34 protein-coding genes, 7 pseudogenes and 1 riboswitch are annotated in these 43,758 nt (G+C 36.1%); of the genes and pseudogenes, 33 read left to right on the forward strand and 8 right to left on the reverse strand.

Annotation, left to right across the window (positions count from 1 at the left end):
- Positions 1-386: 386 nt before the first annotated feature.
- On the forward strand, positions 387-1,046 hold the full coding sequence (locus tag AC1DMU_RS28490) for a protein kinase family protein (RefSeq protein WP_088063964.1): 660 nt from the start codon (positions 387-389) through the stop codon (positions 1,044-1,046).
- A gap of 284 nt (positions 1,047-1,330) precedes the next feature.
- On the opposite strand, the gene AC1DMU_RS28495 is transcribed toward AC1DMU_RS28490, so the two are convergent.
- On the reverse strand, positions 1,331-1,702 hold the full coding sequence (locus AC1DMU_RS28495; protein WP_088063963.1) for a hypothetical protein: 372 nt from the start codon (positions 1,700-1,702) through the stop codon (positions 1,331-1,333).
- Positions 1,703-2,073: 371 nt separating this feature from the next.
- Here AC1DMU_RS28495 and AC1DMU_RS28500 point away from each other — a divergent pair, with 371 nt between their 5' ends.
- The 3 genes from AC1DMU_RS28500 (at position 2,074) to AC1DMU_RS28510 (ending at position 3,781) form a co-directional block, all read left to right on the forward strand.
- Positions 2,074-2,235: a hypothetical protein gene (locus AC1DMU_RS28500; RefSeq protein ID WP_029442740.1), complete on the forward strand. Its 162-nt coding sequence runs from the start codon at positions 2,074-2,076 to the stop codon at positions 2,233-2,235.
- 297 nt (positions 2,236-2,532) lie between these two features.
- A complete protein-coding gene (locus AC1DMU_RS28505; RefSeq protein ID WP_476941671.1) occupies positions 2,533-2,919 on the forward strand; it encodes a DUF1259 domain-containing protein in 387 nt (128 codons plus the stop codon).
- A 289-nt stretch (positions 2,920-3,208) separates the two neighbouring features.
- Entirely contained in the window at positions 3,209-3,781 is a 573-nt protein-coding gene (locus tag AC1DMU_RS28510; protein WP_088063961.1) for a YwbE family protein, read from the forward strand.
- A gap of 274 nt (positions 3,782-4,055) precedes the next feature.
- Here the strand turns inward: AC1DMU_RS28510 and AC1DMU_RS28515 are convergent, their stop codons facing one another.
- On the reverse strand, positions 4,056-4,649 hold the full coding sequence (locus tag AC1DMU_RS28515) for a hypothetical protein (protein ID WP_088063960.1): 594 nt from the start codon (positions 4,647-4,649) through the stop codon (positions 4,056-4,058).
- A 387-nt stretch (positions 4,650-5,036) separates the two neighbouring features.
- Here AC1DMU_RS28515 and AC1DMU_RS28520 point away from each other — a divergent pair, with 387 nt between their 5' ends.
- The 7 genes and pseudogenes from AC1DMU_RS28520 to AC1DMU_RS28550 all read left to right on the forward strand — a co-directional run bounded on the left by AC1DMU_RS28520 (position 5,037) and on the right by AC1DMU_RS28550 (position 13,539).
- Entirely contained in the window at positions 5,037-6,515 is a 1,479-nt protein-coding gene (locus tag AC1DMU_RS28520) for a DHA2 family efflux MFS transporter permease subunit (protein ID WP_088063959.1), read from the forward strand.
- A gap of 506 nt (positions 6,516-7,021) precedes the next feature.
- Positions 7,022-10,219: a bifunctional P-450/NADPH--P450 reductase gene (cypD, locus tag AC1DMU_RS28525; RefSeq protein ID WP_088063958.1), complete on the forward strand. Its 3,198-nt coding sequence runs from the start codon at positions 7,022-7,024 to the stop codon at positions 10,217-10,219.
- 806 nt (positions 10,220-11,025) lie between these two features.
- The gene (locus tag AC1DMU_RS28530; protein WP_088063957.1) at positions 11,026-11,532 is read left to right on the forward strand and encodes a GNAT family N-acetyltransferase; all 507 of its coding nucleotides are present in this window, start codon (positions 11,026-11,028) and stop codon (positions 11,530-11,532) included.
- Between the two features lie 4 nt (positions 11,533-11,536).
- Positions 11,537-11,902, forward strand: a pseudogene (locus AC1DMU_RS28535) (zinc ribbon domain-containing protein); the annotation flags it as partial.
- 279 nt (positions 11,903-12,181) lie between these two features.
- Positions 12,182-12,400, forward strand: a pseudogene (locus AC1DMU_RS28540) (hypothetical protein); the annotation flags it as partial.
- 60 nt (positions 12,401-12,460) lie between these two features.
- Complete coding sequence (locus AC1DMU_RS28545; protein WP_073515595.1) at positions 12,461-12,766, forward strand: monooxygenase; 306 nt, start codon at positions 12,461-12,463, stop codon at positions 12,764-12,766.
- Between the two features lie 401 nt (positions 12,767-13,167).
- A complete protein-coding gene (locus AC1DMU_RS28550) occupies positions 13,168-13,539 on the forward strand; it encodes a DUF1304 domain-containing protein (protein WP_073515594.1) in 372 nt (123 codons plus the stop codon).
- 115 nt (positions 13,540-13,654) lie between these two features.
- Here AC1DMU_RS28550 and AC1DMU_RS28555 read toward each other — a convergent pair.
- Positions 13,655-13,976 (reverse strand): annotated as a pseudogene (locus tag AC1DMU_RS28555) (hypothetical protein).
- Positions 13,977-14,103: 127 nt separating this feature from the next.
- Complete coding sequence (locus AC1DMU_RS28560) at positions 14,104-14,496, reverse strand: VOC family protein (protein WP_088063956.1); 393 nt, start codon at positions 14,494-14,496, stop codon at positions 14,104-14,106.
- A 111-nt stretch (positions 14,497-14,607) separates the two neighbouring features.
- Between AC1DMU_RS28560 and AC1DMU_RS28565 the strand changes: the two genes are divergently transcribed.
- Both AC1DMU_RS28565 and AC1DMU_RS28570 read left to right on the forward strand, forming a co-directional pair.
- Complete coding sequence (locus AC1DMU_RS28565; RefSeq protein ID WP_215558931.1) at positions 14,608-16,917, forward strand: AAA domain-containing protein; 2,310 nt, start codon at positions 14,608-14,610, stop codon at positions 16,915-16,917.
- 75 nt (positions 16,918-16,992) lie between these two features.
- Positions 16,993-17,095, forward strand: a riboswitch (SAM riboswitch).
- An 88-nt stretch (positions 17,096-17,183) separates the two neighbouring features.
- The gene (locus tag AC1DMU_RS28570; protein WP_088063955.1) at positions 17,184-18,389 is read left to right on the forward strand and encodes a M20 family metallopeptidase; all 1,206 of its coding nucleotides are present in this window, start codon (positions 17,184-17,186) and stop codon (positions 18,387-18,389) included.
- A 135-nt stretch (positions 18,390-18,524) separates the two neighbouring features.
- On the opposite strand, the pseudogene AC1DMU_RS28575 reads toward AC1DMU_RS28570, so the two are convergent.
- Positions 18,525-18,917 (reverse strand): annotated as a pseudogene (locus AC1DMU_RS28575) (Lrp/AsnC family transcriptional regulator).
- Between the two features lie 91 nt (positions 18,918-19,008).
- Here AC1DMU_RS28575 and AC1DMU_RS28580 point away from each other — a divergent pair.
- Positions 19,009-19,146: pseudogene (locus tag AC1DMU_RS28580) on the forward strand (IS6 family transposase); the annotation flags it as partial.
- Positions 19,147-19,471: 325 nt separating this feature from the next.
- Here the strand turns inward: AC1DMU_RS28580 and AC1DMU_RS28585 are convergent.
- Positions 19,472-21,298 carry an alpha/beta fold hydrolase gene (locus AC1DMU_RS28585; protein ID WP_088063954.1) on the reverse strand — a complete coding sequence of 609 codons (1,827 nt, stop codon included), beginning with the start codon at positions 21,296-21,298 and terminating at the stop codon, positions 19,472-19,474.
- Positions 21,299-21,357: 59 nt separating this feature from the next.
- Complete coding sequence (locus tag AC1DMU_RS28590; protein WP_223270628.1) at positions 21,358-21,942, reverse strand: TetR/AcrR family transcriptional regulator; 585 nt, start codon at positions 21,940-21,942, stop codon at positions 21,358-21,360.
- Positions 21,943-22,611: 669 nt separating this feature from the next.
- On the opposite strand from AC1DMU_RS28590, the gene AC1DMU_RS28595 reads away from it, so the two are divergent.
- The 17 genes and pseudogenes from AC1DMU_RS28595 to menA all read left to right on the forward strand — a co-directional run bounded on the left by AC1DMU_RS28595 (position 22,612) and on the right by menA (position 40,697).
- Positions 22,612-23,781: a serine hydrolase domain-containing protein gene (locus AC1DMU_RS28595; RefSeq protein ID WP_088063952.1), complete on the forward strand. Its 1,170-nt coding sequence runs from the start codon at positions 22,612-22,614 to the stop codon at positions 23,779-23,781.
- A 908-nt stretch (positions 23,782-24,689) separates the two neighbouring features.
- Positions 24,690-25,856, forward strand: a complete 1,167-nt coding sequence (locus tag AC1DMU_RS28600; protein ID WP_088063951.1) for a serine hydrolase domain-containing protein — start codon at positions 24,690-24,692, stop codon at positions 25,854-25,856.
- 93 nt (positions 25,857-25,949) lie between these two features.
- Positions 25,950-28,034 carry a serine hydrolase domain-containing protein gene (locus AC1DMU_RS28605; RefSeq protein WP_088063950.1) on the forward strand — a complete coding sequence of 695 codons (2,085 nt, stop codon included), beginning with the start codon at positions 25,950-25,952 and terminating at the stop codon, positions 28,032-28,034.
- Positions 28,035-28,262: 228 nt separating this feature from the next.
- Positions 28,263-28,433, forward strand: a pseudogene (locus tag AC1DMU_RS28610) (hypothetical protein); the annotation flags it as partial.
- A 967-nt stretch (positions 28,434-29,400) separates the two neighbouring features.
- Positions 29,401-30,021 carry a DsbA family protein gene (locus tag AC1DMU_RS28615; protein WP_088063949.1) on the forward strand — a complete coding sequence of 207 codons (621 nt, stop codon included), beginning with the start codon at positions 29,401-29,403 and terminating at the stop codon, positions 30,019-30,021.
- Positions 30,022-30,315: 294 nt separating this feature from the next.
- The gene (locus AC1DMU_RS28620; RefSeq protein ID WP_088063948.1) at positions 30,316-31,137 is read left to right on the forward strand and encodes an MBL fold metallo-hydrolase; all 822 of its coding nucleotides are present in this window, start codon (positions 30,316-30,318) and stop codon (positions 31,135-31,137) included.
- A 4-nt stretch (positions 31,138-31,141) separates the two neighbouring features.
- Positions 31,142-31,534, forward strand: a complete 393-nt coding sequence (locus tag AC1DMU_RS28625) for a nuclear transport factor 2 family protein (protein ID WP_088063947.1) — start codon at positions 31,142-31,144, stop codon at positions 31,532-31,534.
- Between the two features lie 141 nt (positions 31,535-31,675).
- Positions 31,676-32,200: a nuclear transport factor 2 family protein gene (locus tag AC1DMU_RS28630; protein WP_087984491.1), complete on the forward strand. Its 525-nt coding sequence runs from the start codon at positions 31,676-31,678 to the stop codon at positions 32,198-32,200.
- Positions 32,201-32,572: 372 nt separating this feature from the next.
- Complete coding sequence (arsR, locus tag AC1DMU_RS28635) at positions 32,573-32,878, forward strand: arsenical resistance operon transcriptional regulator ArsR (protein WP_000046014.1); 306 nt, start codon at positions 32,573-32,575, stop codon at positions 32,876-32,878.
- Positions 32,879-32,938: 60 nt separating this feature from the next.
- Positions 32,939-33,376: an ArsI/CadI family heavy metal resistance metalloenzyme gene (locus AC1DMU_RS28640; RefSeq protein ID WP_087984492.1), complete on the forward strand. Its 438-nt coding sequence runs from the start codon at positions 32,939-32,941 to the stop codon at positions 33,374-33,376.
- Between the two features lie 18 nt (positions 33,377-33,394).
- A complete protein-coding gene (gene arsB, locus AC1DMU_RS28645) occupies positions 33,395-34,435 on the forward strand; it encodes an ACR3 family arsenite efflux transporter (protein WP_088063946.1) in 1,041 nt (346 codons plus the stop codon).
- Between the two features lie 25 nt (positions 34,436-34,460).
- Complete coding sequence (gene arsC / locus AC1DMU_RS28650) at positions 34,461-34,865, forward strand: arsenate reductase (thioredoxin) (protein WP_088063945.1); 405 nt, start codon at positions 34,461-34,463, stop codon at positions 34,863-34,865.
- A 274-nt stretch (positions 34,866-35,139) separates the two neighbouring features.
- Positions 35,140-36,123: a phosphotransferase enzyme family protein gene (locus AC1DMU_RS28655; protein WP_098134462.1), complete on the forward strand. Its 984-nt coding sequence runs from the start codon at positions 35,140-35,142 to the stop codon at positions 36,121-36,123.
- 55 nt (positions 36,124-36,178) lie between these two features.
- Positions 36,179-36,778: a DJ-1/PfpI family protein gene (locus AC1DMU_RS28660; protein ID WP_088063944.1), complete on the forward strand. Its 600-nt coding sequence runs from the start codon at positions 36,179-36,181 to the stop codon at positions 36,776-36,778.
- A 287-nt stretch (positions 36,779-37,065) separates the two neighbouring features.
- Positions 37,066-38,061, forward strand: a complete 996-nt coding sequence (locus tag AC1DMU_RS28665; protein WP_088063943.1) for a CgeB family protein — start codon at positions 37,066-37,068, stop codon at positions 38,059-38,061.
- A gap of 167 nt (positions 38,062-38,228) precedes the next feature.
- Positions 38,229-39,113 carry an alpha/beta fold hydrolase gene (locus AC1DMU_RS28670; protein WP_088063942.1) on the forward strand — a complete coding sequence of 295 codons (885 nt, stop codon included), beginning with the start codon at positions 38,229-38,231 and terminating at the stop codon, positions 39,111-39,113.
- A 672-nt stretch (positions 39,114-39,785) separates the two neighbouring features.
- A complete protein-coding gene (gene menA, locus AC1DMU_RS28675) occupies positions 39,786-40,697 on the forward strand; it encodes a 1,4-dihydroxy-2-naphthoate polyprenyltransferase (RefSeq protein ID WP_000536362.1) in 912 nt (303 codons plus the stop codon).
- 249 nt (positions 40,698-40,946) lie between these two features.
- Here menA and AC1DMU_RS28680 read toward each other — a convergent pair.
- A pseudogene (locus AC1DMU_RS28680) lies at positions 40,947-41,867 on the reverse strand (IS4 family transposase); the annotation flags it as partial.
- 321 nt (positions 41,868-42,188) lie between these two features.
- Between AC1DMU_RS28680 and AC1DMU_RS28685 the strand changes: the two are divergent.
- Positions 42,189-42,995, forward strand: a complete 807-nt coding sequence (locus AC1DMU_RS28685) for an exosporium leader peptide-containing protein (RefSeq protein WP_476941670.1) — start codon at positions 42,189-42,191, stop codon at positions 42,993-42,995.
- A gap of 575 nt (positions 42,996-43,570) precedes the next feature.
- A partial coding sequence (locus AC1DMU_RS28690; protein ID WP_061666939.1) for a hypothetical protein occupies positions 43,571-43,758 on the forward strand: 188 nt, incomplete at its 3' end.

Raw genomic sequence — 43,758 nt, forward strand, 5'->3', positions numbered from 1 at the left:
GCTTATACAGCTTATACAACAGCGGTATGAAAAGTATAGACAAATAGAGAATTATAAATGAAAATATTTAAAGTCCGTATTAAATTTTGGAGGATTATCGCAAAAAATTCTAAATATTTTGCAAGTAACCTCTTAAACTGGGATATGCTGATACTATTACACTACAAAAGGTGTATGATCGGTATGGAAAAGGAAAATTTGTTCAAATGGAAGCATTATCACATACCCATCAACTTAAGAAATGGATTGTTCCCCAAAACGAAAAAATGAGCTGAATTCTCATAAATAACTGTAAAAAGGTGGAAATTTCGGTATGGGGGTATCTCAAAGGCTTAGGTTGATGGCAATGGGGTGGGCCCCCTTTTAGCAAAACCGGAGTGGAAATGATGAGTATAAACAGTTTTGTGGGATTGATAAAGGACGAATTATTAAAAGAGGTAAGCATTAGAAGTGAGGATGAATTCGAGCCTGTAGTAGTTAAAGATATTCCTAGACTTTGGAAGTGTTTAGGGATGGGTAATTATGCCGCAGTATTTATGCATCAAGAATACAAAGATTGGGTAGTGAAAGTTTACGCGCGAGAAGGAGAAGGAATTGAAAAAGAGTCAGAAGTATACCGAAGAATTGGAAACCATCCTTCTTATTCGAAGCTTATATATAAAGGAGAAAATTTCATAGTATTGAAACGTTTAAAAGAAATTACCTTATACGATGCTATTCATAAGGGCATTAAAATTCCTAAGCAGGTGATCTTTGATATCAATGAAGCTTTAGAGTATGCAAGAGAACAAGGATTAACTCCTTGTGACGTTCACGGGAAAAATGTGATGATGGAAAACGGAAGGGGATATGTAGTCGATGTATCTGACTTCTTAAAAACAAAAGAAGATAGTAAGTGGAGAGACCTAGAAAAGGCATATTTTATATTTTATTTGCCTTTCATTTATAAATTTCCTTTCCCTGTTAAAGTACCGTATTTTATGTTAAACATTGTTAGACGTTCGTATAGAAAATATAAGAAGCTTAAAAAGAAATTCAAATTGTAAAAGGACCACATACTTATCTTTAGGTTAGATAGGTGAACCACTAGTAAACAAAAGGACCGTACATTTTAGATATGTCTAATATGTACGGTCCTTTTTTTATGAATTTATGAAGTAATCAGTAAGCTGTACCTTTCCTTTTTCACGCAATTACTTATTTTCTTCCTCAAAGCCTTTATTCTTTTTCTTGTTTATTTCGCAAGAATTGATGCGTTCTTTGAGTTCTGTTTGGTTATACAGTGTGGTTTTACTAATCAGGATTCTTTTTGTCATACTCGTGAAGTTAATTATATTTTTCTACGTACTAAATAAAAAGATAAGGCCCCCATAATAACAGGTGCAACGAAATCAAAGAAATGGGAAAAATTAAAAAGAAAAAGAAATGGTATAAGTGTATAGATAACTGCTAGTCCTATAAATACAGGAATTCCAAATTGAAATTCTCTACATCGTTTGATTTTCCTGTATAACACTTCCCCAATTAGACAGGCTACAAGAGCCGGTATACTACCATAAGTGACGATCGTTTTAATGAATCCTAATACAACGTTCGGGTGAATAAAGCTAGGATGAGAAATATATGAAATCAAGAACCATCCAAAAATAAAAGCAAACAGATTTGCAGCATAACTAATTACAAATTTTATCAACGTAATCATCCTCACAGTTTTCTAATATTAACTCCATTGTATGACATAACGTCTCATTAACAGTAGTCAATGATGCATATAATTTTCATTTTTGTGGGATTCGCTTTTCTTAACTTGATAACGAGGGTTGAGTCATAAATTGTGGGAAATCTCTATACTGCTATTAACTCATTAGTTGAAGAAGAATTTGTTCTACAACTAATGAGTTATTATAATATGAAAAATGAAATTCTCCTTCTATAATTTATTCAAATGACTCAATCTCCGCATCTTTTGAATGCCCTGAAAGTGCTAAACATAAGCAAAATAATTAACTATCTCATGCAAGAAAGTTAGGCTAGTTAATTGCATATGTTTTATTGAAAGGGTGTGATGGAACTATGGAACGGCCGAATTGGGGAATTGGAGGATTAGTATTCGTTGGCTGCATGTTTCTTGGCGGAGGAGTGGGATCTATGTTAGGTAATGCCCAAACTGGATGGTTAATAGGAATGGGAGCTGGATTTCTTGGGATGGCTTTAACAAGACTGATTAGAAAGTGAGATAACGGGATTCTGCTTCCAGTAAATAAGGAAATATGTATGTAATACATGGCATAATAGCTTTATAAATTATAGTTAGAACCTTCTATTTTCTAAATTTTTCCATACATAGATATGATTCTCGAGTTGGAGTATGGCACCTTAGGGTGTTTTTTTTATGCTTTTTAAAAATGCCTTACCATATAATAGACTTCGTTAGATTCCGATAATCTTTTTTGTAATAGTATAGATTCATTACCGTTTCAGACTTAAGTATTCATTCATAACCTAACAGTAAAAGGGGGGATGATTCAAGATATGGCGTTTAATGATGAATTAATTTGTCAACAGTTTGCAAGAATTATCGGTGGTCAAGAAGGATTCGCCGGTGGGAAATGTGTGGCAACAATAAATCGGGATGAAATACATGCAACTATTTTAGGAAAACGTTTTAGAGTAACAACTTCTTTCTCGTTTGAATCACGAGATAATAAAACTGGACGAGCATTATGTCTAGGACGTGTAGCGCTCTTGCAGAAGGAAGTCAATGGATTTGTTGCTACAATTATTAAACAAGGAATAATCGTTTCGTCTATACACAATGAGTGGTTATGTGATGATCCAAATTTGATTTACGTTAATATTGAAGATGTTGATGATCCGCTAAGTTTCGCAAGGAAAGTTAGACGAGCGTTATGCAKTTAACCGATTTTTTTAGTTAAATGTGCAATAGAAAAGGATCTTCAATCGAAAGATCCTTTTATGCATAAGATGAAGGTTTTTCCCTTTGTTTCATTAATTAAGTCTAATTGACTAGCAAACGAACGTAATTTCTGTGTACGAATCGATATAATAATAATCTTCGCTTTTATTATAGAGTCAGTCTTTTAGTAGAAAATGAAAATATACGACAAATTTTGACAAATAAAGGCTTATATTTTTGTTATGCTATGAAAGTTATTGATTTGTAATGTATATATAGGAGGATTTTTTAATGTTAAAGAAATTGTTATTTTTTGTAATTTTGAGTTTGTGTGTAATGTCTTTAAGTGCTTGTAAAGGTGATGAAGAAAAATTAAAAGTGGCATCAGATGAGCAAAAAATAGATGAAGATAAAAAAGTAGCGGAGGAAGAAAAACGTAAGCAAGAAGAGCAACAAAGAGTAGAAGAAGAGAAGCGTAAACAAGAAGAGCAGCAAAGAGTAGAGGAAGAAAAACGTAAACAAGAAGAGCAACAAAAAGCAGAGGAAGAAAAACGTAAACAAGAAGAGCAGCAAAGAGTAGAAGAAGAGAAGCGTAAACAAGAAGAGCAGAAGACTCAGCAACAACAGTCTATACAACAAGAGAGAACACAAAAACAAGAAAAAACAATACAAGCAACAGGTGGGAAACCAACAAGATCACAAATTTCAGTTGGTTCACATGTAGTTATTCAATTAGATAATGACTATAGTAAAACTGTAAGTGGTGTTGTGAAAGACATCTTAACACATAGTGAAACACATACATACGGCATTAAAGTTCGATTACAAGATGGACAAATTGGCCGTGTTCAAAGTGTTAATTAGTGAAAAAAGATTTGACTACTTTTCAAAGAAATAAAAACTACAAAAAACCGGTTCTTTCGTAAAGGAATTGGTTTTTTGTAGCGTTTTGCTTAGCGTACGAAATTTGCGTTTTGTTGATGTCACCACATCTCTATCAAGTTATCACATACAAAGTAATAGATGTTTTTTATGATTTGAAAGGAGAGGAAGCGAACTTGGAGGGAGTATGTTTGAGAAGATTAAAGGAAATGTTTTTTTGTTCTGGATTATGGACTTATTCGCCTGTTCTAATGAACTAAAAGAAGAACTTTCCCATACCGATTAGACTACTAAGCATTCCGATTCCATTCATGGTGCCTTTTCCTACTGTCAGTAAGTTTCCAAGCATTCCTGGCTGACCGTTATTTCCCCATCCCATAGGACTTACCTGTCCTCCCCATCCTGGAGGGTTTCCAAAAATACCCCAGTTATTATTGGTATTAAAATTAAAAGCTTTAGCTGGTGGCGATAGTAAAGCGGCGAGATGACCTTGTGCGAACATCCCTGCATGATTGAATGGTTGGGCCCAGGGTAAGGGAGGTTTTTGGAGATTACCTACATGGCCTTGTAATGGCGTCCAATTAGCGGGATGTCCTTGTGGCATCATCCCTGCATAATGGATTGGCTGACCTAAAGAGAAGGGAGGAGTTTGAGGATTGAAACCCGTATAATAGGCTGGCGAATCCCAACCAAATGGATAGCCTCGACAACTCCAATTCTCAGGAATCTTCAAATCATTCATTCCCTCAGCCTTAGTGATTTGGGGCTGTAAATATAATGATGACATTGCAATTTGGTTCGTATATTGCTCACCGTTGCCCTCTGAATTCAAATACCAATATTGGTACATAAGTTTATTCCCCTCACTTTAAAAATGTAATGTTAGACTTAGCCTATGTAATATTCCTTTTTATGGATGGTTACATAACTAGATTTACAAGCCTGTATTTAAAGGAATAGGTGTATGGTCTTGTTGATTTATCCTACTATTTGTGGGCAATAAGACAACTCCACCTCAAAATGTAACCTAATTTAATTTCGGTTAACAAACGCGTTTATGAACGTTTGATCAATAAAAAAGATTTTCAGATATTATGTTGGGCAAGTAGAATTGTTAAAAAGAGAATATCCATTCGAAGAGTTTGGCAAAATACTGCAAGGGCAATGTATTCTTGTGCAGATTTGCAAACGGCTTAAACGAATTAATGGAATTTATAATGAAGGGGTAAATGAATATATGAGTGAAACATTACATAAAAGAAAACCACCATATTTAATGCTTGTAATCCTTTTTATTGGGGCCTTTGTTTCATTTCTAAATAACTCGCTTTTAAATGTAGCCTTGCCATCGATAATGAAGGATTTAGACATTAAAGATTATTCAACGATTCAGTGGCTTTCTACAGGGTATATGCTTGTAAGTGGTATATTAATTCCGGCATCAGCATTTTTAATAACCCGCTTCTCCAATAGGAGCTTATTTATTACATCTATGTTGATTTTTATTCTTGGTACGGGCTTAGCGGCTTTAGCGCCGAACTTTAGTTTATTACTGACTGGGCGGATGGTTCAAGCAGCAGGTTCTTCAGTCATGGGGCCTTTGTTAATGAATATTATGCTAGTAAGCTTTCCAAGAGAAAAAAGGGGAACAGCGATGGGGATTTTTGGGTTAGTTATGATTACAGCTCCAGCAATTGGACCGACACTATCGGGTTATATTGTAGAGTATTATGACTGGCGTTTGCTTTTTGAGATGATTTTACCGTTAGCAATCATTAGCTTACTGTTAGGGGTTTGGAAATCGGAGAATGTCATGAGACAAAACAAAAATGCAAAACTTGATTATCTCTCATTACTATTATCTTCTGTCGGTTTTGGCGGTTTGTTATATGGATTCAGTTCTGCAAGCTCCGACGGTTGGACGAATAAAGTTGTTTTAACAACCTTAATCATAGGCGCTATTGCCCTAATTACTTTCATTATCCGTCAATTAAAAATGAATGAACCGTTACTGGATTTACGTGTTTACAAGTACCCAATGTTCGCACTTGCGTCTGTAATTGCGATTGTTAATGCAGTGGCCATGTTTTCGGGTATGATTTTAACCCCAGCTTATGTACAAAACGTCCGCGGTATTTCACCGCTAAGCTCTGGGCTGATGATGCTTCCAGGTGCGGTAATAATGGGGATTATGTCACCAATTACAGGTAAACTATTTGATAAATATGGCCCTCGTATTCTTGGTATAGTAGGACTTTCCATTACAGCCGTTTCAACTTATATGCTAGCAAACCTGCAACTCGACTCTAGTCACACGCATATTATTCTTATTTACACACTGCGGATGTTTGGGATGGCGATGGTGATGATGCCACTTATGACAAATGGCCTTAATCAATTGCCAACTCGCTTAAATCCGCATGGTACAGCTGTTAATAATACAGCTCAACAAGTATCCGGTTCAATTGGTACTGCTATCCTTGTTACGATTATGAATTCGGTAACAAAAACAAAAGCTGAAAGTCTAATGGCTGATGTAGATCCAACAACCTTCACAGAAGCTACGAAGGCAATGTTAACTCAGAAGGCTTTATTATCTGGAATTCAATATTCATTCTATGTAGCGCTTGGCATGAATATTGTTGCACTACTATTAGTTTTTTTCGTTAAACGTGTAGATACAAGCGCGGAAGCTGTCGAGAGGTTAAATCGGTAGAGTAAAATAAAACCTTAGATCATGACTCCTATAAGTTTTTACTGTTTAGTTAGACTATGAAGAAATGCAAATTTCTGCTGCTAAGGCGCTGGTATTTAAATCTGGAAAAGAACCAGTGAAATAATTATATATAGTAAAAAGGATCTGATATTCATATCAGATCCTTTTTTCATTAGCAACACAGTATACTTACTTATCGTATTTGTTTGAATTGACATTAGAAACTACTGGTTTTCCCAATACTACAATCTTTAGCTCTCAATTTCTGATAAACATTATCATAATACGCTTCATTTTTATTTAGTATTTTTTCTGCAAGTTATACATGTAATAGCAACAAACAACTTAGATTAACAACCTTATAAGCAATATCATAATCGTGAATAGTTAGGGAAAAGATAAAATAAGGTAATCAATTACATATCTTTATCCCAGGCGATTCATTGCTATCTTCTTTTTATTGAATGGGATATTTTATTACATGTTTTTTTGAAAGGGTGTTTTTAATGGATAAAAAAGTATCTGCCATTCCTCAACCGAAAACATATGGATTGCTGGGGAATCTCCCATTAATCGATAAAGATAAACCGACCCTATCCTTTATCAAGATAGCGGAAGAGTATGGTCCCATTTTTCAAATTCAAACTTTAAGTGATACCATCATTGTCGTTTCTGGGCATGAACTGGTAGCAGAAGTCTGTGACGAAACAAGATTTGATAAAAGTATAGAGGGTGCTTTAGCGAAAGTTCGCGCCTTTGCTGGAGACGGATTATTTACAAGCGAGACTCATGAGCCTAACTGGAAAAAAGCTCATAATATTTTGATGCCTACATTCAGCCAACGAGCAATGAAAGATTATCATGCTATGATGGTCGATCTTGCCGTACAACTCGTTCAAAAATGGGCACGGCTTAATCCGAATGAAAGCGTAGATGTACCGGAGGATATGACTCGCCTTACATTGGATACAATTGGTCTATGTGGTTTTAATTATCGATTTAATAGCTTTTATCGTGAGACCCCTCATCCTTTTATTACTAGCATGAGCCGTGCTCTAGATGAGGCGATGCACCAATTACAGCGGCTGGATATAGAAGACAAACTCATGTGGAGAACGAAACGTCAATTTCAGCATGATATTCAATCTATGTTTTCTTTAGTGGATAATATTATTGCTGAACGTAAAAGTAGTGGAAATCAGGAAGAAAATGATTTACTTTCCCGTATGTTAAATGTGCAGGATCCGGAAACTGGTGAAAAATTAGATGATGAAAATATTCGTTTCCAAATTATCACTTTTTTAATAGCTGGGCATGAAACAACAAGTGGATTATTATCTTTTGCAATCTATTTTTTATTAAAGAATCCGGATAAATTGAAAAAAGCCTATGAAGAAGTAGATCGGGTTTTGACAGATCCTACTCCAACATACCAACAAGTTATGAAACTTAAGTATATACGGATGATTTTAAATGAATCGCTACGTCTATGGCCTACTGCTCCAGCATTCAGTCTCTATGCAAAAGAAGATACAGTGATTGGTGGGAAATATCCAATTAAGAAAGGAGAAGATCGTATTTCTGTTCTTATTCCACAGTTACATAGGGATAAAGACGCGTGGGGAGACAATGTGGAAGAATTCCAACCTGAACGATTTGAAGATCTGGATAAGGTTCCTCATCATGCTTATAAGCCATTTGGAAATGGTCAACGGGCATGTATCGGTATGCAGTTTGCACTTCATGAAGCTACACTTGTAATGGGAATGCTTCTTCAACATTTTGAATTCATTGATTATCAAGACTATCAGCTGGATGTAAAACAAACATTAACGTTAAAGCCTGGTGATTTTAAAATTAGGATTCTACCCCGAAATCAAACTATTAGCCATACTACTGTTCTTGCGCCTATAGAGGAGAAACTGAAAAACCATGAAACCAAGCAGCAAGTTCAGAAGACTCCTTCTATTATTGGGGCCGATAATCTTTCGCTTCTTGTTCTATATGGATCGGATACAGGGGTAGCAGAAGGTATTGCCAGAGAACTAGCAGATACAGCTAGTTTAGAAGGTGTTCAAACGGAAGTGGTAGCTCTTAACGATCGAATTGGAAGTCTGCCAAAAGAAGGGGCGGTTCTTATTGTAACTTCTTCTTATAATGGAAAACCACCAAGTAATGCAGGGCAGTTTGTGCAATGGTTGGAAGAATTAAAACCGGATGAGCTAAAAGGTGTTCAATACGCAGTTTTTGGTTGTGGAGATCATAATTGGGCTAGTACTTATCAGCGAATTCCAAGATACATTGATGAGCAAATGGCTCAAAAAGGAGCAACAAGATTTTCTACACGTGGAGAAGCGGATGCAAGTGGTGATTTCGAGGAACAGCTCGAGCAATGGAAACAAAGTATGTGGTCTGATGCGATGAAGGCATTTGGATTGGAACTTAACAAAAACATTGAGAGAGAACGCAGTACATTAAGTTTACAATTTGTTAGTCGTCTTGGAGGATCTCCTCTGGCGCGAACATATGAAGCAGTTTATGCGTCTATACTAGAAAATCGTGAACTTCAATCATCTAGCAGTGAAAGAAGCACGCGACATATTGAGATATCCTTGCCAGAAGGCGCTACGTATCAAGAAGGTGACCACCTTGGTGTGCTGCCAATTAATAGTGAGAAAAATGTCAACCGAATTTTAAAACGCTTTAGATTAAACGGAAAGGATCAAGTCATATTGAGCGCAAGTGGGCGCAGTGTAAATCACATACCTTTAGACAGTCCTGTTAGTTTATATGACCTTCTTAGTTATAGTGTTGAAGTGCAGGAAGCAGCCACTCGAGCACAAATACGAGAAATGGTGACATTCACAGCATGCCCTCCTCATAAAAAGGAATTGGAATCATTATTGGAAGAGGGAGTTTATCATGAACAAATATTAAAGAAACGTATGTCAATGTTGGATCTTCTTGAAAAGTATGAGGCTTGTGAAATCCGATTTGAACGCTTTTTAGAACTTCTTCCTGCGCTCAAACCGCGTTACTATTCTATTTCAAGCTCTCCACTCGTTGCACAGGATCGTCTGAGCATTACGGTTGGGGTTGTTAATGCACCTGCATGGAGTGGGGTAGGGACATATGAAGGAGTCGCTTCTAATTATTTAGCTCAGCGTCATAATAAAGATGAGATTATCTGTTTCATTCGAACGCCACAATCGAACTTTCAATTACCTGAAAATCCAGAAACGCCAATTATCATGGTTGGACCAGGTACTGGAATTGCACCATTCCGTGGATTCTTGCAAGCGCGTCGTGTTCAAAAGCAAAAAGGTATTAACTTAGGACAAGCACATCTATATTTTGGTTGTCGTCATCCTGAAAAGGATTATCTCTATCGTACAGAACTAGAAAATGATGAAAGAGATGGATTAATCTCGTTACACACAGCTTTTTCTCGCTTAGAAGGACATCCTAAAACATATGTACAGCATTTAATAAAACAAGATAGAATCAATTTAATTTCGTTATTAGATAATGGGGCGCATCTTTATATATGTGGTGATGGAAGTAAAATGGCTCCTGACGTAGAAGACACCCTTTGTCAAGCATATCAAAAAATTCATGAAGTCAGTGAACAAGAAGCAAGGAATTGGCTGGATCGTGTGCAAGATGAAGGGCGATATGGAAAAGATGTTTGGGCTGGAATCTAAATTCTTCTTAATTAGATAAGTACTATTTCATTCACGAACTTCTTTCGACTAAGTATAATTTTAAACAAAATAAACTGATTTATAAAAACCCTGTATTTTTTATTGAATATGGGGTTTTCTTATTTTTAAATAAAAGGGATGTATATGTTGATTCAAAATCCAATAATCTTTATGCTTTATATACACAACATGGTAGATTTGACTTAATAAAAAGGGGAACCATCAGGGAGAAGTAGACTTTAATTTAAACTCAACAAAATCTTCACACAAATCTGGGGGATATGATTTGAAAATGGGTTAAGAAAGGATTCATTTATGAATGAGTAAGTAAGAAAAGCAATCCAACATTTTTATGTAAATGGGGCTGTAAATGAATATTTACTTAGGTGTGAAAATGAAATTGAATTACCTAAAGAATTAACTGTATTTATTCATAATGCAGACATTCAAACAATGCCTGTCAACATTGATGATATTTGGCCAGCAGAAAAATATGTATTCGATTTTAAACCATATAAGAATGAAGTTAATAGTAAACGAAATTAAGAATAGTTAAGAAAAAGCTATTTCCACTCTTAATTGACGCAATTTTCTGAAATATACAAATGTTAATATTTGTTATATGATATATTTGTCAAAGTACTGTTCCTGTAGTTTCTATAATGAATCTGTAAGATAGTTTGTTTGTCTCATATATTCACCTTAAACTAAAAAGAACTTGCAGAGATTCCTACAAGTTCTTTTTAGTTTAAGGGTTGAATGTGGATTTGAAATAAAGAGACGATTTTTTGAGAGGAGAAAAGTAAATGTTTATAAGAGCAGAAAGATTATTAATACGAAATTTTGAGTTCAAAGATTGGCAAGCTGTCCATGAGTATACATCAGATAGCAATGTTATGAAATACATACCCGAAGGAGTTTTTACTGAAGAAGATACAAGAAACTTTGTAAATAGAAATATGGGTGAAAATGCAGAGAACTTTCCTGTGATACTGGTAGATGAAAATATTCTGATTGGTCATATTGTTTTTCATAAATATTTTGGTGAGCATACTTATGAGATTGGGTGGGTATTCAATCCTAAATATTTCAATAAAGGATATGCTTCTGAAGCAGCACAAGCTACATTAAAATATGGGTTTAAGGAAATGAAATTACATAGAATTATAGCTACATGTCAGCCACAAAATACCCCGTCATATCGAGTGATGGAGAAAATTGGAATGAGAAGAGAAGGATATTTCAGGAAGTGTATACCCCATGGAAATGAATGGTGGGATGAATATTATTACGCTATTTTAGAAGAAGAGTAGTGTCTCAGAACGCATTGTTCAAATCCCGTTTCATAAACTGATTGCAGCGATTGAGAATAAATGTATAAAAGAAGGTATACGATTTTTAAAACAAGAAGAAAGCTATACTTCAAAAGCTAGTTTTCTTGATAAAGATCCGGTTCCAGTTTGGACTAAGGATGATAAGACGTATTATCACTTTAGTGGCAAACGAATGACTCGTGGTCTGTACCAAAGTAAAGCAGGAACATGTATCCATGCTGATATTAATGGTGCGCTGAATACATTGCAAAAATCAAGAGTTGTAGAATTGGATGACAATCTCACAGTGAAAACGCCGATTCTATTAGAAGTGCAAAAACGTAAGGCTGTTGCTTCGCGCATAGCTTAGTGGGTGCGTCAACCATCCATGTGTACTCGACTTGTCGGGGCTTGTAGCACACGCCGGATTCATCTGAGTGGTGGCTTCTTCCATAAGGAAGAATTGCTCTTTTTCGAAAGGGTGGTGCAAGTGGGAAAACAATAGTTCGTTGCCAGTACCAACCAAAAACATACTTGGGGGTGCTACCATAAGGTGGCATGAATGCTAGAGCGTCAACTGTCTAGCGATAGATGAAAAGACCTAGCGTTCTAACTCAAGCCCCCACTGAAACGTGTCACCTCAGTGGAGGTAGTTGACCATAGAACTGTTGCCACATTAATAAATACTTTAATTGAACATGGGCTTTCGCTGGATAAAATAATCGAACCACAATCAAATTTGGCAGGGATAGAGAAAATGCCAGATTTAATAAACGAATCGCGAAGTCCATCTTTTATTATAATCAAGTCAAAAAAAATAATATTTAAAAATATATACCGCAATCTGGGAGCTTTTATTGAATTATGAAAACAGCCGTTAAACTGTATGCATTCGAATTGAAAATATTGAACTTAGGAGTGAGTGAAAATGGCATATTTATTACAAGTTGATTTCCCGTTTGAAGGTCCTTTTGGTGAAGAAATGGAAAAAGCATTTTGGGATTTAGCAAAAAGTATTAATGAAGAAGAAGGATTCCATTGGAAAATATGGACGGAGAATCAAGAAACGAAAGAAGCTGGAGGCATTTATGTATTTGAAAAAAAACAAGATGCTGAAAAATATGGAGAAATGCACAAAAACAGACTTCAAACATTTGGTGTTAAAGATATTAGAGTAAGAATTTTTACCATCAATGAAAAGTTAACGAAACTGAATCGTGGTTATAGTAAATAATAAGGGGAATTCAAAAAAAAGAAGGGGATAATCTCTTCTTTTTTTGAATTCTTCTTTACTAGGATTTCTAGAAATTTGAACTGTTGTTGTGAATGAATTTAAAGCTGCTGAAACAAAATAGACCCACTTGAGCAAAAAAACTTGCAAAACTAAAAAAAGAGATGTATATTAATTGACGCATCAATCATTGATATATCAACTGTTTTCAGTTAGAAAGAATTGGTGAGAAGTTTGAAGAATGCGTTGGTATTAGTCAATCTCGATTGGAATTGCTCGCTATGTACCAACTATGCTTCTATCTATCGATCAAGCAGCCGACGAAGGGAATCGTTTCCTAGTTGATAGAATTCACAGTTGAAATAATATAGAACTGATATTAAGGAGAGAGGGGGTAGAATGGTATGGAAATAATCGCAGCTATTTTAGTCGGGATTGTAGCATTAGAACATTTGTTTATCATGATCCTCGAAATGTTTTTTATTAATTCAAAAGTAGCGAAACGTGCTTTCAAATTACCGAAGCATTTAGAAGGAGATAAAAACGTAGCTGTTATGTTTGCAAACCAAGGGTTATATAATGGATTTTTAGCCGCTGGTCTCATTTGGGGACTTATAATTGGGTTTAACCCAATTGGTTATATGGTTCAATTATTTTTCGTGATTTGTGTGGTGATCGCAGCTATTTTTGGAGGTTTCACATCTAATAAATCAATTATTGTGAAACAAGGACTTCCAGCTATTTTAGCATTGGTCGCTCTTTTATCTATGATGTAGAAACAAAGTTTTTCAATAAAAGAAACAATCTTTCCTAAAAATGACTTTGCATACTCTTAACTTTCTAGGTATGTGGCGCTACCTCAGTAAGAAAAGAAATAGGAAAAACACCCTATTACATTTTATTAATATAATAAAATGTAATGACTAGATCCAAAATAATGATAATAATGAGAAGTAACAAGTGTATAAATGCATCAGTTTTACTGTGTAATAAAGACTTTATAAAGAAATCCCATTCTGTTTCATAGGGGGGACTCTATCCAATTCCGTTGCAGACCTAACACCATTCCATTTATGAAATAGACAATACTTAATAGAATTCTTCCAACAAATACGGCAACTACTTTTAAATTCCAATGCTTTATCTTGATTACATAAAGGATTGGAAAGAGTATAAGGATCCAAAAAATAATAATATAGATTGTATTAATCATTCTCTGCTCCTAACAAAATGATTGTTTTTTAATATAGGTGAGTTTTCGGATTGAAGATATGTTTCCTTGTTACTATTTAAAAACAAGGGCCGGAATTCCGGCTCTTTTTCTATCCTAAAGTCCCACTTTACCTCTCCGTTTCAAAAAACTCAATCCATTCTCCATCAGGACCAGCGAAGAATATGTAACGTGTTCCATCTGGTAATGTTTCAATTTCTTCTCCTAGTAAAAAGGTTACTTTGTGTTTCTTTAGTCTTTCGATTTCATCTTCTAATGAATCCACTTTAAAGCAAATGTGATGTACTTTTCCTTCTGCCGGAAGAGAAGAGTTGTAGCCTTCAATTAATTCAAGTATCGTTTCCTTCGATTCTTCCACACCTAAAAAAGCGAGTTTTAAGTCGGGATTCGGGTGACCCATACGTTTAATGAGCTGTAAGCCAACTACTTCTTCATAAAATGAAATAGATGCTTCTAAGTTTGCGACCATAAGACCGACGTGTTCAATTCTTCTAACTGGCATGTAGATCCCTTCTTTCTGAAAAATATATACAATATGTTATTGAAAATTAAGAAAATAAGCAAGATAAAAACCTTACAAATTTTAGCTTGTTATATGGTATAGTGAGAAAGTATGTTTGGGGAGAAGGAAGGAGATTATACGATGAATACACCTACTCAAACTCCTTCATTATCGGCAACGATGAAAGAGTGGCATTATGCATTAGCGTATGAAATTAAACATTGGAAAACGATAGGTGGTAGTAAAATTTCTATCATGAACGGTCGTTTTTTATATACAGATTATGAAAGTACAGTATACGTATTTCAGCTCATATCGGAAGTAAGCTTACCGGAAGGTTCACCAATTCGAATTGAGTTTGATGGTGAGGAAGCGACAGGAGAAGTATTATCTGTACATGGATTAGAAATAGAACTGAAATTAAATGATTATATACAAGGTGAAATACGAGAAGCTGTTTTATACAGTGAACCGTGGCAATTGTTAGAGCAACTACAAGAGCGATTGAAAGAGGCACATAAAGATAAGCTAAAACGTAATCGTATAAAGCGTCTTGTTGATGGGACGAGCAGTCCGAAACATATTGAGAAGATGAAAAATCCGAAAAATGAATTGGCATATCGTTCATTTTACAATCCGACAACGTATGTGTGGGGCCCCCCTGGAACAGGGAAGTCTTACAATTTATCACGTATTATTTCGGCGCATTATCAAAAAGGAAAATCGGTACTTGTATTAGCTCATAGTAATGCGGCAGTAGACGTATTAATGAGTGAAGTAACGAAGCAAATTGAGAAGAAAAAGAAATGGAAACCTGGTGAAATTGTTCGTTACGGTTATAGTCAACATGAACATATAAGAAATCATGAAACATTACTTACGTCGAAGTTAGTTGAAACGACGAACGGATCATGGGGAGAGGAAAGACTCTATTTAGAAGAAACACGACAAGATCTTCGTGAAAAGATTTTATCATATAAAGCGACTTCTGCTGATAAGAAGCGTATACAAGAGATTGAAAGTGATCTTCGAAAGCAAAAAGCGAAAATTAAAGAAGTAGAAAAAGAATATATTGAAAATGCAAAAGTAATCGGCGCAACTTTATCGAAATGTGCCATTGATTCACTTATTTATGAGCGTACATTTGATTTAGTTGTCGTAGATGAAGTGAGTATGGCATATGTTCCGCAAATTGCATTAGCAGCTTCACTTGGAAAACGTATCGTCGTTTGTGGGGACTTTTTACAGTTACCTCCAATTGCGATGGCGAACCATGAACTCGTTCGAAAATGGCTTGGGGAAGATATGTTTTACCATGCTGGGATTGTTGATTCTGTCAATAAATCAGAAGCACATCCGAACCTATTTATGTTGCAGGAACAAAGGCGTATGCATGCGGATATATCGAAGTTTACAAACTCATTTATTTATAAAAATAGAGTATACGACCATCCGTCTGTTTCAGAGCGTAAAGAACTTGCGCGATTGCAACCGTTCGCAAATGAGGCAAGTGTTTTATTTGATACGAGCTTAATGGGAGCCTTTTCGTTAAAGGACGCTGCTTCTGGTTCTCGATTTAACATTATGTCTGGTTTAGTAGCGATGCAAATGATGTTAATCGGACTGTTAGATGGTGTTCAATCGATCGGTGTTGTTACACCTTACAGGGCACAATCCCGCTTTTTATCAACGTGTATTAGAGAAATGTTGCAGAGAACGAAATATCAAAACATACCAGTTTTAGCGGCGACGGTTCATAAGTTTCAAGGTTCTGAAAGAGATATGATGATATTTGATACGGTTGATAGTTATCCGCAAGAACGACCTGGCGTGTTATTCTTTGACCATAAAAATCATCGCCTCGTCAACGTTGCAGTGACAAGGGCAAGAGGGAAGTTCATTCAATTATCAGATTGTCATTATATGCGTAAAAACCTTTCGAGAAAACAAGCGTTATCACAATTAACAGCTCATATAGAACGTCACGGAGATGTGTATGATCGTACGACATCAAGACAATTGTGGGAGCGGAAAATTTCGAAACGTTTACGCTGGTTTATGGAAATGAATCTTGAAGAGCCGAAAGGGTTATTGAAAGATATTTTAGCCGCAAAACGAAAAATTATTATTTCACTTCCAAGTACAAAGCAAGTGGATAAGCGAGTCTGGCAAGCGTTAATGCGTACAAATGCGCAAATAACAGTGTATAGTGATGGACCAGTTCCGTTAAAAAATGTAAAGTTACAAAGACAAAATAAAGCATTCCCGTTTATCGTAATCGATGATGAAATCTTTTGGGCAGGAGCACCGCTCACATCTCAAATGATGTTTGAAGGTAGTATGGAATTTCCGTACGTATGTGCAAGATTACAAGCACCGGAAACAATTGGTGTGTTAAAAGGATTTTTAGATATTCGGTAAATTCGGATAGGAATTCCTTGACTTTTAATTGGAATGAACATAGAATGAATATAATTTAATATAATCTTATGAAAATTCTTATCACGAGAGGTTGAGGGACTGGCCCTATGACACCTCGGCAGCGGATTCTTTTATGAATACTGTGCCAATTCCAGCAAGGTAACTTGAAAGATAAGAAAGAAGCTCATTTTGACTGTAAATGCAGAAGCCTCTTTCTATCTTTTAGAAAGAGGCTTTTTTATGTGAAAATATAAGGGGGAAGAGAAATGGGAGCGACTGGAGTAACGTCACAAAGAAAAACAATTGAAGAGAGTATAGAAAGAAATAAGGAAAAGTACATAGAAACAAGTCACGATATTCATGCGAATCCGGAGATTGGTAACCAAGAGTTTTACGCATCAAGAACGTTAAGTTTATTACTAGGTAGTGCAGGGTTTCAGCTGCAGCACAATATAGCTGGACATGAAACAGGATTTATCGCGCGAAAAAGTTCAGGAAAACAAGGGCCAGTTATCGCATTTTTAGCTGAGTATGACGCTTTACCAGGACTTGGTCATGCGTGTGGTCACAATTTAATTGGCACAATTAGCGTTGCGGCCGCGATCGCATTATCAGAAACGCTTGAAGAAATTGGCGGAGAAGTTGTCGTGTTTGGTACTCCAGCCGAAGAAGGAGGACCAAATGGTAGTGCGAAAGCGAGTTATGTAAAAGCGGGGTTATTTAAAGATATTGATGCGGCACTTATGATTCATCCGAGCGGAAAAACAGCGCCAACGAGCCCTTCACTAGCAGTCGATCCACTTGATTTTCATTTTTACGGAAAAACAGCTCACGCCGCAGCTTCACCTGAAGAAGGGATTAACGCATTAGATGCGATAATTCAACTTTATAACGGTATTAACGCACTTCGCCAACAACTTCCATCAGATGTGAAAATTCATGGCGTTATTACCGAGGGGGGAAAAGCACCTAATATTATTCCTGACTACGCATCAGCAAGGTTCTTCATCCGTGCAGCAACGCGAAAAAGATGTGCAGAAGTAACAGAAAAAGTAAAAAATATCGCACAAGGAGCAGCGTTAGCAACAGGCGCAAAAGTGAAAATCCATCAATTCCAAAACGAAATCGATGAACTACTCGTAACAAAAACATATAATGACGTCGTAGCCGAAGAACTAGAATTACAAGGTGAAGACGTAAATCGGAAAGAAAGATTTGGCATCGGCTCAACAGACGCAGGAAACGTAAGTCAAGTCGTACCAACAATTCATCCGTACATTAAAATCGGTCCAGATGACTTAATTGCGCATACGAATGAATTTAGAGAAGCAGCACGTTCAGAACTTGGAGATAAAGCGTTAATTACATCCGCAAAAGCACTAGCAAATACAGCGTATCGATTAATTACGGAAGAAGGGCTGTTAGAGAAGGTGAAGGAGGAGTTTAGAGAGGCGCAGAGAAATCAGGGGTAGGTGAGAAGGAGACGTATCTCTGGATTTTCTAGTAGGAAATTGAATGAAAAAAGAACCAGCCTATGGCTGGTTCTTTTTATATTATATAAGAATTTTCCCACATACACTCGGTATCTTTATCTTAGTACCCTCTTATCAGAACGACAATTTCTCCTCAAACTCACTCTTTAAAACAATTAAAGGAGACGATAATCCAAATTGCATTAAGGAGTCTAAAAATGTAGCGAGAGAATCCATCGAATCGCTCATGACCTTCATCATATAATTAAACTCCCCGCTAATTCGATATAAATCAGTTACTTCGGGAGCGGCATTACAAAATTGGATGAAATCAGAGTATTGACTCGTTTTAAACATGATGAATGCTTGAATGTTTTTATTAATTTTAGAAGGCTCAAATTTTGTTCGGCAAGCCGCTATAACTCCTTGATCTTCAAGTTTATTAATACGCTCTTTTACAGCAGGTTGCGTCATGGATATGATCCGTCCTATTTATGAAACGGAAATTCTCGCATTTTCATATAACAAGTTTTTCTACATGAAGCTACACTCTAGAAAACAGGATTTAGGGGAATCGGACATGAGATATTTTAAAGGAAAACAATTCAAGTAAGATGTTATTTTAGTAGTTGTCGGCTACTACTGCCGTTTTTCTTTCGGTTATCGTGATGTATCTGAAATCCTGAAAGAACGTGGTATTTCAGTGAAAACAACAACCATCATGCGATGGAGTCATAAATATGGCAATCCCATCTATTGAATTTGGAAAGTAAAAAGTAAATCTGCACGCTTATGAAACCTTTCATACCCTATATAAACAAAGGCGAAGTCTTCAAAGAGACTCCGCCTTTTCAACGTACAATGAACTTCAACAATTACTAGCTACTTCCTAAACATTGTTCTGCATTTACCAACCTGTTTATGCTTTTTTCAAACTTTGCAACAGAACCAGTTTAACCATCATCATGCACATGGAACTTTAGGTTATTTAAGTTCAGTTGAGTTCAGAAAACGAGCCCTTAAAAAAGCAGTCTGAATTTGTGTTGACAATCACACCTCCATCAATACTATCAAAAGAACCTTTATACTGTTACAGCTTGAGAAATCCATTGAGCAGTTAGTTCAGGAGATTCAACAGGAAACTGATGACCGTACTGAATACGTGTAATATCCAAGTGTTCAAACTGCTTTGGGACATGATGATCCTTGTCCAAAGCTCCCCATAGTATCTTAATTTTCCTCTTATCCCATGTCTCGGGATTTAACTGGATGGATTTTGATATAGTTAAGCAAGACATGACCGTAGCGTTAGTTTTGCGTATACGGGGGGATTTTAAATCACGGACCACAGAATGAGCGTAATTACTCAATAATTGACTCGATGTTCTGAAGCTATTGGTTTGAATTAGCTCTTTTTCCAAACGGGCGGGCTCCATATATTTTAGAACGAAACTTGTAATACGTCGAAATCTATATTTAGGTTGGATAGGATGCAGTACTGGCTGCAATAAAATGAGTTGTTTGATCAGTGAGGGCAGCCGTTCCATCACTTGAGCCGCAATCAATCCGCCAAATGAATGCCCCACTAATATAACGGGTCTGTTCAACTCAGTGATCATAGTGGAAATGCTCTCTACATAGCCTTCTATCACAGAAGGATTATGGTGATAAGGGGTACGCCCAAATCCAGGTAAATCTACGAACCAAGTATTTAAACCGCTTAAAAATTGTGAGAGGGGCAAAAGGGCATCGGCATTGCTGAACGTCCCATGAAGAAAAATAATAGGTGTTTCATTCCTATCTTTCTCTAGCGAAACTAAGTTAGCCCTTCTTCGTTGACTAAAATCTTTCTGCTCATTTTGATTCAGGCCTAAATGATTTAACCGATAATCCAAATCACTAATGATAAAAGGGAGCGTGGACGGAACTACGAATGAATTTCTGCCGTTCCTTTGTTCTATTTCTAATTTACTGTAAACAGGGAATTCCGACTTAACAAGAAAACTCATGGATTCTTTAGGAATACCAAGCATCTTATCAGCACCCATTCTAAGCACAGTTTTCAATAACGGAAGCGGTATAGTTCCTAACGGCTTTGTTGTCTGTAATTCGTGTGCCATGAGTTTGATGAAAGTTCGGATCGACGGACTTTCTTGCTTAGAATCTAAAAGATAGTAGGTATTGCTTGATAACCCTTCTGTGTTAACAAGTTTTGAAATAAACGAAGCCACATGGTCAATATGAACCATTGGTAACCAATAATCGTCGCCGCCTGGAACAAGCGGCATAAGATTTCGCCTTACGGCATCGACTAAGATACTAAGGCCTCCAATCTGTTCTGTTTTCCCTGAGAAGGAGTCTCCGACGATTACACTAGGATTAACAGTAGATAAGGGAATGCTCATGTTATGAAGAGATTTTCGTATATAAGAGTCGGCTAAAAACTTCATTTTTTCATAAGGCGGTTGATTGTCCAGCAAATGATCTAGATCCAACAATGCATTTTGTTCATGATAGGGACTCATAAAGCCTGCGACATGGATAAAATGCTTTAATTCTTTTTCAGCGTGGATATCCTGTGCTAGCCGAACAAGGGATTTTGCAGGGGTGAGGAAAGACTGTTCAGCTTCAATGAGGTTCAACTCAATATTCATTGGACCTCCTGCGTGAATAATTAGATCAGTTGCAAGTAATTGTTTGTAGCTGTCATCACTTAAACCTAATCGAGGCTGCGTTAGATCACCGATAACAGGAACAATGTTGTTCTGTTGATCGGGTGCCAGTTGATTGATGATGGTAAGAAGACGATTTTTTTGACGTACAAGTACATAAATCTGATGCTGAGAAGCTAACTCAGCGATTAAATGACGTCCAATATAACCAGTTCCGCCAGTCATGAAGATATTCATAATAAAAACACTCCTTTATTATTTTATAGTACTAATTAGTACTAATATATCTAAAAATATTACTTTAGCATGGAAGCTAAAGTAGGAAATAAATTTTTGATCATATCTTGGTTGTTAGAAGCTTGAGCCAAGAAGAGAGCACCCTCAATAGAGGAGACAATCAACATAGCTGTTTGTTTAACGGGTAGCTCTTTCTTTAGTTCTTGTCGTGCAATCCCTTGGGCTAAAATCAATTCAACACCATGCAGCTGTTTTTCAAAAAAACTCTTGATTCTATCTCTAATTTCAACCGCGTCAATAGGCGTCTGTGTATACAGAGTCAGGAAAGGACAACCGCCAAGGTAGTTATTTTGTTCAATAGTATCGCTTAAAATGTGGAGTACCGCTTCTAATTTCTCTTGAACGGTGGGCTCAGTTTGAGACACAATATAATTAATTCGCTGCTCGTAATGTTCTATCAACTGATTAACAATAGCGAGCAGCAGCTCCTCCTTGCTCTTAAAATAATAATAAATGTTCGTTTTTGAAACTTTGCTATGTGCGACTATGTCGTCCATGCTTGTTGCTAGAAAACCTTTAGTAAGAAACAATGTAAAAGCGGATTGCAGAGCAATATCTTTATTAGTAAGTGTATTTTTTTTCATATTAGTACTATACAGTACTATAAATGGAGAGTCAAGGGAATGATTGATGAAATGCATAGGGGTTCGACCGCACATCCATCAACTTAAGAAAAGTAAACATCCCAAAAACAAAAAATGAGCTACCTTCTCAAAGTAACTACCTGTAGAGAAAGAAAAAGTTCATTTAGTGGGTACTTCAAAACCTTAGCTTGATTGCGATGGGGTCACCATATCAAAAAAAAGAAAATTGTGCGTTTAGACATATTTTTCAACCGCTTCCTGTACGTTAAGGGACTCGTTATTTTTTTTACAGTTTTTATTATGAAATTCTAAATAACTAATTATAATAGGTGAAAAAACGATCAATAGTTGGGGGACGGAAAGGATTCGAATTTACATTCTTTCTCAATACATATTATGGATAAATAAAGTAAAATATGGGTTGGGGTTATGTCTCATGTTGTGTTAATCCTAACAATAACTAAGGGTACATAATATGCTTTCATACCTTTGAATGATTTTGTTATAGGAGGGATGGAGATTTAAATGGCTCAAATTGTTGGTATTGATAGATATCTTTGTACTGGGGCTTTAATCTATATGCGTGAGGGCCTTTCCCTAAGTCTTGTCAGGAAGTAAGGAACAGTAAACAAACACTGATATAATATGAATAGAGAAGAGGAATGCCTTATGAAAATACGTAGTCAAATTACATGTGCAAGTCTGGCCCTTTTAATAGCTGGAAGTTCCCTGTTATATACAACACCAACCTCAATTGTAAAAGCAGAGCCCACTCAAAATGTATCTAGTTCGTTACAAACAAATACGCAACGAGATCGTACTTCCGTCAAGCAAGCAATGCGGGATACATTGCAACTTGGATACCCGGGGATACTTGCTAAAACTTCTGAGGGTGGAAAAACGTGGGGGTATGCCGCTGGGATAGCGGATCTGAGAACCAAGAAACCAATGAAAACAGATTTTCGCTTTCGCATTGGGAGTGTGACGAAGACGTTCACCGCAACAGTTGTACTTCAATTAGCTGGAGAGAATCGCCTGAATCTAGACGACTACATCGAAGACTGGTTGCCTGGTGTCATTCAAGGAAATGGATATGATGGTAACAAGATTACTATCCGGCATATATTGAACCATACAAGTGGTATCGCTGAATACTCAAGGTCAAAAGACGCTGATTTTACGGATACAAAAAAATCGTATACGGCTAAAGAGTTAGTGAAGATGGGGGTTTCTTTGCCCCCAGACTTTGACCCAGGAGAGGGCTGGTCTTATTCAAACACAGGATACGTATTACTGGGCATTCTTATTGAAAAAGTAACCAGAAACAGCTATGCGGAAGAGATTGAAAATCGGATTATTGAACCACTTGAATTGTCGAATACATTCCTACCAGGCAATTCAAGCGTTATTCCAGGCACTAACCATGCCCGTGGATATGACCAACCAGACGGAGCAAGTGAGCTAAAAGACGTTACTTATTATAACCCAAGTGCAGGTAGCTCGGCTGGAGATATGATTTCTACTGCTGACGACTTAAACAAATTCTTCTCTTACTTGCTCGGTGGCAAATTACTGAAAGAACAACAACTAAAACAAATGCTTACTACAGTTCCTACAGGAAGAGAAGGAATCGATGGATATGGTCTTGGAATCTATGAAACTAAGCTTCCAAGCGGTGTCTCGATATGGGGACACACAGGTGGCATTCTAGGGTTTACTACTCTTGTTGGAGGTACACTTGGAGGTAAGCATACGTTGGTTGTCAATTGGAATAGTTTGGGTAGAACTGACAGTCCTAATCCTTTTAAAAATATTTTACTTGCTGAATTTAGCAAGTAGAGAAAAAAGGAAAAATTTACCGTAGTTTTCATAGTTAAAAATATACTTTTCTGGTTCAAAAGCCCCACCTTATTTTCGAGAAAAATTTGGGGCTTTTTTTGTTTTGGTGGCGTTTATTCTCCTTAAGTTGATGGATGTGGGGTAGCCCCACATTACTATCAAGCTAAGGTTTTAATATATCTCCTAAATGAACATTTTCTTTTTCTACAGGTAGTTACTTTGAGAAGGTAGCTTATTTTTTCGTTTTGAGGGCGTTTATTTTTCTTAAGCTGATGGATATGGAGTATCCGCCCTAAGTTAAATAAATTTTGACTTAAAAACAAGTGATTTTAACAACGTTAGGAGTGTTTCATGCAGCACAATGTCATTTGTGTTGTATTGCAAGAAAAAAATTACATTAGAAAAGAGCCAGAATTCATCCTGTTAAGGGTAAATCGACTCTTAATATTTAAAAGGATGGTAAAAAGAAACACAGAAGTAAAAAAACTGTGTTTCTTTTTGATTAATATATTTACTGAACTTTACGGCACAGATGCTCCTTCTATCCTATTATAAAAGCGATTTTGAAAGTAAGTAATTTGTAAGAAATGGGTAAGAAAAAAGAAATTTTCATTGTGTATGATAAAAATATAAAGAAGCGTGAAAGGCGGAACAGATATGATTTATATATGAAAAACAGACCAGTAACAAGACTGTTTCAAGGAAAAGAAGTAATTTATGTGGTTAACATATACGTGGAAAAAGAGGGATTTACCCAGGACAGAATGGCGTTTGTAAAAATAATAAATATGAAGATGATTACGAATTCAATGTTGACCTTTTTTCATTGGTGGAGATGGTAGTTGTGTGGTTAATACGAAATAGCAAGAAACCACCTATACAATATGAATAGAGGAGAGGGATGCCCTATGAAAACACGTAGTCAAATTACATGTGCAAGTCTGGCCCTTTTAATAGCTGGAAGTTCTCTGTTATACACAACGCCAACCTTAATTGTAAAAGCAGAACCTACTCAAAGTGTATCTAGTTCGGTACAAACAAGTACTCAACGAGATCGTAATTCTGTCAAGCAAGCAGTGCGGGATACATTGCAACTTGGATTCCCGGGGATACTTGCTAAAACTTCTGAGGGTGGAAAAACATGGAGTTATGCCGCTGGGGTAGCGAATCTGAGCAGCAAGAAACCAATGAAAACAGATTTTCGCTTTCGCATTGGTAGCGTGACGAAGACGTTCACGGCAACAGTTGTACTTCAATTAGCCGAAGAGAACCGCTTGAATCTAGACGACTCTATTGAAAAATGGTTGCCTGGTGTCATTCAAGGAAACGGATATGATGATAAACAGTTTACTATCCGGCAAGTATTGAACCACACAAGTGGTATCGCTGAATACACAAGGTCAAAAAGTTTTAATCTTATGGATACAAAAAAATCGTATAGGGCTGAAGAATTAGTAAAGATGGGGATTTCGATGCCCCCAGATTTTGCTCCAGGAAAGAGCTGGTCTTATTCAAATACAGGATACGTATTACTAGGGATCCTTATTGAAACAGTAACCGGGAACAGCTATGCGGAAGAGATTGAAAATCGGATTATTGAACCGCTTGAATTATCGAATACATTCTTACCTGGCAATTCAAGCGTGATTCCAGGAACCAAGCATGCCCGTGGATATATCCAACTAGACGGAGCAAGTGAGCCAAAAGATGTTACGTATTATAACCCAAGTATGGGGAGCTCGGCTGGAGATATGATTTCTACTGCTGATGATTTAAACAAATTCTTCTCTTACTTACTTGGAGGTAAATTAATAAAAGAACAGCAACTAAAACAAATGCTTACTACAGTTCCAACAGGAGAAGTTGCACTTGGCAGATATGGTCTTGGAATCTATGAAACTAAGCTTCCAAACGGTGTCTCAATATGGGGACACGGAGGTAGCATTCCAGGGTTTGTTACTTTTGCTGGAGGTACACTTGGAGGCAAGCATACATTAGCTGTCAATTTGAACAGCCTTAATGCTGATAGTCCTGATCCTTTTAAAAATATTTTACTTGCTGAATTTAGCAAGTAGGCCAAAAGGAAGAACGGATAAATTTTATCATATTTTCATAGTTAAACAAACAAATGATGAAATTGATCACTTATCTAAGGAGGCAATTCCCTCATGAAAAATAAACTAACTGGTGTATTAGCCGCTACATTAGCGCTAACTATGATTCTACCAACAGGGGCGAAAGCATTTTCTGATAGTAAGACTACAGTTGTATCTAACGTAGAAGTAGCTAGCCAAGAGCTGAAGAAGATTGCAGCAGAGAAGGCTGCGCTACTCACGAAGTCCCATGGGACGACTAGCGTGCAGTATGCGCTAATTGATAATGGCAAGCTTACTTTGTCGGGGCAGGCTGGAAAGAACGATATGGAAGGGGAACAGCCACTAACCAAAGATACTCTATACGGGATTGGTTCAGTCAGTAAAATGTATGCAACAGCGGCTGTAATGAAATTGGTCGACGAAGGAAAAGTCGATTTGGATGCTCCTGTGGTTAACTATGTTCCTGATTTTAAGATGAAAGATGGGCGGTACAAACGCATTACCCCGCGTATGTTGTTGAATCACTCCTCCGGCTTGCAAGGTTCCACGTTAAGTAATGCATTTTTATTTAACGATAATGATACCTATTCCCATGATTTCTTGTTGCAGCAATTGTCCAACCAGAGCCTGAAAGCAGACCCTGGCGCGTTCTCGGTATACTGCAACGATGGTTTTACGCTGGCCGAAATTTTGGTGGAAAGAGTCAGCGGTATGAGCTTTACCGAATTTCTACATCAACGGTTTACAGAACCCTTAAAGATGAATCATACAAAAACGCCGCAGGACAAATGGAGAGACGAAAAGCGGGCTGGACTTTATTTTCCGGCGTACCAAGGGCAGCTTCCAATTGAATCGGTGAATGTGATTGGTACGGGAGGGGTCTCTTCCACGGCAGAAGATATGGTACGATTCTCACAATTATTTATGGGACAGGGAAAAGGGATTCTCTCTGATAAGGTAGTCAAGGCGATGGAGCAAGAGGAATATAAAAAAGGAATGTGGCCGGGGGATGGAGATAATATTTTTAACTATGGTCTTGGCTGGGATAGTGTGAAACTATACCCATTCAGTGAATATGGGATAAAAGGCTTGGCTAAGGGCGGCGACACGGCACTGCAACATGCTATACTGGTCGTGCTTCCGGAACAGAAAATGGCAGCGGCTGTGTTGTCATCCGGTGGACGAAGCTCTACAAATCAACTGCTGGCAACTGAATTGCTGCTCGCCGTGCTTAAAGAGAAGGGGACAATTAAGAACATCAAGCCGAACAAATCTTTTGGCAAGCCGGTCAAGGTCAAGATGCCTCAAGACGTGGCAAAGAAAGCGGGCTTTTATGGCAATAGCGAAACTCATTTCAAAATTGAAATTACGAAGAATGGAGAACTGTTCTTACCATCTAATCGAGAAGAAAAATATGTATATACTGTGGATGGAAGCTTTATTAATGAGAAGGGTACTTCTAAGCTCAACTTTGTCACCGAGAAGAATGGAAGAACTTATTTGAGGGAGAGCACATATAAATCGACACCAGACTTAGGGCAAGGTGCGATGACTCACTATTTAGCCGAGAAACTAGAAGACAATGTGCTATCGAAGAAAACCGCTGCCGCATGGGCGAAGCGGGAAGGTGTCAAGTTCTATCTCGTGAATGAGAAATTTAGTTCTATTGAATATCTCGTACAACCGAAACTTATTACCACACAAATTATTCGTAAGGAAGGCCTGGCGGGCTATTGGGAGGGCAGAAAAATTACAGGTCCGAACACCGCGGCGCATCAGCTCCAGATCCCCGTGATGAATGGCCGTGATACGACGGAAACGCATTTCTATACAGAAGGCGGCAATGAATATATGGAAATGGCCGGGTTGTTATACGTAAGTGGAAACAACGTAAAACCACTTGATGCTGGCCAATCATCCAAAGTTACTCTGCAAGCAAATGGGCATGCTAAATGGTTTACGATCCCGCAAGCGGCAGCAGGAAAAAGGATGACCGTGACATTGCCATCGAAGGGTGCGTTCGCGGTGTATGATGAGAATGGAGTATGTGTCAACTTTACCATCGTGAGCGGCAATAACAAAGTAAAACTGCCGAAGAATGGAACGGTTGTAATTGCTGGGGCACCGAACTCAGAATTTGCAATTACGTTGAACTAGCTACAATTCAAAATGGACTTCAACAAAACCAGTACGACATAGGAACGTTGTTTTGCTGGTTTTGTTTGTATTTACGTATTATCTTTAAGAAGAGAATTTCAAAGAATAATATCACGCTCAAACTTTGCAAAAACAGCTATCAAACCAATTTAGGGCAATCATCATTTGCTCCATTAATCTTCTTGATGTAAATACGTTCGCAGCCGGTATTGTGATGTACAAGCCCTATACGATACAGGAATTATCCGAGGTGTTTCAGCTACTAAGTTTACGCCATATGGCACACTCACACGTCAACAGGCAGCACTTATGTTAGAACGAACTCTAGAATATCTAGGTGTAGAAAAAGAGTCAAATATAGGGCCCTACCACATCGCTATCAAGCTAAGAAAAGCATAAATCCCCAAATAATAAAATTGAGATCCCCAGAGTAAAAATCATTGTTTTTGGGTAGCATAAAACCTTAGTATGTTAGCGATGTGATGCTAACCCAAATTTGAACCCTATTCCTCAATGAATCAAACAATTTAACATGGTAAAAGTATATTTGGATGAGAGTCCAATACTTACTATTGAAATTGTGATGGTTCACATTGAAAGAAGGCACTTTAGGGTGTCTTTTCTTTATGAAAAAAATTCCCGCACAATGTACAGGGATAAAAAATTATAAGTCATGGTGGGACAGTTCCTGTTTTAGTTAATCAGGTAGTTTCTATTAAAGGTAAAAACAAAATGTAATGCTTTGAAAAAAAACATGTACTAGAACTGGTACTCTGTCGGTAAGCCATGAAAGAGGTACTTATATTATTTGTTTTGTAAATTATCTTGAATTTGTTGTTCCATATTTACTAGTGATGTTTTTAGGGAATTACTAAGCTTTTTAACAAATTTAAGAACAAGAAGTCAGTTTTTAATAATAGAATTCTAAAAGCGTTAGGGTAGAAATTTATTGTTTTTGTTAAAAAAGAATTGACTTCTACTATAGTTGTAACTAATATGGTTACATAAGGTTGTAATTGAGTTAGTTACAACTTATGGATATTTAAAGTGAAAATAAGGTTTATATATTTAATTAAGGATGGTAGTCCACATGTTATCGCCCGGTGTAGAAAGTTACTAACATATTTAAATCAAGATATATTCCGAATTTTAGTATCTTCTATTTTGGAGCAATGATGTGCAGCGCTATCTTTCATTAGAAATCTTATCTAATCTTTTTGGGAAAGGTTAGTTTTGAAAAATATAGTAAGGTAACTCAAAAAAGAACAAGATATAAAAAAGATGTACTTATATAAACCAAAAAAGTTAGCTGAGAATTTTAAGTGATAGCTGGACTGGTTAATAAAAATAAAGGTAGGGGATTTAAATGAAGACGAAACAAGATAATCTTATATACGTATGGGACGCATATTGTGGATGGTGCTATGGATTTTCAGAAAGTATTAAAGGATTTTACAAAGAACACACTGAAATGCCGTTAACGGTTTTATGTGGAGGATTATTTTTAGATGATTTACCAATAAAAAATTTCTCATATATAGAAGAGGGGAATAAAAGAATTAATCAACTTACAGGTACAGAATTTGGTCCTTCATATCAAAAATTGGTGGAAGAAGGGACTTTTAAAATGAATTCGAAAGATGCTGCAATTGGCTTTTCAGCTTTACGCTCATTAGCACCAGACCGTTTGTTAGAATTCACTGCGGCTATGCAAAAAGCGTTTTATTATGAGGGCCAAAGTCTGAGTGATCCTGAAACATATCGTAAGATTGCAATCGAGCATGGTTTGGACCCTGAACAAGTACTAGAACGTTTAAACGCTCAAGAAACAATAATAGATGCCCAAAACGATTTCAATAAAGTGCGACAGCTTGGTGTTAATAGTTATCCTTCATTACTTTTACAAAAGGATAATCAAATTATCCCTATTGGTGGTGGGGTAATGACGCCGGATAAAATTGAAGCGCGTTTTAAAAATTTATATTAATGAATTTTAAGTTACAGTATATAACATTTAACGTTTTAAAAAAGGCTAGAAGTGGATGGACTTAAACCTTTTTATAACAGTCATAGTTTCAACTTATTTTTAAAAAGAGTCCAATTTTAATGTTTCTATTGACTATAGTAGCAAACATGTTAGCTTACGCCAACCGACATTCATCTCTCGCCTATTTGTTGGTGCTATCACACTTTCAGGTGAATTGAAGAGGGAGCTTCTGTCGGAACAAGATAAAAATATGTTAACTAGTAAATCACTTTAACAAAAGGAGAATAACATTCTATGTTTAAAACAATTGATACAAATCAAAAAGATGTGAAATTGACGGTGTTTAGTTCAGATGAAAAAAGTTTTATGGTCACTGCAACCTTAGTTGAGAAAGCGGGACATGCATTTTTAATAAACTCAAAATTTACTCAATCTGATTCGAAAGAAATTGTTGAGTATCTGAAAAAAAACGACATATCTTTAGATGAAATCTTTATTATTCATGGGGATCCTGATTACTACTTTGGATTAGAAATTATTAAGGCTGCTTACCCAGAAGCTATAGCGTATGCTACAGAGTCTACTGTTGAACATATTGTTCATTCTGTCTTAGGTAAATTAAAAGTTTGGAAAGGTGCCCTAGGAGAAAACGCACCAAGCAACGTAGTATTACCTCAAGTGTTTAAAGAAAAAACGATTGATTTTCAGGGGTTAACATTTGAACTAGTAGGCTTAGATCATTACAGAACTAGCTTATTTAATAAAGAGCTAAAAGTATTAATTGGTGGTATTGATGTATTTAACGAAATACATGTATTCTTAGCGGATACTAGCTCAAAAGCGGCTATGGAGGCATGGATTGAGAACTTGAAAGTATTACAAGCATTAAATGCTGACATAATTGTACCTAGCCATGGATCAATTGAAAAATCCTTAGATAATCAAGCGATTATTGCAACTATGGATTACCTAAGAACTGCGGTTCAAGCTTCTGAGGAAAGTAAAACTTCAAAAGATTTTGTAGCGAAACTTGAAGCAGCATATCCAGACTATGCAAATAAAGGTGTATTAGAATTAAGTGCAAAAGTTGTAACAAAAGAAATGCCTTGGGGTTAATGCTATGAATAAATATCAAAAACTATTACATGAAACGTATGTGTTAACTGGCGAGGGGAAAATGGATGCTTTCAAAACGTATTTAAGTGAAAATGTATCTTGGACAGAAGCTGCTGGGTTTCCATATGCGGGCACTTATGTAGGTCCAGATGAAGTAGTGAAAAATGTACATGAACGTCTTGGCACGGAATGGGATAACTATAACGCTAAAGATGAAATTTATGCTTTTAATAACAATACTGTTATCGTGTATGGAAAATATAGTGGAACATATAAAGTAACAGGGAAATCATTCATAGCAGATTTCTGTCATCTTTATGAGTTTGATGAGAACGATAAGGTTAAGAAGTTTATTCAAATTGTGGACAGTGCAACTGTTAATGAGGTATTAAGTTAGAGTTATTAGTTTCTAACATGCCTTGTATAAGGGGGAGTGTAATTTCCTAACATTCCCCCTCACATTACATTTTTGGGAAGGTTTCTACTTCTCAAGCGTGTTATGGAAGATAACTTATACGATTAGAAGAGGTAGGCATAAATGAAATTAGAGAAAAATTTAATAGTAATAATTATTTCTGTGTTTATTTTAGGAATTGTGTCGACTTTGATATTTCAAGCTTCAACTGGTAATACCAAAGGTCACTCAATAAAGAGTGAGAATGTTGCATCGGTATCGAAAGAAGCGACAGAAAATGAAAAGAATAAAAAGATGGTAGTTGATTTCTATAATGAAGTTTTTAACAAACATGATATCGATATCATCCCTAAATATGTAAGTGAAGATTATAAGCAACATAATCCTTTTGTTGCTGACGGACGAAAAGCCTTCATGGATTTCTTTAAGGAGGACTTTGTTAAAAATCCTAATTCTTCTGCAGAGATTAAACGAGTAGTAGTAGAAGGAGATACAGTTGCTCTTCATGTACATTCTCGTACTAATTCTCAAGATAAGGGAGTTGCTATAGTCGATATATTTCGTATAAAGAATGGTAAGATTGTTGAACACTGGGATGTAATTCAAGAGATTCCAAATGAGGCAGCTAATGATAATACTATGTTTTAGACAGAAGGTATATTCAATTGTTAGTGATGTATAGAATCTAGAAATTATAAAATGAAGGGGATGTCCTAGGTATACTACTAGGACATATCTTTTTGTTTTAACGAGATTTAATATATTATCATTTGTAGAGTGCTTACTTCATATGTTTTCTGATAAATTACCCCTGAAACTGCACCATGTTAATATTAAATTATCGTATTAATTTGTAAGAAAGCTATTTTATATTGAGCAAGAAAAAGTATTCAAGTATAGATTTTGAAGAGGAAGTTTTTTTGGTAAATCAAAAAAAATTGATGAATTAGTTGCATATAGAACTCATCTGCGTATATACTATAAATATCAAAAAAAATTGATGAAGGGAGAGTGACTACAGTGGCACAAGATTTTCAGCTCTATGAGAAAAAGTTTAAAGCGTTGGCGGATCAGAAGCGTCTAGAAATCATGTATGAACTTTGCCAGCGAGGCCAGACTTGTGTATGTGATTTAACAGAGATTTTTGAAATGACGCAATCTAAGTTGTCATATCATTTAAAGATCTTATTAGATGCAGGTTTAATTGTAAAAGAAACAAAAGGTACGTGGAGTTATTATGATTTAAATGATGCGGAAGTAAATAATTTATTATCAGAAGAATTATGCTGTATCTTTAGAAAAACAGGCAAAGGTAGTTGCTGTTAAAATTTTGCACCATTAATCAAAAAAAATTGATTAATGAAATATAAAGAGGAGGAATTAGCTATGAGATATGTTCACGTTGGTATAAATGTTACGGATTTAGAGAAGTCTATTGAATTTTACGAAAAGGTATTTGGTGTGTCACCAGTTAAGGTGAAAGTGGATTATGCAAAATTTTTATTAGAGACGCCAGGACTTAATTTTACACTGAACGTAAGAGATGAAGTGAAGGGAAATCAAGTAAATCATTTCGGTTTCCAAGTGGATACAGCTGAAGAAATTACATTACATAAAGAAAGGTTAGAAAAAGAAGGTTTCTTTGCGCGTGATGAAATGGATACGACTTGTTGCTATGCAGTTCAAGATAAGTTTTGGGTAACAGATCCTGATGGGAACGAGTGGGAATTCTTTTATACGAAAGCACATAGTGATGTTCATAAAATTGAAGAGCCTTCTTGTTGCACGACTTCTAACGTAGTAGAAAAAAATTCTTGTTGTTAATAGGAGATGGAAAATAAAATGAAACGTTTATCTTTTCTAGATCGATATTTAACACTATGGATTTTTCTAGCTATGGCTGTTGGGATTGGTTTAGGGTTTGTGTTTCCTAGTATAGTAGACGGACTGAATACATTACAAGTTGGAACGACGTCTATTCCGCTCGCTGTCGGTTTAATTGTCATGATGTATCCACCATTAGCGAAAGTTCGTTACGAGGAAATGGGCCGTGTATTTAAAGATGTAAAAGTATTGGTTTTATCTTTAGTACAAAACTGGATTATCGGACCTGTACTTATGTTTGTTTTAGCAATTATTTTTCTTCCTGATAAGCCAGAATACATGGTCGGGCTCATTATGATTGGTTTAGCACGCTGTATTGCAATGGTAATTGTTTGGAACGACCTTGCAGATGGGGATAAAGAGTATGCTGCAGGTTTAGTAGCTTTTAACTCAGTATTTCAAATGTTATTCTTCTCCGTTTATGCATACGTGTTTGTAACAGTCATTCCAGAATGGTTAGGGATTGAAGGGGCTATTGTTGATATTACAATGATAGAAGTAGCGAAATCCGTATTTATCTATTTGGGAATTCCTTTTATAGCAGGTATGTTGACACGCTTTGTACTCGTTAAGTTAAAAGGAAGACAGTGGTATGAAAAGGTGTTTATACCGAAGATTAGTCCACTTACATTGCTGGCACTACTATTTACAATCATCATTATGTTCTCTTTAAAAGGGGAAATGATTGTTAGCGTACCATTAGATGTAGTAAGAATAGCAATTCCGTTATTAATCTATTTTATTGTCATGTTTTTTGTTTCTTTCTTTATGGGAAGAAAAATTGGTGCAAACTATCCGGTGACTACAACGTTAGCATTTACAGCAGGTAGTAATAACTTTGAGTTAGCAATTGCTGTAGCAGTTGGTGTGTTTGGTATTCATTCAGGCGCAGCATTTGCAGCTGTTATCGGGCCGTTAGTTGAAGTACCTGTAATGATTGCACTTGTAAACGTCGCTTTTTGGTTTAAGCGTAAATATTTTAATGATCAACCAGTATAATTTAAAAACAAAGGCGGAAAACAACATGGAAAACAAAAAGACAGTCTATTTCTTATGCACAGGAAATTCATGCCGAAGCCAAATGGCAGAAGCATGGGGCAAACAATATGTAGGTGATAAGTGGAATGTATATTCTGCAGGAATTGAAGCACACGGAGTAAATCCAAATGCTATTAAAGCAATGAATGAAGTAAATATTGATATAACGAATCAAACATCGGATATAATCGATTCAAATATTTTAAATAACGCTGATTTAGTTGTTACCCTTTGTAGTCATGCAGATTCTGTTTGTCCTTCCACACCTCCGCACGTTAATCGTGTACACTGGGGATTCGATGATCCAGCAGGAAAAGAGTGGTCTGAATTTCAACGTGTTCGCGATGAAATTGGAGAACGTATAAAACGATTTTCTGAAACAGGGGAGTAAATAAAGGAAAGAGCCAATCTTCTATTGTATAGGGGATTGGCTCTTTTTTCTATAGATAGTCACCACTACATTGGTTTACAACAACTATCTCAACAAATGTAGAATATTATGTAAGGATGATATAGTTAGAATAGTCATCCCCTTTTATTAAATTTATACATATAAAACACTATTGATAGTTAATAATGAATAAAATTTGGTTTTTATAATAATCGAGATAGTGGTTATAAAAAGTAGTTTGTAATAAAAAATTTTCACATGAAAGGAAAAAAGGATGAAACATATAATTAAAGATGTATTAATGAACTATTTTAAAGAAATCCGTACATTAATAGTTGAAGAAGAACTACATACGAACAGTTGGCATACCGATCTACACTATAAAATCATCGTAAATGGAGATCGGTACTCAGCGCGGTTTATAAATAGCGATCGAACAATCAATCCGGCCTTTGGGACGTTATCAAATGAACAATTGAAAGAGCAAGTACGGTTTACGTATTATTTACGAGAGCATGGAATTCCATTTATGCAGATTAAGGAGAATAGGGCGGGAGAGTCCTTTACATTACTCACTTGGAATGAGGAACAGTACCGGTTTGTATTGTCTACTTGGACGGAAGGGGAACATGTCACTTATTGCACAGAAACAATGGCTGAAGTCTTTGGAAAGGAAGCAAGAAAGATACATGATATTTCTAGTACGTTTCAAAGCCCGATTTTTCAAAAGAAATCTCATTTAGATGGATATGGTGAGTTTATAAGATTATTAGAAAATAAAGGTGGTACACGCAAGGAATTGCAGAGATATATGGATTTAGCTAAGTATCATATAGAATGCGCACATACGAGTGATTTGGAGTTTATTGTACAAACTGATTTAAATCCTTTAAATGTCATATGGGATTCGAATCAATGTGTAAAAGGGATTGTAGATTTTGAATCGATTGGATATGTAGATCGTATTGAAGGTTTAGCCTTTTTAATAAAATGGTATTCCCGGACAGAAGGAATAGAGTCGCATGAAGTATGTTCGAAAGTTGCTAGAGCATTTTTAGAAGGGTATGGAGCTAATAACATTTTAACTTTAAAGGATTATAAAAGACTGTCTTCGTTGCTGTGGTTATCCGGTAGTCTAAATTGGAACTTTGTTAAAAAGACGATGAGTCTATTAGGTGACGAGAGTGCATTAGTAGAACATTTGAGAGTTTATAAAAGAAGAGGAGAAAGACTATCATCATTGTTAATTTGTAGATAACATTTATTCTTCTAATTTTGGATGCGAAAAAGAAAGTATATGAGGTGTTCAAAAAATGAAAATACAAATTGTATTGTTTGACGGTTTCGGAGAACTTGTCTCCTTTGCACCTTTTGAAGTACTGAAAAGAGCGATAGAAGAAGGGGCTCCATTTACGGTTGAACTCGTATCAAGTGAACGAAAACAAGAAGTTACTACTTCGTTCGGAGTTACGATCAAACTACATGATTTTTTACGAATGGATAATCGTCCAGATTTATTAATTGTGCCTGGTGGTGGCTGGAATCATAAAGCTGAACATGGGGCGCGAAAGGAAGCTGAGCTTGGTACTTTGACTAAAATAATTAGAGAGATGCACAATGAAGGAACGATCGTTGCTGGAGTTTGTACTGGAGGTATGTTACTAGCTGCATCCGGTATATTGAATGATAAAAAGGCGACAATGCATCATTTGGCGCAGAATGAAATGAGTGAATATGGAGCAGAACTGCTTCCTTACAGAATTGTGGATCAAGGGAATGTTATTAACGCAAGAGGAGTTACTTCAGGAGTTGATTTAGGACTTTGGATCACGGAAAGATTCGCAAGTTCTAAAATTGCAGCTGCTGTTGAATATAGAATGGAATATGAGCGGCGAGGTGTTGTTTGGAAGTAATTTGACCGTAATCATAGTTTTTTTGCTGTATAGCGTATTAGATATTGTAAAAGAGAAAGAGCCAACTTATACGAGCAGGCTCTTTTTTTTTATGTATTCATTCTCTATGTTTAATAATTGGGCTGAATATAACCTAATTTTATTCCTTTCGTGACAGCTTCTAAAATGAGGGAAGTGCAACATAATGGACATAAACGTTGCTTATACATGTAAAGTAAGATGTCATAAAATGAATAAAGACTGCTAATTTTCGTGCACTTTGATTATGTAGAAATAGGGGGGATGACATGAAAGACAATACGCCTAAGAAAATTTTATTTATTCAATCAGGAATTCCTTTTTATTACCCAATGATCGAAGCAGCAATTTTGAATAGTTTACAAAAGGTAAACAGTAATACAATTATGGTGAACCCAGAAAGAGCGATAGAAACCGCATTAAAAATGAAACCGGATTTTATTTTGGTACTCGGTGGTTTAAACGAGGGAATTATTAGTGTCATGCCAGTACTAAAGAGTGCGGGTTTTACTACTGGACTTTGGCTGACAGATGATCCGTATTATACGGATGTAACACAACATCTTGTGCCGTATTATGATTACATATTTACGCAAGATTTAAATTGTATCAAGTTTTATAGAGGGTTAGGATGTAAGAATGTGTTTCATCTTCCGTTAGCAGCAAATCAAGATGTGTTTAAACCTTCTCAGAAAGAAGATACATATAAGTATGATCTTAGTTTTATAGGCACAGCATTTGAAAATAGACTTACCTTTGTTGATTCTATTTCAGAGTATTTAGCAGAAAAAAATATAAAAATTGTGGGGTTCGGTTGGGAGAAGTTAAAGAATTATGAAAGATTAAAGGATAAAATACAACTATTGCCACTTGCGAAGTATGAGGATGCATTGCAATTTTACGTATCGACTAAAATCAATATAAATTTACACCGTTCACCAAATGATAAAGAATTGAATTGTAATGCCGCAAACATCCAAGCATATTCAGTAAATAATAGGACTTTTGAAATCAATGCTGTAGGTTCTTTTCAATTAACTGATATACGACCAGATGTAGCAAAGCATTACATACCAGGTGTTGAAATAGAAACTTTTAATAGTGCACGGGAGTTTATACAAAAAGCGGAGTATTATTTGGAACATGTACAAGAAAGAAAACAAATAGCAAAAAATGGACTGGATAAAACTTTGAAAAATCACACTTACGATAGACGTATAGTACAATTATTAAACTATATTAATTTCATAGGCGTGAAGATGTAGTCTAACCATTAACTGAAATGATAAGCATTTGGTGCTTTCTAACTCTCGTATTCTATAAAAATTATTTACGAAAAATGGATTTGGATAATTTTGTTGAATTTATTTATTATGAAAAAACAATTTTACATTCAAACTAATTTATATCTAACAATTAGAGGAGATTAAAAATGAATCACTTTTTTGTAGAATTTGGTGAATATGAAGCAAGTGTTTGTGAATGGGGAGATAAAAGTAATCCTCAAATCATTTGTTTTCATGGTCTAGGAAGTACAAAATTAAGTTTTATAGAAATAGCGGAACTTTTAAAAGATAAATTTCATATTGTATCGTTTGATCTACCGGGACATGGGAAAACACCAAGTTTTGGGAAGGATGAAGATTACGGTGCATCCCATTTAACAAATTGGGTAGTAGCGTTACTTGAGGGGATAGGAAAAGAAACATTTCATATAGTAGCACATTCATGGGGAGCAAGCGTTGCGCTTCACTATGCAGCAGAATGTCCAGAAAAAGTGAATAAAATGGTATTGTTAGATGGTGGTTATCATCATGGCAAAATGAATGCAGATTATTTTGCGAAGCTATATAAAGGTGCGAAAGAAGGAGAGTGTCCACCGCGATCATTAGAAGAAGAAATCACCCATTACGAAAAAGATTTTGATGAATACATTTTTGACAGTAAAGAAGCATTCATCCAATCAGAAAAAATGGTTTACAGCAGGTGGTCACCATTAATAGAATGTGCGGTTTATGACTTAATGCGAGAAGAAGATAATAAAGTGAAATGGCATGCTACTGGCGATACCGCTAGAAGTGTAATTAAGTTTCAATATACGGTGTATAAAACGTTGAAACCGCATAAAATTAAAAGCGATATTTTATTATTGTATTGTGATCTGCCACATAATTATTTAGAAATAAGGGAATTGCAAATTGCAGAATTTAGGAAGCATATTGATATTACGACTAAGCTCTATAGAGATACAGGGCACTTAATGCATTGGGATAGACCGGAAGAGATTGCTGAAGATGTTTTAAAATGGTTCATATAAAGAAGGTCCGTTGTTCGCATTTGAGCAACGGATTTTCTTTTGAAAAACTGAATTCAAGAGTGATAGAGGGATAAGCAAGAGCATTACAGTTCTATTACCAATTCATTTTTTGATATAATAGATGTGAAGCAGGAAATAGATAGAAAGATACTGCTAGTAATTTATACTTAAATGTAGGGGAACTAACTGTTACGATTTATTTAACCAGTTATAACGAAAGTTAATTAAATATATCAGTAAGCCCTGCTAGTCAAGTGATTGGCTAGTAGTGAGGGTTAACTGCGGGCAATCCCTAAAGCTGATTGAACTACAACGTGGCTAGAAATAGCGAGCGTGAATGTTGCGAAAGCAGAAAAAATCAATCAGATCGTGCACGGTTAAATCCTAAACACTAGAATAATGGGTCTTCCGCCTCGAATCATCTAAGTCAAAATGGATAAGATGAACGTTCAACGACTATCTCGTATAACTGACGAGAGTACATCACAAGCCTATGGTGATGGAAAAATCCTCTATCTCTAAAGAGATAAACATATAGTCTGCGCTCATGTGAAAATATGAGAAGTTCATAAGAGAACTGGCTAAGGAATTGCGCCCTTAGTTGAACGAGATAAATTTGATTGAATTGTATAGATTTAGTTAAGTTTATCGTATCGGAGATTGAACAGAGTTATGGGGACAGAAAAAGAAATTAGTTCCGCTAAATTAATATGGAAGATGACGCGCCCGCATACATTAACGGCGACATTTTCTCCTGTAATTTTAGGGACAGTGGCATCACTTTATGTTGCCGAAATTCATTGGCTTTTATTTATTGCGATGATGGTTGCATGTTTAGCATTGCAAATCGCAACGAACTTATTTAATGAGTACTATGATTTTAAACGTGGATTAGATACCGCTGATTCTGTTGGCATCGGTGGTGGAATTGTCCGTCACGGATTGAAACCAAAAAATGTGTTAACAGTTGCGCTTTTATTGTATGTAGTAGCAGCAATTATTGGAGTTTATATTTGTATGAATAGTAGCTGGTGGTTAGTCGTCATTGGTTTAATTGGGATGGCGGTAGGCTATTTATATACAGGTGGTCCATTACCAATTGCGTACACTCCATTTGGAGAATTAGTTTCTGGATTGTTAATGGGGACATGTTTTGTACTCATCGCTTTCTTTATTCAAACGAATACGATAACAATTGAAAGTGTATTGATTTCCATTCCAATTGGAATTTTAGTCGGTGCAATCAACATGTCGAATAACATCCGAGATATCGAAGAGGATATTAAAGGTGGAAGAAAGACATTAGTAATCCTCCTCGGTAGAGAAAAAGCAATAGTAACACTAGCTGTAGCCTTTTTCATTGCTTATTTATGGATCGCGGTGATTGTATTGATGGGTTATATAAGCCCTTGGGCATTAGTTATGTTCCTAGGTTTGAGAAAACCAATCTCTGCAATTCAAAGTTTCCAAAAAGGAGCAAAGGATCCTGGGTATATGCGCATCGCAATGAAATCAACAGCGATGACAAATACGATTTTTGGCTTCTTATTATCGGCAGGATTATTAATTAGTTATCTGTTTTAAATAAAAACTATTGTTTCGTGACTAAACCCCGATTTCTCGATTTTAATATAGAGATATTGGGGTTTTATTTTTATAGCGTGTATTTTCCCTTTTAATCAAAAGCAAACTTTAAAAACAAATAAAAATATCAAGCATGTGAGCATCAAGAACGGAAGTGCATGGAATATACATCTTTAGCTTGATGGGTATGTGGCGGTACCCCATCGCTATCAAGCTAAGCCCGTGTTACGTCAATGATAAGCAAGATTGTTTCTTTTTTTCTCTTACAACTTGATCTTGTAATCGTTTTTGTTGTTGTTCTTTTGTTAGTCGATGAACAATCACACGAGTTGGGACTTTATCAGTCATTCCTACATAAGCATCAGCTATTTCACATGTTTGTCCTGGTTGAAGGGAGCTCATTAACGTCTCCATATCTATCTGTATATACTCTGTACCTTTCTTAATTCTTCCGTCTTGAAAATAATCAGGATGAGGATTTTTTTGATAAATACGTGTATTCGACTTGATACGAGAGATATAGTAGGCCTCTTTATCTGGTATATATTGAAGGTCTTTTAAATGAAAATAACCTAAATTTCGGATACATAAATCATTCGCTGTCACAGTTGGGGCACACAGAGAGCCGTAAGTGCGATCATGTTGTTTACCTGGACCTGTATGAATATGTAGAAACTGTCCACTTAACAAATCATACTCAAGTTGAATTTTTATCCCAGCTGTATGGCTGCATCCTCCTGCACCTGGATAAACCGATGAAAATATATCCGGGAGTTGAAATGCAGTTGAATCTAAAATACGAATACGCTTGAAAACAGAAGTGTATGGAGAAGAAATCTGCATAGATGTGGCCAATTTTTTGCTTAGTAGTTCGGCTAGTAGGTGTTGTAAAAGTTGGACGGCCGCCTTATTAAACCGTTGATTCAGTCCCTCAGGACTGATGAGTACTTCTGTTGATGCTTCTAAACAGCTAGATAACTGAGTTAAAGAAGTCATAGCTATATTTTGGCTCAACCATACACATAAAGCTACTAAATCTTTTGCTTGGTACTTACTGGTTCGTTGTACAAAGCCAACATCTTTTGCAAGATCCCGTAAGGTATTTGGAGATAAAAAACTTTGAATCTCTTGAGCAAATAGTTGTAATTCGTCATACACAGAAACAGACATAAAAAACGCCATCCTTTCCTATGATTCTACAGAAAGCATAGCGTATTTTTTCTACTTAGGGCTATTAAAATCGCTTAATTTGATAGGCATGTTGTGAAATACCCACAAGAACAGGCTTCATTAAAATTCTATATACCTCTTTCGAATGGGTGCACTCTTTGCGCCAGAACCAAATTTACTATTAATACACAAATACTATCATTGGATCATCACAAAACACACAATAGTAAAGATATAGCATATTATATGGTGATAAATAAATTTTATGAAGGCTAATTGTATATATTCCTATAATAAAGTATATCTGTAGGAGGTAGTTACATGTTTGATAAAAACAAAATACTTCAAGCTAATGCATTTAATTCAAATTTAATTGGTCCTACACTTCCACCAATTCCACCATTTACTCTACCAACAGGCCCAACGGGAGGGACAGGCCCTACAGGAACAACAGGAGTAACAGGAGCAACAGGAGTAACAGGAGTAACAGGTTCAACAGGTCCAACAGGTCCAACAGGTCCAACAGGAGCAACAGGAGCAACAGGTCCAACAGGTCCAACAGGAGCAACAGGTCCAACAGGTTCAACAGGTCCAATAGGAGCAACAGGAGTAACAGGTTTAACAGGTCCAACAGGAGCAACTGAAGGTTGCCTTTGTGATTGCTGTGTTTTACCTATGCAGAATGTTTTACAACAACTTATTGGGGAAACAGTGCTTCTTGGCACTATTGCAGATGCACCAAACGCTCCACCACTTTTCTTTTTATTTACTATTACTTCTGTAAATGATTTTTTAGTTACAGTTACAGATGGTTCCACATCCTTTGTAGTCAATATTTCTGATGTAACAGGGGTAGGTTTTTTACCGCCGGGGCCATCTATAACATTACTTCCACCTGTAGACTTAGGATGTGAATGTGATTGTCGCGAACGACCAATTAGGGAATTACTAGATACGCTTATTGGTTCTACAGTGAATCTTTTAGCAAGTACTGGTTCTACTGCAGYAGATTTTAACGTGGAACAAACAGGTCTTGGTATAGTTCTAGGTACTTTACCTATAARTCCAACTACAATCGTTAGGTTTGCTATTTCAACCTGCAAAATTACAGCTGTGAACATTCTCTAAAATTTAGATATGTATAATAAAAAATAGTACCAAATACCCATCAACCCAACATTTTGAAGTACCCCCAAAATAAAAAATTGTACATTTTCACCTGAGGATGCCAATTTTCTCGTTTTGGGGTATTTGCATTTCTTAGATTGATAGATATGGGGTAGCACCACATCGCCATCAAGCTAAGATTATATAGCTTTAATTTCACGTGAAATTTTTTCGTTTTTCTAAAGATCTAATGTAAGTTCTTTAAAGATTTGCATACCAAATAAACCCTATCGGGTTTCAATTTTTTGGATTACGCTACATGATTGTGAGACATAGAAAAGTTGTATACGACGCCTAAGATATCAAAGACTGTTTTCTTCTCATACCTATGGGATTTTCGTCCGTTTTACTGTAAGAGGGGGCACCATATCAAAAAAAGAAAATTGTACGTTTAGACATAAATTTAACAAATTTCGATTAGTTCCTTGGATGTTAAGGAATTAATTTTTATATTTGAGGAGATGTGCGGGACAGGTGTAAATTTAGGGTAATCCAATATTTTCTATTGAGGTATATCCAAAACGGAGGAATAACAAATGAACTCAAACACAAAACAGTTTATTTATGATATCCAGCAAAGAAAAAACAATTATATAGAAAATGCTTTAATAGCAATACAACACCCTAAAAAAGAGCAATCTGAACAGGTCATTCAAAATATAGTAGAGAAGATGGATATGATGATTAGTCTAGTTACTACGTACATGAGGATTGAATCTGGATC

Source organism: Bacillus sp. 01N45 (assembly GCF_056399205.1).

What these genes read in the sequence shown, in the direction of transcription:
- AC1DMU_RS28490 (WP_088063964.1), top strand. Translation starts at nt 387, where the DNA reads ATGAGTATAAACAGTTTTGTGGGATTGATAAAGGACGAATTATTAAAA.
- AC1DMU_RS28495 (WP_088063963.1), bottom strand. Translation starts at nt 1,702, where the DNA reads ATGATTACGTTGATAAAATTTGTAATTAGTTATGCTGCAAATCTGTTT.
- AC1DMU_RS28500 (WP_029442740.1), top strand. Translation starts at nt 2,074, where the DNA reads ATGGAACGGCCGAATTGGGGAATTGGAGGATTAGTATTCGTTGGCTGC.
- AC1DMU_RS28510 (WP_088063961.1), top strand. Translation starts at nt 3,209, where the DNA reads ATGTTAAAGAAATTGTTATTTTTTGTAATTTTGAGTTTGTGTGTAATG.
- AC1DMU_RS28515 (WP_088063960.1), bottom strand. Translation starts at nt 4,649, where the DNA reads ATGTACCAATATTGGTATTTGAATTCAGAGGGCAACGGTGAGCAATAT.
- AC1DMU_RS28520 (WP_088063959.1), top strand. Translation starts at nt 5,037, where the DNA reads ATGAGTGAAACATTACATAAAAGAAAACCACCATATTTAATGCTTGTA.
- cypD (WP_088063958.1), top strand. Translation starts at nt 7,022, where the DNA reads ATGGATAAAAAAGTATCTGCCATTCCTCAACCGAAAACATATGGATTG.
- AC1DMU_RS28530 (WP_088063957.1), top strand. Translation starts at nt 11,026, where the DNA reads ATGTTTATAAGAGCAGAAAGATTATTAATACGAAATTTTGAGTTCAAA.
- AC1DMU_RS28545 (WP_073515595.1), top strand. Translation starts at nt 12,461, where the DNA reads ATGGCATATTTATTACAAGTTGATTTCCCGTTTGAAGGTCCTTTTGGT.
- AC1DMU_RS28550 (WP_073515594.1), top strand. Translation starts at nt 13,168, where the DNA reads ATGGAAATAATCGCAGCTATTTTAGTCGGGATTGTAGCATTAGAACAT.
- AC1DMU_RS28560 (WP_088063956.1), bottom strand. Translation starts at nt 14,496, where the DNA reads ATGCCAGTTAGAAGAATTGAACACGTCGGTCTTATGGTCGCAAACTTA.
- AC1DMU_RS28565 (WP_215558931.1), top strand. Translation starts at nt 14,608, where the DNA reads ATGTTTGGGGAGAAGGAAGGAGATTATACGATGAATACACCTACTCAA.
- AC1DMU_RS28570 (WP_088063955.1), top strand. Translation starts at nt 17,184, where the DNA reads ATGGGAGCGACTGGAGTAACGTCACAAAGAAAAACAATTGAAGAGAGT.
- AC1DMU_RS28585 (WP_088063954.1), bottom strand. Translation starts at nt 21,298, where the DNA reads ATGAATATCTTCATGACTGGCGGAACTGGTTATATTGGACGTCATTTA.
- AC1DMU_RS28590 (WP_223270628.1), bottom strand. Translation starts at nt 21,942, where the DNA reads ATGAAAAAAAATACACTTACTAATAAAGATATTGCTCTGCAATCCGCT.
- AC1DMU_RS28595 (WP_088063952.1), top strand. Translation starts at nt 22,612, where the DNA reads ATGAAAATACGTAGTCAAATTACATGTGCAAGTCTGGCCCTTTTAATA.
- AC1DMU_RS28600 (WP_088063951.1), top strand. Translation starts at nt 24,690, where the DNA reads ATGAAAACACGTAGTCAAATTACATGTGCAAGTCTGGCCCTTTTAATA.
- AC1DMU_RS28605 (WP_088063950.1), top strand. Translation starts at nt 25,950, where the DNA reads ATGAAAAATAAACTAACTGGTGTATTAGCCGCTACATTAGCGCTAACT.
- AC1DMU_RS28615 (WP_088063949.1), top strand. Translation starts at nt 29,401, where the DNA reads ATGAAGACGAAACAAGATAATCTTATATACGTATGGGACGCATATTGT.
- AC1DMU_RS28620 (WP_088063948.1), top strand. Translation starts at nt 30,316, where the DNA reads ATGTTTAAAACAATTGATACAAATCAAAAAGATGTGAAATTGACGGTG.
- AC1DMU_RS28625 (WP_088063947.1), top strand. Translation starts at nt 31,142, where the DNA reads ATGAATAAATATCAAAAACTATTACATGAAACGTATGTGTTAACTGGC.
- AC1DMU_RS28630 (WP_087984491.1), top strand. Translation starts at nt 31,676, where the DNA reads ATGAAATTAGAGAAAAATTTAATAGTAATAATTATTTCTGTGTTTATT.
- AC1DMU_RS28640 (WP_087984492.1), top strand. Translation starts at nt 32,939, where the DNA reads ATGAGATATGTTCACGTTGGTATAAATGTTACGGATTTAGAGAAGTCT.
- arsB (WP_088063946.1), top strand. Translation starts at nt 33,395, where the DNA reads ATGAAACGTTTATCTTTTCTAGATCGATATTTAACACTATGGATTTTT.
- arsC (WP_088063945.1), top strand. Translation starts at nt 34,461, where the DNA reads ATGGAAAACAAAAAGACAGTCTATTTCTTATGCACAGGAAATTCATGC.
- AC1DMU_RS28655 (WP_098134462.1), top strand. Translation starts at nt 35,140, where the DNA reads ATGAAACATATAATTAAAGATGTATTAATGAACTATTTTAAAGAAATC.
- AC1DMU_RS28660 (WP_088063944.1), top strand. Translation starts at nt 36,179, where the DNA reads ATGAAAATACAAATTGTATTGTTTGACGGTTTCGGAGAACTTGTCTCC.
- AC1DMU_RS28665 (WP_088063943.1), top strand. Translation starts at nt 37,066, where the DNA reads ATGAAAGACAATACGCCTAAGAAAATTTTATTTATTCAATCAGGAATT.
- AC1DMU_RS28670 (WP_088063942.1), top strand. Translation starts at nt 38,229, where the DNA reads ATGAATCACTTTTTTGTAGAATTTGGTGAATATGAAGCAAGTGTTTGT.
- menA (WP_000536362.1), top strand. Translation starts at nt 39,786, where the DNA reads ATGGGGACAGAAAAAGAAATTAGTTCCGCTAAATTAATATGGAAGATG.